66 protein-coding genes and 1 tRNA gene (2 of these 67 running past the window's edge) are annotated in these 53,295 nt (G+C 63.3%); 52 read left to right on the top strand and 15 right to left on the bottom strand.

The window, feature by feature from the left end; translation table 11 throughout:
• Position 1 carries a 1-nt sliver of a malonic semialdehyde reductase gene (locus U8326_RS08095; protein ID WP_324743469.1) on the bottom strand. It extends 599 nt beyond the left edge of the window, so only 1 of the gene's 600 nt is visible here; only part of the start codon is in view: it crosses the left edge, with 1 base visible at position 1; its stop codon lies off the left edge, out of view.
• A gap of 39 nt (positions 2–40) precedes the next feature.
• Complete coding sequence (locus U8326_RS08090) at positions 41–616, bottom strand: NifU family protein (protein WP_324743468.1); 576 nt, start codon at positions 614–616, stop codon at positions 41–43.
• A 116-nt stretch (positions 617–732) separates the two neighbouring features.
• Between U8326_RS08090 and U8326_RS08085 the strand changes: the two genes are divergently transcribed.
• The 5 genes from U8326_RS08085 to U8326_RS08065 all read left to right on the top strand — a co-directional run bounded on the left by U8326_RS08085 (position 733) and on the right by U8326_RS08065 (position 8,377).
• Positions 733–3,636: an insulinase family protein gene (locus tag U8326_RS08085; protein ID WP_324743467.1), complete on the top strand. Its 2,904-nt coding sequence runs from the start codon at positions 733–735 to the stop codon at positions 3,634–3,636.
• A gap of 233 nt (positions 3,637–3,869) precedes the next feature.
• Entirely contained in the window at positions 3,870–5,243 is a 1,374-nt protein-coding gene (locus tag U8326_RS08080; protein WP_324743466.1) for a class II 3-deoxy-7-phosphoheptulonate synthase, read from the top strand.
• 188 nt (positions 5,244–5,431) lie between these two features.
• A complete protein-coding gene (gene egtB, locus U8326_RS08075; protein ID WP_324743465.1) occupies positions 5,432–6,667 on the top strand; it encodes an ergothioneine biosynthesis protein EgtB in 1,236 nt (411 codons plus the stop codon).
• A gap of 3 nt (positions 6,668–6,670) precedes the next feature.
• Complete coding sequence (egtD, locus tag U8326_RS08070; protein ID WP_324743464.1) at positions 6,671–7,657, top strand: L-histidine N(alpha)-methyltransferase; 987 nt, start codon at positions 6,671–6,673, stop codon at positions 7,655–7,657.
• Positions 7,658–7,708: 51 nt separating this feature from the next.
• Positions 7,709–8,377, top strand: coding sequence for a retropepsin-like aspartic protease family protein (locus U8326_RS08065; protein WP_324743463.1), 669 nt, complete (start codon positions 7,709–7,711; stop codon positions 8,375–8,377).
• A 23-nt stretch (positions 8,378–8,400) separates the two neighbouring features.
• Here the strand turns inward: U8326_RS08065 and U8326_RS08060 are convergent.
• Together U8326_RS08060 and yghU are read right to left on the bottom strand one after the other, a co-directional pair.
• Positions 8,401–8,475, bottom strand: a tRNA-Gln gene (locus U8326_RS08060).
• Positions 8,476–8,530: 55 nt separating this feature from the next.
• Complete coding sequence (gene yghU, locus U8326_RS08055) at positions 8,531–9,415, bottom strand: glutathione-dependent disulfide-bond oxidoreductase (RefSeq protein WP_324743462.1); 885 nt, start codon at positions 9,413–9,415, stop codon at positions 8,531–8,533.
• 83 nt (positions 9,416–9,498) lie between these two features.
• Between yghU and U8326_RS08050 the strand changes: the two genes are divergently transcribed.
• Entirely contained in the window at positions 9,499–10,512 is a 1,014-nt protein-coding gene (locus U8326_RS08050; RefSeq protein ID WP_324743557.1) for a DNA topoisomerase IB, read from the top strand.
• A gap of 52 nt (positions 10,513–10,564) precedes the next feature.
• The gene (locus U8326_RS08045; protein WP_324743461.1) at positions 10,565–11,587 is read left to right on the top strand and encodes a hypothetical protein; all 1,023 of its coding nucleotides are present in this window, start codon (positions 10,565–10,567) and stop codon (positions 11,585–11,587) included.
• Here U8326_RS08045 and U8326_RS08040 read toward each other — a convergent pair.
• The gene (locus U8326_RS08040; protein WP_324743460.1) at positions 11,571–12,668 is read right to left on the bottom strand and encodes a branched-chain amino acid aminotransferase; all 1,098 of its coding nucleotides are present in this window, start codon (positions 12,666–12,668) and stop codon (positions 11,571–11,573) included. The two genes, U8326_RS08045 and U8326_RS08040, sit on opposite strands and share 17 nt — an antisense overlap.
• Before the next feature lie 697 nt (positions 12,669–13,365).
• Entirely contained in the window at positions 13,366–13,581 is a 216-nt protein-coding gene (locus tag U8326_RS08035) for a hypothetical protein (RefSeq protein ID WP_324743459.1), read from the bottom strand.
• Between the two features lie 397 nt (positions 13,582–13,978).
• Here U8326_RS08035 and U8326_RS08030 point away from each other — a divergent pair, with 397 nt between their 5' ends.
• The 7 genes from U8326_RS08030 to U8326_RS08000 all read left to right on the top strand — a co-directional run bounded on the left by U8326_RS08030 (position 13,979) and on the right by U8326_RS08000 (position 18,908).
• Positions 13,979–14,704 carry a TlyA family RNA methyltransferase gene (locus U8326_RS08030; RefSeq protein ID WP_324743556.1) on the top strand — a complete coding sequence of 242 codons (726 nt, stop codon included), beginning with the start codon at positions 13,979–13,981 and terminating at the stop codon, positions 14,702–14,704.
• Positions 14,705–14,807: 103 nt separating this feature from the next.
• Complete coding sequence (locus U8326_RS08025) at positions 14,808–15,362, top strand: TspO/MBR family protein (protein WP_324743457.1); 555 nt, start codon at positions 14,808–14,810, stop codon at positions 15,360–15,362.
• 44 nt (positions 15,363–15,406) lie between these two features.
• Entirely contained in the window at positions 15,407–15,655 is a 249-nt protein-coding gene (locus U8326_RS08020) for an accessory factor UbiK family protein (RefSeq protein WP_324743456.1), read from the top strand.
• A 146-nt stretch (positions 15,656–15,801) separates the two neighbouring features.
• On the top strand, positions 15,802–16,404 hold the full coding sequence (gene recO / locus U8326_RS08015) for a DNA repair protein RecO (protein WP_324743454.1): 603 nt from the start codon (positions 15,802–15,804) through the stop codon (positions 16,402–16,404).
• A 19-nt stretch (positions 16,405–16,423) separates the two neighbouring features.
• Positions 16,424–17,482, top strand: a complete 1,059-nt coding sequence (leuB, locus tag U8326_RS08010) for a 3-isopropylmalate dehydrogenase (RefSeq protein WP_324743453.1) — start codon at positions 16,424–16,426, stop codon at positions 17,480–17,482.
• A 14-nt stretch (positions 17,483–17,496) separates the two neighbouring features.
• Positions 17,497–18,615, top strand: a complete 1,119-nt coding sequence (locus U8326_RS08005) for a glycosyltransferase family 2 protein (RefSeq protein ID WP_324743452.1) — start codon at positions 17,497–17,499, stop codon at positions 18,613–18,615.
• A 113-nt stretch (positions 18,616–18,728) separates the two neighbouring features.
• Positions 18,729–18,908 (top strand): PLD nuclease N-terminal domain-containing protein, encoded by a 180-nt coding sequence (locus U8326_RS08000; RefSeq protein ID WP_324743450.1) that lies wholly within the window; start codon positions 18,729–18,731, stop codon positions 18,906–18,908.
• A gap of 24 nt (positions 18,909–18,932) precedes the next feature.
• On the opposite strand, the gene U8326_RS07995 is transcribed toward U8326_RS08000, so the two are convergent.
• Complete coding sequence (locus tag U8326_RS07995; protein WP_324743449.1) at positions 18,933–20,210, bottom strand: phospholipid carrier-dependent glycosyltransferase; 1,278 nt, start codon at positions 20,208–20,210, stop codon at positions 18,933–18,935.
• Between the two features lie 83 nt (positions 20,211–20,293).
• Between U8326_RS07995 and metZ the strand changes: the two genes are divergently transcribed.
• The 4 genes from metZ (at position 20,294) to U8326_RS07975 (ending at position 24,329) form a co-directional block, all read left to right on the top strand.
• Positions 20,294–21,502, top strand: a complete 1,209-nt coding sequence (gene metZ, locus U8326_RS07990; RefSeq protein WP_324743448.1) for an O-succinylhomoserine sulfhydrylase — start codon at positions 20,294–20,296, stop codon at positions 21,500–21,502.
• Between the two features lie 112 nt (positions 21,503–21,614).
• On the top strand, positions 21,615–22,970 hold the full coding sequence (locus U8326_RS07985) for a PAS domain S-box protein (RefSeq protein WP_324743446.1): 1,356 nt from the start codon (positions 21,615–21,617) through the stop codon (positions 22,968–22,970).
• A gap of 56 nt (positions 22,971–23,026) precedes the next feature.
• Positions 23,027–23,425, top strand: coding sequence for a Co2+/Mg2+ efflux protein ApaG (gene apaG, locus U8326_RS07980; protein ID WP_324743445.1), 399 nt, complete (start codon positions 23,027–23,029; stop codon positions 23,423–23,425).
• Positions 23,426–23,522: 97 nt separating this feature from the next.
• A complete protein-coding gene (locus tag U8326_RS07975) occupies positions 23,523–24,329 on the top strand; it encodes a LysR family transcriptional regulator (protein ID WP_324743444.1) in 807 nt (268 codons plus the stop codon).
• 10 nt (positions 24,330–24,339) lie between these two features.
• Here U8326_RS07975 and U8326_RS07970 read toward each other — a convergent pair whose 3' ends face one another.
• Positions 24,340–24,777, bottom strand: a complete 438-nt coding sequence (locus tag U8326_RS07970; protein ID WP_324743443.1) for an META domain-containing protein — start codon at positions 24,775–24,777, stop codon at positions 24,340–24,342.
• Positions 24,778–24,841: 64 nt separating this feature from the next.
• Positions 24,842–25,450 (bottom strand): hypothetical protein, encoded by a 609-nt coding sequence (locus tag U8326_RS07965; RefSeq protein ID WP_324743442.1) that lies wholly within the window; start codon positions 25,448–25,450, stop codon positions 24,842–24,844.
• A 157-nt stretch (positions 25,451–25,607) separates the two neighbouring features.
• On the opposite strand from U8326_RS07965, the gene U8326_RS07960 reads away from it, so the two are divergent.
• Positions 25,608–26,393 (top strand): hypothetical protein, encoded by a 786-nt coding sequence (locus tag U8326_RS07960; protein WP_324743441.1) that lies wholly within the window; start codon positions 25,608–25,610, stop codon positions 26,391–26,393.
• A 16-nt stretch (positions 26,394–26,409) separates the two neighbouring features.
• Here the strand turns inward: U8326_RS07960 and U8326_RS07955 are convergent, their stop codons facing one another.
• Entirely contained in the window at positions 26,410–27,156 is a 747-nt protein-coding gene (locus tag U8326_RS07955; protein ID WP_324743440.1) for a Crp/Fnr family transcriptional regulator, read from the bottom strand.
• 160 nt (positions 27,157–27,316) lie between these two features.
• Here U8326_RS07955 and U8326_RS07950 point away from each other — a divergent pair, with 160 nt between their 5' ends.
• Entirely contained in the window at positions 27,317–28,339 is a 1,023-nt protein-coding gene (locus U8326_RS07950) for a PAS domain-containing protein (RefSeq protein ID WP_324743439.1), read from the top strand.
• Here U8326_RS07950 and U8326_RS07945 read toward each other — a convergent pair.
• Positions 28,276–30,009, bottom strand: coding sequence for a hypothetical protein (locus U8326_RS07945; protein WP_324743438.1), 1,734 nt, complete (start codon positions 30,007–30,009; stop codon positions 28,276–28,278). The genes U8326_RS07950 and U8326_RS07945 overlap by 64 nt on opposite strands.
• A 272-nt stretch (positions 30,010–30,281) precedes the next feature.
• Between U8326_RS07945 and U8326_RS07940 the strand changes: the two genes are divergently transcribed.
• Positions 30,282–30,905: a PilZ domain-containing protein gene (locus tag U8326_RS07940; RefSeq protein WP_324743437.1), complete on the top strand. Its 624-nt coding sequence runs from the start codon at positions 30,282–30,284 to the stop codon at positions 30,903–30,905.
• A gap of 102 nt (positions 30,906–31,007) precedes the next feature.
• Here the strand turns inward: U8326_RS07940 and U8326_RS07935 are convergent, their stop codons facing one another.
• The 3 genes from U8326_RS07935 to U8326_RS07925 form a co-directional block, all read right to left on the bottom strand.
• On the bottom strand, positions 31,008–31,526 hold the full coding sequence (locus U8326_RS07935) for a nitroreductase family deazaflavin-dependent oxidoreductase (RefSeq protein ID WP_324743435.1): 519 nt from the start codon (positions 31,524–31,526) through the stop codon (positions 31,008–31,010).
• A 62-nt stretch (positions 31,527–31,588) separates the two neighbouring features.
• A complete protein-coding gene (corA, locus tag U8326_RS07930; RefSeq protein WP_324743433.1) occupies positions 31,589–32,554 on the bottom strand; it encodes a magnesium/cobalt transporter CorA in 966 nt (321 codons plus the stop codon).
• 225 nt (positions 32,555–32,779) lie between these two features.
• A complete protein-coding gene (locus U8326_RS07925; RefSeq protein WP_324743432.1) occupies positions 32,780–33,232 on the bottom strand; it encodes a hypothetical protein in 453 nt (150 codons plus the stop codon).
• A gap of 318 nt (positions 33,233–33,550) precedes the next feature.
• Between U8326_RS07925 and sugE the strand changes: the two genes are divergently transcribed.
• The gene (gene sugE, locus U8326_RS07920) at positions 33,551–33,868 is read left to right on the top strand and encodes a quaternary ammonium compound efflux SMR transporter SugE (protein ID WP_324743431.1); all 318 of its coding nucleotides are present in this window, start codon (positions 33,551–33,553) and stop codon (positions 33,866–33,868) included.
• Between the two features lie 83 nt (positions 33,869–33,951).
• Here sugE and U8326_RS07915 read toward each other — a convergent pair whose 3' ends face one another.
• Positions 33,952–34,809 carry an aldo/keto reductase gene (locus U8326_RS07915; RefSeq protein WP_324743429.1) on the bottom strand — a complete coding sequence of 286 codons (858 nt, stop codon included), beginning with the start codon at positions 34,807–34,809 and terminating at the stop codon, positions 33,952–33,954.
• Positions 34,810–35,258: 449 nt separating this feature from the next.
• Between U8326_RS07915 and rpsL the strand changes: the two genes are divergently transcribed.
• The 30 genes from rpsL to U8326_RS07765 form a co-directional block, all read left to right on the top strand.
• Positions 35,259–35,630 carry a 30S ribosomal protein S12 gene (gene rpsL, locus U8326_RS07910; protein ID WP_133496204.1) on the top strand — a complete coding sequence of 124 codons (372 nt, stop codon included), beginning with the start codon at positions 35,259–35,261 and terminating at the stop codon, positions 35,628–35,630.
• Between the two features lie 154 nt (positions 35,631–35,784).
• Positions 35,785–36,255 (top strand): 30S ribosomal protein S7, encoded by a 471-nt coding sequence (gene rpsG, locus U8326_RS07905; protein WP_324743428.1) that lies wholly within the window; start codon positions 35,785–35,787, stop codon positions 36,253–36,255.
• 78 nt (positions 36,256–36,333) lie between these two features.
• Positions 36,334–38,406 (top strand): elongation factor G, encoded by a 2,073-nt coding sequence (gene fusA, locus U8326_RS07900; RefSeq protein ID WP_324743427.1) that lies wholly within the window; start codon positions 36,334–36,336, stop codon positions 38,404–38,406.
• A gap of 89 nt (positions 38,407–38,495) precedes the next feature.
• Complete coding sequence (tuf, locus tag U8326_RS07895; RefSeq protein WP_324743426.1) at positions 38,496–39,686, top strand: elongation factor Tu; 1,191 nt, start codon at positions 38,496–38,498, stop codon at positions 39,684–39,686.
• Between the two features lie 163 nt (positions 39,687–39,849).
• Positions 39,850–40,161, top strand: coding sequence for a 30S ribosomal protein S10 (gene rpsJ, locus U8326_RS07890; protein ID WP_034905023.1), 312 nt, complete (start codon positions 39,850–39,852; stop codon positions 40,159–40,161).
• A gap of 282 nt (positions 40,162–40,443) precedes the next feature.
• Positions 40,444–41,280 carry a 50S ribosomal protein L3 gene (rplC, locus tag U8326_RS07885; protein ID WP_324743424.1) on the top strand — a complete coding sequence of 279 codons (837 nt, stop codon included), beginning with the start codon at positions 40,444–40,446 and terminating at the stop codon, positions 41,278–41,280.
• Positions 41,281–41,283: 3 nt separating this feature from the next.
• Positions 41,284–41,922 carry a 50S ribosomal protein L4 gene (gene rplD / locus U8326_RS07880; RefSeq protein ID WP_324743423.1) on the top strand — a complete coding sequence of 213 codons (639 nt, stop codon included), beginning with the start codon at positions 41,284–41,286 and terminating at the stop codon, positions 41,920–41,922.
• Positions 41,915–42,223 (top strand): 50S ribosomal protein L23, encoded by a 309-nt coding sequence (locus U8326_RS07875; RefSeq protein ID WP_324743422.1) that lies wholly within the window; start codon positions 41,915–41,917, stop codon positions 42,221–42,223. Before rplD ends, U8326_RS07875 begins: the two co-directional genes overlap by 8 nt.
• A 10-nt stretch (positions 42,224–42,233) precedes the next feature.
• Positions 42,234–43,070: a 50S ribosomal protein L2 gene (rplB, locus tag U8326_RS07870; RefSeq protein ID WP_324743421.1), complete on the top strand. Its 837-nt coding sequence runs from the start codon at positions 42,234–42,236 to the stop codon at positions 43,068–43,070.
• Between the two features lie 3 nt (positions 43,071–43,073).
• The gene (rpsS, locus tag U8326_RS07865; protein ID WP_324743420.1) at positions 43,074–43,349 is read left to right on the top strand and encodes a 30S ribosomal protein S19; all 276 of its coding nucleotides are present in this window, start codon (positions 43,074–43,076) and stop codon (positions 43,347–43,349) included.
• Positions 43,349–43,726 (top strand): 50S ribosomal protein L22, encoded by a 378-nt coding sequence (gene rplV / locus U8326_RS07860; protein ID WP_324743419.1) that lies wholly within the window; start codon positions 43,349–43,351, stop codon positions 43,724–43,726. Before rpsS ends, rplV begins: the two co-directional genes overlap by 1 nt.
• A 3-nt stretch (positions 43,727–43,729) precedes the next feature.
• On the top strand, positions 43,730–44,425 hold the full coding sequence (gene rpsC / locus U8326_RS07855; protein ID WP_324743418.1) for a 30S ribosomal protein S3: 696 nt from the start codon (positions 43,730–43,732) through the stop codon (positions 44,423–44,425).
• Positions 44,426–44,451: 26 nt separating this feature from the next.
• Complete coding sequence (gene rplP / locus U8326_RS07850; RefSeq protein ID WP_324743417.1) at positions 44,452–44,886, top strand: 50S ribosomal protein L16; 435 nt, start codon at positions 44,452–44,454, stop codon at positions 44,884–44,886.
• Positions 44,886–45,086 (top strand): 50S ribosomal protein L29, encoded by a 201-nt coding sequence (gene rpmC / locus U8326_RS07845; protein WP_324743555.1) that lies wholly within the window; start codon positions 44,886–44,888, stop codon positions 45,084–45,086. Before rplP ends, rpmC begins: the two co-directional genes overlap by 1 nt.
• Positions 45,087–45,097: 11 nt before the next feature.
• Complete coding sequence (gene rpsQ, locus U8326_RS07840; RefSeq protein WP_324743416.1) at positions 45,098–45,367, top strand: 30S ribosomal protein S17; 270 nt, start codon at positions 45,098–45,100, stop codon at positions 45,365–45,367.
• Positions 45,368–45,435: 68 nt separating this feature from the next.
• Entirely contained in the window at positions 45,436–45,804 is a 369-nt protein-coding gene (gene rplN, locus U8326_RS07835; RefSeq protein WP_055918032.1) for a 50S ribosomal protein L14, read from the top strand.
• On the top strand, positions 45,804–46,124 hold the full coding sequence (rplX, locus tag U8326_RS07830; protein ID WP_324743414.1) for a 50S ribosomal protein L24: 321 nt from the start codon (positions 45,804–45,806) through the stop codon (positions 46,122–46,124). Before rplN ends, rplX begins: the two co-directional genes overlap by 1 nt.
• Positions 46,117–46,695 (top strand): 50S ribosomal protein L5, encoded by a 579-nt coding sequence (rplE, locus tag U8326_RS07825; protein ID WP_324743412.1) that lies wholly within the window; start codon positions 46,117–46,119, stop codon positions 46,693–46,695. The genes rplX and rplE overlap by 8 nt, the downstream gene beginning before the upstream one ends.
• A gap of 27 nt (positions 46,696–46,722) precedes the next feature.
• A complete protein-coding gene (rpsN, locus tag U8326_RS07820) occupies positions 46,723–47,028 on the top strand; it encodes a 30S ribosomal protein S14 (protein WP_324743411.1) in 306 nt (101 codons plus the stop codon).
• A 10-nt stretch (positions 47,029–47,038) separates the two neighbouring features.
• A complete protein-coding gene (gene rpsH, locus U8326_RS07815) occupies positions 47,039–47,434 on the top strand; it encodes a 30S ribosomal protein S8 (RefSeq protein WP_324743410.1) in 396 nt (131 codons plus the stop codon).
• Positions 47,434–47,967: a 50S ribosomal protein L6 gene (gene rplF / locus U8326_RS07810; protein WP_324743409.1), complete on the top strand. Its 534-nt coding sequence runs from the start codon at positions 47,434–47,436 to the stop codon at positions 47,965–47,967. The genes rpsH and rplF overlap by 1 nt, the downstream gene beginning before the upstream one ends.
• A gap of 1 nt (position 47,968) precedes the next feature.
• Positions 47,969–48,313: a 50S ribosomal protein L18 gene (gene rplR, locus U8326_RS07805; protein ID WP_324743407.1), complete on the top strand. Its 345-nt coding sequence runs from the start codon at positions 47,969–47,971 to the stop codon at positions 48,311–48,313.
• A 2-nt stretch (positions 48,314–48,315) separates the two neighbouring features.
• A complete protein-coding gene (rpsE, locus tag U8326_RS07800; RefSeq protein ID WP_324743554.1) occupies positions 48,316–49,047 on the top strand; it encodes a 30S ribosomal protein S5 in 732 nt (243 codons plus the stop codon).
• A 5-nt stretch (positions 49,048–49,052) separates the two neighbouring features.
• Positions 49,053–49,229, top strand: coding sequence for a 50S ribosomal protein L30 (gene rpmD, locus U8326_RS07795; protein ID WP_324743405.1), 177 nt, complete (start codon positions 49,053–49,055; stop codon positions 49,227–49,229).
• A 74-nt stretch (positions 49,230–49,303) separates the two neighbouring features.
• Complete coding sequence (gene rplO, locus U8326_RS07790; protein ID WP_324743404.1) at positions 49,304–49,786, top strand: 50S ribosomal protein L15; 483 nt, start codon at positions 49,304–49,306, stop codon at positions 49,784–49,786.
• 120 nt (positions 49,787–49,906) lie between these two features.
• Complete coding sequence (gene secY / locus U8326_RS07785; protein ID WP_324743402.1) at positions 49,907–51,271, top strand: preprotein translocase subunit SecY; 1,365 nt, start codon at positions 49,907–49,909, stop codon at positions 51,269–51,271.
• Positions 51,272–51,297: 26 nt separating this feature from the next.
• Complete coding sequence (locus U8326_RS07780) at positions 51,298–51,954, top strand: adenylate kinase (protein ID WP_324743401.1); 657 nt, start codon at positions 51,298–51,300, stop codon at positions 51,952–51,954.
• A gap of 351 nt (positions 51,955–52,305) precedes the next feature.
• Complete coding sequence (gene rpsM, locus U8326_RS07775) at positions 52,306–52,674, top strand: 30S ribosomal protein S13 (protein ID WP_324743399.1); 369 nt, start codon at positions 52,306–52,308, stop codon at positions 52,672–52,674.
• A gap of 54 nt (positions 52,675–52,728) precedes the next feature.
• Positions 52,729–53,118, top strand: coding sequence for a 30S ribosomal protein S11 (gene rpsK / locus U8326_RS07770; protein WP_054530236.1), 390 nt, complete (start codon positions 52,729–52,731; stop codon positions 53,116–53,118).
• Between the two features lie 110 nt (positions 53,119–53,228).
• Positions 53,229–53,295, top strand: the beginning of a protein-coding gene (locus tag U8326_RS07765) for a DNA-directed RNA polymerase subunit alpha (protein WP_324743397.1). 989 nt of this gene lie beyond the right edge of the window; 67 of the gene's 1,056 nt are visible here — the first part of the coding sequence; its start codon is at positions 53,229–53,231; its stop codon lies beyond the right edge, outside the window.

The raw sequence follows: 53,295 nt of genomic DNA, 5'->3' as shown, positions 1-53,295 counted from the left end.
TGCGGAGCTTTCCTCTTTTTTCTGGGTGATTTATGTGATTTTATGCGGCGCGCACTTCAGTCACTTCGGGAATATAGTGCTTGAGCAGCGCTTCTATCCCGTTCTTCAATGTAGCGGTGGACGAAGGGCAGCCGGAGCAGGCGCCTTGCATGGAGAGATAGACCACTCCCTCGCGAAAGCCGCGATACTGGATGTCGCCGCCGTCGCCGGCCACCGCCGGCCGGATCCGGCTTTCCAGCAGGTCGTGAATCTGGGTGACGATCTCCGCATGTTCAGGATCGTCGCCGATCATGTCCTCATCCAGCGGCACGGAAATTCCGGCTGCGTCCCCGCCTGTGAAAAGCGGAGCCTGGCTGACGAAATGGTCGAGCAGGACAGAAACGACCTGCGGCTTGAGCTGCCCCCAGTCCACGCCGGGCGCGGCGGTGACGGAGATGAAATCCGACCCGAAGAACACGCCCGTGATTTCGCCCGTGTCGAAGAGGGCGCCTGCCAGCGGCGAGCTTTCGGCGGCTTCCGGCGAGGTGAATTCGCGCGTGCCGGCTGGCATGACCTGCCGGCCCGGCAGGAATTTCAGCGTCGCGGGATTGGGCGTGGTTTCGGTTTCTATATACATGATGCTGCATGTAGGCGCACCGGGCGCATGGTCAAGGCGCGTCGGCGGGTGAGGGCGGCAAGAATGGGGCTATCGTTCACTGGTCCTTCATCCCTTGACTATCTATAGCGATGTTCATGAACCTGTTTTCCAAGATCGCCCGGCCGTTCGCCGTCCTGCTGCTTGCCGTCGCGACGGTGTCCAGTCCGGTGGCAGCCGAACAGGCGCCCCGATCCATCCAGCAGGACGATCCGTGGATCTATAGCGGGACCGACATTCCGCGCGATCCGGAATGGGTGTTCGGCGCCCTGGACAACGGGTTGCGCTATGCGGTGCGGCGCAACAACGTGCCCCCCGGGCAGATTTCGATCCGTATCCGGGTCGATGCCGGCTCTCTCTATGAGACGCGCAGCGAGCAGGGCTTCGCTCACCTGCTGGAGCATTTGCTGTTCCGCCAGTCGAAATATCTGGCGGAAGGGCAGGCTATTCCGACATGGCAGAGGCTAGGGGCGACATTCGGCAGCGACACCAATGCCGAAACGACGCCTACGCAGACGGTTTACAAGCTTGACCTTCCCAATTCGACCGCCGCCTCGCTCGAGGAAAGTTTCCGCCTGCTGTCGGGCATGGTGCGCGAGCCTGCCCTGACCCAGGCCAACATCAACACCGAAGTGCCGATCGTGCTGGCCGAGAAGCGCGAGCGCGGCGGAGCCAGCCAGCGCGTTTCCGAAGCCACCCGCAAGCTGTTCTTTGCGGGCCAGCCACTGGCGGAGCGCAACCCGATCGGTACCGATGAGACGCTGCGCGGCGCCACGCAGGATGCGGTGCGGGCTTTCCATGCGCGCTGGTATCGCCCTGAGAATGTCGTGATCGTTGTTGTGGGTGACGCCGAGCCGGCGATGCTGGCCACTCAGATCGAGAAATGGTTCAGCGATTGGCGCGGCAAGGGCGCCCTCGTTCCGGCTCCCGATTTCGGCAAGCCCGAGACGCCCCAGGGCAGCGATCCCGCCAATCCGGTGGGCGAGGCGCAGGTCCTGGTGGAGCCTGACCTGCCGCCTATGATCAATTACGCCGTGCTGCGGCCCTATGAGCAGGTGCTGGACAATCTGGAATACAATCGCGGCCTGATGCTGGATGCGGTGGCGCAGGCTATCATCAACCGGCGGCTGGAAGCGCGCGCCCGAGCAGGGGGCAGCTATCTGTTCGCCCAGGTTTCGCAGGATGATGTCAGCCGTTCCGCGGATGGAACCTTTGTTTCGATCACCCCGCTTGATGGCAATTGGCAAGCAGCGCTCAAGGATGTCCGCGCGGTGATCGCCGATGCCGTGGCCGCGCCGCCGAGCGAGGCGGAAATCGCCCGCGAAGTGGCTGAACTCGATGTCGCTTTCGCCAGCCGCGTGGAAGAGCGCGCGGTGATGGCCGGGGCGCAACTGGCGGACGACGTGGTTCAGGCGGTCGACATCCGCGAAGCGGTGGCGACGCCGGAAACCGTGCTGGAAGTGTTCCGCGACATGCGGGCGCGCTTCACGCCTGAGGCCATCCGGGACCATACCCGGGCGCTGTTCAGCGGAGCCGTCATCCGGACCCTGATGGTCGAGCCGGGCGGTTCGGCGGCGGATGCGCAGGCGCTTCAGGCGGCCATGCTGGCGCCCGTGATGGCGGACGGTTCCATTCGGGCCAAGGCCGATCCCGTCTCCTTCAAGGAGCTGCCGCCCGTCGGCAAGCCGGGCAAGCTCGTTTCCGCCACGCCCACCGGCCTGCTCGGCATCGAGCAGCTGGAATTCGCCAATGGCGCGCGCGCGCTGATCTGGGCGAACGATGCCGAACCGGGGCGCGTCAATGTCAAGGTCCGCTTCGGGTCGGGCTATCGCGCCTTTTCCACGGAGGACGCACCCTATGTCACGCTCGGCCAGATGGCGCTGGTCGGCTCCGGTGTCGGCCCGCTCGGCCAGGATGAGCTGGACAATATTTCCACCGGCCGCAAGATGGGCTTCGAGTTCGGCATCGATCCGGCGGTTTTCACCTTTACCGCTGAAACCCGCGCCGCCGACCTCGACGATCAGCTTTATCTCTTCGCGGCCAAGCTCGCGCTTCCGCGATGGGACGCCAATCCGGTGCTGCGCGCCAGGGCCGCGGCCAAGCTGCAATATGAAAGCTATGCGACGTCCCCGGCCGGCGTCCTGCAGCGCGATCTCGATTGGCTGTTGTCGGATCGCGACGCGCGCTTTGCCACGCCGACCCCGGCCATGCTGGACAAGACCACCCCGGAAGGTTTCCGCAAGGTGTGGGAGCCGTTGCTGAAGCAGGGGCCGGTCGAGGTCATGATTTTCGGCGACTTCAATCGTGACAAGACGATTGCCGCGCTGGAAAGGACATTCGGCGCGCTTGCCCCGCGCCGGCCGATCCCGCCCCAGGCCCAATCGCGCCTTCCGGCATTTCCGGTGCCCAATGCGCAGCCGCAAGTGCTCCATCATCGCGGCGACGCCAATCAGGCGGCGGCGGCAATCGCCTGGCCGAGTGGTGGAGGCGCGGAAAATCTGCGTGAATCGCGCCAGCTCGAAATCCTGACCCAGCTGTTCAACAATCGCCTGTTCGATGCGATGCGCGAACATGCCGGGGCCAGCTATGCTCCGCGGGTCAGCAATGACTGGCCGGTCGATCTGGCGAAGGGCGGCAAGATCATCGCGATGGCCCAGCTCGAGCCCGAAGCCGTGCCCGCCTTCTTCGAAGCGGCGGAAAGGATCGCGGAAGATCTGGCTGCTACCCCGCCCAGCGAGGACGAGCTGGCCCGGATCACCGAGCCGTTGCGCCAATTGGTCAGCCGTGCCTCCACCGGCAACGGCTTCTGGATGTACAATCTGGAAGGGGCCAGCTTCGATCCGCGCCGGGTGGCGGCGATGCGCAGCCTCCTGTCCGACTATACCCAGACCACGCCGGAAGCCATGCAGGCGCTTGCCAAGCGCTATCTGGCCAGCCGCGATGGATGGCGGGTGGCGGTATTGCCGCAGGAAAACGGCGCCGCCGCCTCAGCCGGCCGATGATGGCGGCGGTGTCCACTGCAATGCCGCGATTACACTGAACGCATTTCCGCATTGGCAATCTGCGGCCGAGCCAGCTATGGGCCGCAACCTTGAAGCTCCACGAATGTGGACCGGCCCTGGCCATTCCCCTTCCAAATCGCGCGTTGGGGCACCATGTCCGGGTGATCGAAGAGGAAGTGGGCTTGCGCCCGAGCCCGTTTCAGCAGGCTGTAGGGAAGCCTAGGAGATTGGAAGTGGCACAGAATTGGACTCCGGACGGGTGGAAGGCTTTCGAAGCCAAGCACTTGCCGAGCTATATCGATGCGGCGGCGCTGGAAGCCGCGGAGAATACTCTTTCGAGCTACCCTCCGCTCGTCTTCGCCGGTGAAGCGCGCGCGCTGCAGGCCGAACTGGCCGAAGTATGCGCCGGTCGCGGCTTCCTGCTGCAAGGCGGCGATTGCGCGGAAAGCTTCGCCGAGTTCCATCCCAACAATATCCGCGATACGTTCCGCGTGCTGCTGCAGATGGCGGTGGTGCTGACATTCGCCAGCAAGCAGCCTGTCGTCAAGGTGGGCCGCATGGCGGGCCAGTTCGCCAAGCCGCGCTCCGCCCCCACGGAAACCCAGGGAAGCACGGAATTGCCGAGCTATCTGGGCGACATCATCAACGGGATCGAGTTCGACGAAGGCGCGCGCGTCAACGATCCGCAGCGCATGATCCGCGCCTACAGCCAGGCGGCGGCGACGCTCAACCTGCTGAGGGCTTTCGCCACCGGCGGTTATGCCAATCTGCGCCAGGTCCATCAGTGGACGCTCGATTTCATGGGCCGCAGTCCCTGGGCGGGCCGGTTCTCCGACATTGCGGACCGGATCGGCGAGGCGCTGGACTTCATGGCCGCTTGCGGCATCGATCCCGGAAGCGTTCCGCAACTGCAGGGCACCAGCTTCTATACCAGCCATGAAGCCTTGCTGCTGCAGTATGAGCAGGCGCTGACCCGGCAGGATTCCCTGACGGGCGACTGGTATGACACCAGCGCCCATATGCTGTGGATCGGCGATCGCACCCGGTTCGACGGCTCGGCCCATGTCGAGTTCCTTCGCGGGGTGGATAATCCCATCGGCATGAAGTGCGGCCCTTCGCTGGAGCCGGATGCGCTGCTGCGGATGCTCGATACGCTGAATCCGGGCCGCATTCCGGGCCGCATGACGCTTATCTCCCGCTTCGGACACGACAAGGTCGAGGCCGGCTTGCCGCGCCTGGTGCGCGCCGTTCAGCGCGAAGGCCATCCGGTGGTGTGGTCGTGCGATCCGATGCATGGCAATGTGATCAAGTCGGACAGCGGCTACAAGACCCGTCCGTTCGACCGCATCCTGACCGAGGTGAAGGGCTTCTTCGCCGTTCACCGCGCCGAAGGCACCCACGCCGGCGGCATCCATATCGAAATGACCGGGCAGGACGTGACGGAATGCGTGGGCGGCGCCGTGGCCATCACCGATGATGCGCTGGGCGACCGCTATCATACGCATTGCGATCCGCGTCTGAACGCGGCGCAGTCGCTGGAACTCGCCTTCCTGCTTGCGGAAATGCTCAATCTCGAGGCGGCGCAGCGCCCGGCTCACGCAGCCTGATTTCCTTCGGATAAAGGAGAATGCCGGACGTGCCCTTGCGCGCTCCGGCATTTTTCATTTCCGCCCAAGGTTTTGCCCTTGGGAAAGGGAACGTTCCCAATCGCGCTGCGTAATCCCAGCATCATCACGCTTGTAATGATCGTCCGCCAAAGCGCGGATCGACATTGGAGTATTGCTGGGAGAATTTTATGGCCGAGGCGGACCGCCAGGAGAATGGCAGCGGTCATCGCTCGCTGGCCGGCCGTTTCCTCGCCACGCGCTCGCTCAGTCTGGACCTGATCGCCCGGCTCAGCGATGCGGATGCCACCATCCAGTCGATGGAGGATGCATCACCGGCGAAATGGCATCTTGCCCATACGACCTGGTTTTTCGAGACATTCCTGCTGCGGGACGGGTTGCGGGATTATCGCCTGTTCGATGCGGAATGGCCGTTCCTGTTCAATTCCTATTACGAGGCGGAAGGGGAACGGATTGCCCGCTGTTCCCGTGGATTGCTGTCCCGCCCCTCGCTGGACGAAGTGCTGGCCTACCGGGCCCATGTCGATGCCGCGATGGAACCGCTCTTGGGTGATCCGGCCCATGCCGGGCTGGTTGCGCTTGGCATCGCGCATGAACAGCAGCATCAGGAACTGCTGCTCGCCGACATCAAGCATGCGCTGTTCCAGAACCCGCTCGGACCTGCGATGTGGCCAGCCCACACAACCGCTCCCGCGCCGGCGCCCGACGGCGGGTGGGACGAATATCCGGGCGGGATGGCGATGATCGGCCATGCCGGAACGGAGTTCGCTTTCGATAATGAAGGGCCGCGCCACCGGGTGTTGCTGGAACCTTTCGGACTGGCGCGAAGCCTGGTCACCAATTGCGAATGGGAGGCTTTCATCGCGGATGGGGGGTATTGCGAACCTCGCCATTGGCTGTCGGATGGCTGGGCGTGGGTATGCCGCGAAGGCATATCCGCGCCGCTCTATTGGCGCGAGGACCGTCAGTTCACCCATTCCGGCTGGCGCGAGCGTGATCCCCATGCTCCGGCAACCCATATCTCCTATTATGAAGCCGATGCGTTTGCCGCCTGGGCGGGGGCACGGCTGCCGACCGAATTCGAGTGGGAGGCGCTGGCGCAGGGCGGTGACCCCAGGGAAGGCAATCAGCTGGATCGCGCTGCCCCGCCCATGCCTGCAGGTGGCGGTGGATATTTCGGAGATTGCTGGCAGTGGACCCGCTCCACCTACCTGCCTTTTCCGCGATTCCGTGCGGCAAGGGGGGCAGTGGGCGAATACAACGGCAAGTTCATGTCGGGCCAATTCGCGCTTCGCGGTGCGAGCTGCGCCACGGTACGCGGCCATTCGCGCGCGAGCTACCGCAACTTTTTCTACCCCCATCAACGCTGGCAATTTACCGGCCTGCGCCTGGCCAAGGATTTGTAACGCATGGCCGCCGAAGCCTGTATCGCACTGGTCGAACGTGACGAAGGCGGAGTGGATCGCGCCTTTCGCGCTGATGTCCTGGAAGGGCTGTTGCAGCAGCAGAAGGCGGTGCCTGCGCGATGGTTCTACGATGCGCGCGGTTCCGAACTGTTCGAGAAAATCACGCGGTTGCCGGAATATTATCCGACCCAGGCCGAGACGGAGATACTTCAGGCGCGCTCGCGGGAGTTTGCCGAGCTGATCGGGACAGGGCGGGCCGTGGTCGAGTTCGGATCGGGCAGTTCGGTCAAGACGCCGCTGCTTTTGCGTGCGATCGATCCGGCCGCCTATGTGCCGCTCGACATCTCAGGAGATTTCCTGCGCGCGGCCGCCGCCGATCTTGCCCGGGAATTTCCAGATATGCCGGTCGTTCCGGTCGAGGCGGACTTCATGAAGCCGGTGATCTTGCCGGCGGTTGTGGCCGATTTGCTCAAGTTGGGCTTCTTTCCGGGTTCCACCATCGGGAATATGGTGGCGCGAACCTCGGTCGATCTGCTGCGGTCCATGCGGGCAACGCTGGGCGGCGATGCGATGCTGCTGATCGGCATGGATCTGATCAAGGATGTGTCGGTGCTGGAAGCCGCCTATGACGATGCCGCAGGCGTGACCGCCGCATTCAACCGCAATCTGGCCCATCGCATCAACCGCGAGCTTGATGGCACCATTCCGGTCGATGCCTTGCGGCATGTCGCCTTGTGGAACGATGAATATGCGCGGATCGAGATGCATCTGGAAGCGGTGCGCGATATTGTGTTCCAGGTTTCGGGGCGCAGCTTCGCGATGCGCAAGGGCGAGACGATCCACACGGAAAACAGCCATAAATTCGATCGCCGCAGCCAGATGACGCTCCTGCTGGCAGGGGGCTGGACCCCGATCGGGCGGTGGACGGATAGTGAGAAGCGCTTTTCCCTGCTCCTGGCGGAGGCGACGCGTCCGCGCAACGCACCCTGACGGCGCGCCGCTCATCGCGTGGAAAGGCGAGGGCTGCTATGCAGGGCCGCAATGGAATTTCTACCGTTTTCCGATCCGGCCGAATGGCTTCGCGCTCTGCCTCGATCAGGCCTGCTGCTGGCGGCAGCGGCGGCGATGCTCGCGGGCGTGGCGGGATCGGTCCTGATCCGCCACGTGCCGCGCCTGGGGCGGCTTTTGCGCGCCGCCAGCACGCTCAGCCTGATGGGGATATTGGTGCTGGTCGTGGTTCAGATCGCCCGGTTCGACTCACGCTTCGACATGGTTCTGCCCCAGATTGGCCTGCCCCGGCAGGAGGTCGTCGGCGAGGAGACCCGGATACCGCTCGCGCCGGACGGCCACTTCTGGATAGATGCGCGGGTCGATGGCCGTCCTGCCAGATTCATGGTGGACACCGGGGCGACGCTGACCGCGATCTCCGGCGATACCGCGCGGCAGGCGGGCCTGGAACCTCGGCCCGGCGCGATACCGATCACGCTCACCACGGCCAACGGTCCCATCTCGGCCGATCTTACCACCATCGATCTGCTGAAGTTCGGCAATATCGAGGCAAGGCGGATCGATGCGGTGATCGCGCCCAACCTGGGCAAGGTAAATGTGATGGGGATGAATGTCCTGTCGCGCCTCGGTGGCTGGCGGGTGGAGAACAATGTCCTTATCCTCTCGCCCAGGCAGGCGGAGGAAGCGGTTCCCCGGAGCTAGGTCCGCGCTCCAGCGCCGAAGACTGGCTGGGGCGGCAGGATTCGAACCTGCGAATGCCGGTACCAAAAACCGGTGCCTTACCACTTGGCGACGCCCCAGTGCTTCGCGCGCCTCTATAGCGGGGCAAAGCGGGAAGGGAAGGGGGCGCGCGCGTTAATTCTGTTCGCCCGCCGGCTCCAGCTTGTCCTGGGTGCGCAAGGCGAAATCGCTGGCATCATGCCGTTCGTGCAATTGCTCTTCCGGCTTGCCGCTGGTGCGGTTCACCATCCTGCCCCGCCGTGCCCCGGGCCGCGCGTCGATCTCGCCGACCCAGCGCGCCACATGCGTATATTCGTTGAGCGACAGGAAGGCGGCGGCGTTGTCATAGGCTTCGCCGGATTGCAGCACCCGCAGCCAGGGATAGGCCGCCATATCCGCGATAGTGTAGTCGTCGCCGGCCAGATAGCGGCTTTCGGCGAGGCGCCGATTGGCGACGTCGAACAGGCGTTTCGTTTCCATCGAATAGCGATTGATGGGGTATTCGAGCTTTTCCGGAGCATAGGCGTAGAAGTGGCCGAAGCCGCCGCCGATGAAAGGGGCGCTGCCCATCTGCCACATCAACCAGGACAGGCACCGGGCGCGTTCCGCCGGGGCCGTGGGCAGGAAAGCCCCGAATTTTTCCGCAAGATAGATCAGTATCGCGCCGGATTCGAACACCGGCACCGGCGTTGGCCCGCTATGGTCCGATAGCGCCGGAATCTTGCTGTTCGGATTGATCTCGACAAAGCCGGAGCCGAACTGGTCGCCCTTGCCGATCTGGATCAGCCAGGCATCGTATTCCGCGCCGCCGTGGCCAAGCTCGAGCAGCTCTTCCAGCAGGATGGTCACTTTCTGGCCGTTGGGTGTCCCTAGCGAGTAAAGCTGCAGGGGATGCTTGCCGACCGGAAGCGCCTTGTCATGCGTGGGGCCGGCTATCGGGCGATTGATGTTGGCGAAGCGTCCCCCGCTCTGCGTATCCCATGTCCAGACCTTGGGAGGAATCCAGCCGCCATCCGTCATTCGATTTTCTCCTGCTCTGCAACAGGATCAAGGATGGGGACGATGCGACGGAACCGCAAGGGCGGATCATGCGTTCGCAGGTCATGCCGCCCGACGCCCCTAAACTCATACATGTCGACGACAGTCTGCCGGGCATCACGAGGCGGCGTTCGGGCAGAGGCTGGGCCTATTACGATCCGGAACGGCAGCTCATCAGGGATCGCGATGAGATCCGGCGGCTCAACTCCGTGGCTCTGCCCCCGGCCTATCGGGATGCGTGGTTCTGCCCGGCTCCCAATGGCCACATCCTCGCCACGGGCATGGATGCGCGCGGACGCAAGCAATATCGTTACCATCCCGAGTTTCGGGTGTGGCGGGAGAGCTGCAAGTTCGATGGATGCCTCGCTTTCGGCAAGCTGCTGCCCCTTGTCCGCAAGCGGGTCCAAGCCGATCTGACGAGCCATCGCACGGGCAGGAACGAGGCGGTCGCCAGCGTGATCCGCCTGCTCGATACCGGCTTCCTGAGGATCGGCAATGAAGCCTATGCGCGCAGCAACCGGAGCTTCGGCGCAACCACGTTGCGAAGGCGGCACGCCGCGGTAAGCGGCAATACGCTGCGCCTGCGGTATCGCGGAAAATCGGGGCAGGAGCGGGAAGTGAAACTGACCGACCGCAATCTTGTCCGGCTGGTGAAGCGCATGCAGGATCTGCCCGGCCAGCATCTGTTTCAATATATCGACGAGGCGGGCATCCGCCATCAGGTCGGTTCGAGCGATGTGAACGATTATCTGCGCGAAACGATGAACGACAATTTCACCGCCAAGGATTTTCGCACCTGGCACGCCAGCGTCCTTGCATTCGGGCTGCTTGCGGCGAGTTCCGAGCATCTGACCATGGCCGCCCTGCTGCAGCATGTGGCCGACAATCTGGGCAATACCCCTGCCGTCGCGCGCAAGAGCTATGTGCATCCGGCGGTGCTGGATCTGCTTGATCGTCAGCATGAATGGAGAGCCGGCCTCGTCCTGCCGCGGTCGACCAAATGGCTGACGCGTGAGGAGCGCGGCCTGGCCGAATTGCTCGAAGGAAATCCGCGCTCCAGGCGATTGCTGGCCGCCTAAGCGCGATTTACGCATAAACGCGATCTTAAGTTGCCTTTGGCAAGGCCGGGGCATGTTGCCTGTCCTCATCACGATCGACACGGAATATTCGCTCGGCTTGTTTCAGCAGGGACCGGGGCGGGATCAGGCGTTCAACTTCGCACGTTCCATCGCTTGTCACGGCAAGCAGGGGGATACGGGGATCTTCTATCAGATGGACCGGTTCGACCGGAACGCCTTGAAGGGAGTCTTTTTCGTCGATCCAATGCCGGCCCTGATCTGGGGGCAACAGGCGGTGGACGCGATCGTTCATCCGATCCTCGAGCGCGGGCACGGGGTTCAATTGCACATTCATACCGAATGGCTTGAATTTGCCGGGCGCCAGGCCCCCGTGGGGCGGACGGGGCGGAACATGGCGGATTTCACGCTGGAAGAGCAGTGCGCCCTGCTGGATTATGGGATCGAACGGCTGATGGAAGCCGGCGCGCCGCGCCCCATTGCGTTCCGGGCAGGGAATTATGGCGCCAATGACGATACCTTGCGGGCCTTGGCTTCGCTTGGCGTGATCTATGATTCAAGTTTCCCGCCAGGCATAGCCAATTCGGATTGCCGGATTTCGCTGCCATCTGACCAGATCGCGCCGATCCAGCATCATGGAATCACGGAAGTTCCCATCGGAGCCATCGCGGGCGCTGGGAAATCGCTTCGCCATGCACAGATCACAGCCCTGTCGAACTGGGAGCTGAAGCGGGCGATCGGCCACGCTGCAACTGCCGGCTGGCCCTCATTCGTGATCGTGTCGCACAGCTTCGAACTGTTCGATCGTTCGAAAGGTATCCAGAACTGGCTGGTCCGGCGCAGGTTCGATCGCTTCTGCGACTGGCTGGGCAGGAAGCAGGATGCGCGAACCACCACTTTTCGCAAGCTTGCCGGAAAGGCTGCCGATCTGCATGCATTTTCTCGCTGCAAGCTGCATGTGCTGCCGCATAATCCGGTCAGGACCGTTCACCGCATGGCGGAACAATTCGTGGTCAACAAGCTGCACGGCTGGAACCGGGCCAGCGCGTTCATCCTGTATATCAGCGCAGCTTTGTAACCCAGCCGTGCCGGTCTTCCACGGTGCCGCGCTGGATGCCGACGAGCTTCTGCCGCAGCTTCTGGGTCAACTGGCCGGGGCCGCCTGAGCCGATCACGAATTCCCCGTCATGGCCGGCCACCTTGCCGACCGGAGTGACCACGGCGGCCGTGCCGCAGGCGAAGGTTTCCACGAGCTTGCCGCTCCCGGCATCGTCGCGCCACTGTTCGAGGCTGTAGCGTTCTTCATGCACGTCCAGCCCTTCCTCGCGCGCGAGAGTAATCAGGCTGTCGCGCGTGATGCCGGGCAGGATGGTGCCGGTCAGCGGCGGTGTCACCATCCGCCCGTCATCGAATACGAAGAACAGGTTCATGCCGCCCAGTTCCTCGATCCACTTGTTTTCCGCGCCATCGAGGAAAACGGCCTGATCGTGACCGCGCTGGATCGCTTCCGCCTGGGGAACGAGGCTGGCGGCGTAATTGCCGCCGCATTTGGCCGCGCCGGTGCCGCCGCGCGCGGCGCGCGTGTAATCCCGGCTCACCCAGATCGAAACCGCCGGAGCGCCGGACTTGAAATAATTGCCGGCCGGGCTGGCGATGACGAGATACTTGTATTTCTTCGCGGGACGAACGCCGAGAAAGGCCTCGCTCGCGAACATGAAGGGGCGCAGGTAAAGCGATCCGCCTTCGACAAGCGGAATCCACTCCCGGTCGATATTGACCAATTGGCGAACCGATTCGACGAAAACATCTTCCGGCAGTTCCGGCATCGCCAGGCGGCGGGCCGAGGAATTGAAGCGGGCGGCATTTGCCTCCGGCCGGAACAGGGCGATTCCGCCGTCTTCCTGCTTGTATGCCTTGAGGCCTTCGAAGATTTCCTGGGCGTAATGCAGGACAGCGCAAGCCGGATCGAGCGTAAGCGGAACGCGCGGCCCGAGAGTGGCATTGTGCCAGCCGTGCGCCTCGTCCCAGTCGATCGATACCATGTGATCGGAAAACAAAGTTCCAAATCCGGGATTGGTGAGCGCCTGCGCGCGGGAATCCGCGTCAGTGGGGGACGGATGCGAAATCCGTTCGAACGAGATGCCGGGATTGTCGGCCATGCGCGTCTTACCTCTCTTGCTGGGGCGCGCGTAAGGCGAAGCCGGGATTTACGCAAGTGGCAGGTTGGGTTGCGCGGCCGGGGATGCGATCGAACGCCGGATGCGTTTAACGCATCTTTCGGAATAAGGAGCGCGGTGTCGGGCAGAAGCAGGTCGCTCCTGCCTATCCTTGGAAATGAGAAGGGTTTCGGCAGGAACCGGACCGCCCCCCGCTTATCCTCGAAATGAGAAGGGCGGCTTCGGCAGGAACCGGACCGCCCCCCGCTTATCCTCGAAATGAGAAGGGCGGTTTCGGCAGGAACCGGACCGCCCCCCGCTTATCCTCGAAATGAGAAGGGCGGTTTCGGCAGGAACCGAAACCGCCCTTCGCATGGTCAGCGGCCGGAAGCGCCGCTTACGAAGCCTTTATCGTCTACGATGGATGCTTAACGATAATGCTCCGCGCGGAAACTAACCGACCTCCCTGCTGAACCATGAGACATCGGATCACCTCCTTTCGCGCTGTTGAGCCAAAGTCGCCGTTTTTTGCGGCTAAGGCGGCATGCTTGCCAACCTTGTGTGCAATGTGATTCATGCGGCGCTGCAACACAAGACTTGCATTGATTTTTTTTGTCGTCAGAATTGGCGCTTCGGGCCGGTTATCCACCGGCCTTTTCATTTCTGCGATAATGTCGCCTGGATGGGCGAAATCGGCGGATTAGCGGCAATCTTCGATGACTCGTGAGACTTCGGCCCAACTCGGCAGATAGAGAGTGGGCAGCCCTGCCGCCTCGACCGCGAACCGGCCCCGGCTCAGCGCGATCGCGTCGAGCAGAGAATCGCGGGCGGAAAGATTGGTGGCCAGATCGGCCGATTGCGCGCCCGTGGGACGGGCATCGAGCAGGCGCGTTGCCGTTTCCGTCATGATTCGCATCGGCGCCGGGGTTCCGCTGCCGCCCGACCGCGCCAGGGAAACAACCCCGCGAGCGCGGTCGCATGTCACGGAAAACAGGGTTTGCCCATTCGGAGCGGCATATGTCGCCGCTGTGCCCGCATAGGACCAGTCCCCGGGAGTGCGGGGCGCATCCATCCAGCTTGTTGACGCCGGTGCTGGAGCGGGCCTCGGCGCGGAGGTGGGAGCAGGCGCGGGCGCTGGTGCAGGTTGCGGCGTTGCCGGGGGCACGGCCGTGCATCCGCTTACGGCCAGCAGGCAAGTTGCGGAAAGGGCGGCGGCAAGGACGTTCCATGAATTCATGGCATGTAGATGGCCGGAAGGCGGGGCTGGCTCAAGAGGCATGATCGGGTTATCGGCTTATTCCGTGGCAGGAAAAATGCGGATCGACCAATTGCTTGTTGCCCGTGGCTTGGCGGAAAGCCGCGCGCGCGCGCAGGCTCTGGTCATGGCCGGGCTGGTCTTTTCAGGCGAAAGGAAAATCGAGAAACCGGGCCATCAGGTGAAGGAAGATGTGGCGCTGGAAGTGCGCGGGCGCGATCATCCCTGGGTGTCGCGAGGTGGAATCAAGCTGGCCCATGCGCTCGATGTCTTTTCGCTCGATCCCGCGGGCGCAATCGCGATGGATATCGGCAGTTCCACCGGGGGCTTCACCGATGTGCTGCTGACGCGCGGCGCAGAGCGCGTTTTCGCGGTCGATTCCGGCACCAACCAACTCGCCTGGAAATTGCGGCAGGACAGCCGCGTAACAGTTCTGGAGCAGACCAGCGCGCGGGTTCTGACCCCTGAATCGATCGATGCTCCGTGCGATTGGGTGGTTTGCGACGCAAGCTTCATTTCCTTGCGCAAGGTATTGGAAGTGCCGCTGAAACTGGCTACGACGCAATGCCGGCTGGTGGCGCTGATAAAGCCGCAGTTCGAAGTGGGGCGCGCCGAAGTGGGCAAGGGCGGCGTGGTGCGCGATCCCGCATTGCATGAGCGGGTTTGCGCGGAAGTGCGAAGCTGGCTGGAAGGCGAGGGCTGGCAGGTGCAGGGGATCGCGGAAAGCCCGATCACCGGCCCCGAAGGAAATATCGAGTTCCTGATTTCGGCATCCCGGGGATAGTCGGGCGCCTGCTGTTTGCGCAAAGTGAAAGGATCGCGCTTCGCGTCGTTGCCAGCGCTGGCTTGGCCCGTCAATATCACTTCCGAATCATAGGGAATACGCGATGAATCTTCTTGCTTCGCGCGGCCAGTTGCGGGCGAGTTTCGTCCGCTGGGCGCTCCTGCTCGTGCCAGCCGTGCTTCTGGCAGGCTTTCTGTCGGGACAGCTGGCAGGGAGCGGGCCGGACAATCCGTGGTTCGCGTCGCTCGTCAAACCCGCGACCTATCCGCCCCCCGCCACATTCGGAATAGTGTGGTCGATCCTCTACATTATGATGGGACTTGCCTTCGCCCTGATCTGCTCGGCCTGGGGGGCGCGTGGGCGCAGCTTCGCGATCGCGGCCTTTCTGGTGCAGCTCGCGCTCAATCTGGCCTGGAGCCCGGTTTTCTTCGCAGCCCATCAGATAACCGGGGCCCTGGTGCTGTCGGTCCTGCTGGTGGTGGCAGTGATCGTCACCATCGCGCTGTTCTGGCGTATCCGCCCGGTCGCTGGCGCGCTGCTGCTGCCTTATCTCGCATGGCTCCTGTTCGCTTCGCTGCTCAACTGGCAGATCCTGCAATTGAATCCGCAAGCGGATGGGGCGGAGGTTTCAGGCGCGGTCCAGCGCATCGAGTTGTAAGGGAAGGTCTGGACAAGCCCCGGTTCGCGCACCAAATAGCCTTCATGCAGAGCGAGAACCCCATCATTTCCGATTTCGTCAAGCTGATGAACAGCGCGGCGGGCACCTTTGTCGGCATGACCCGCGAGGCGCGCGATTCAGCCCGGGAACGCGTCAAAGAGGCGATGGGCGGGCTCGATTTCGTGAGCCGCGAGGAATTCGACGCGGTGAAGGATATGGCCGCCAAGGCCCGGGAAGAAAACGAAAAGCTGGCGGCGCGGATCGAAGCATTGGAAGCCCGGCTGGGCAAGTAGCCGCTTCGCCGCGTGGGCCGGCTCGATCCCTATCGCCTGCATCAGCATTATCGCTTCATCCGAATCGTTCCCCTGATGGATGGCGGGTATCGTTTCGGTTCGACTGCCCGCTTGCTCCCGAGTTCTCGGCGGGCCACATGGGGGCGATGCATATTCGCGGACATGCCGTTCTCTGCGCCTCTCGCCCGCATGGCGAAGCGGCTGTGATTGCGCGGCTGCTGACTGCGGACCATGGGCTGGTGGCCGGCTATGTGGCGGGCGGGCGCGGGCGGAACCTGCGGCCGGTCGTGATCCCGGGCAATCTGGTGGATCTGGACCTGCGCGCCCGGTCCGAAAGCCAACTGCCTTTCGCAAAGCTGGAACTGGTGGAAAGCCGTGGTCCCTGGCTGGCGGAGCCATTGCCCGCCGCCGCCATCGGCTGGGCCTGTGCGTTGACGGCTTGCGCCCTGCCGGAACGCCATGCCTATCCGGCGCTGCATGATGCCTTGGTTGCCCTGCTTACCGCGATTTGCCATGCGCCCTCGGCGCGGGGCTGGACGGGCGGCATGCTGGCCTATGAAACATTGCTGCTGCGCGAGCTTGGCTATGGCGTGGGCCGGGTGGAACCTACGGGAGACTGGCAGGAAATGCTGGCTGCGTTTGACAGGATGGGCGGGCGGATCGAACGCTACCTCCTTGCCGACCGCCGTGGAGACGTTATGGCGGCGCGCGAGCGATTGCGCGCGCGCCTTGCGCGTATTCCGGTTTAGCTGAAAGACGAGGAAAATCATGAAGATTGCAGTCCTGCCGGGTGATGGAATCGGCCCCGAGATCATGCGCGAGGCGCTGCGGGTGCTCGATGCGCTCGGTCTGGAGGGGCTGGAACTCACGCAATGCGATGTCGGCGGGGCCGGTTACAAACAGCATGGCCATCCGTTGCCGCCTGCCACACTCGAGGCCGCGAAGCAGGCCGATGCCGTGCTGTTCGGGGCGGTGGGCGATCCCGATTGCGACAATCTGGAACGGGCGCTGCGCCCGGAGCAGGCGATCCTCGGCCTGCGGCGCGAGCTGGAGCTGTTCGCCAATCTCCGCCCGGCCACCATGTTCAGCGGGCTGGAAGACCTGTCTGGCCTGAAGCCGGAGATCGCGGGCCAGATCGACCTGCTGATCGTGCGTGAGCTGAATGGCGATGTCTATTTCGGCGAGAAGGGCATCCGCACGCTGGACGATGGCCGCCGTCAGGGCTGGGACATGATGGCCTATGCCGAGGATGAGGTGCGCCGCATCGCCCATGTCGCTTTCCGTGCCGCGCAGGGCCGCAAGAAGCGCCTGTGCAGCGTGGACAAGGCCAATGTGCTGGAGACGAGCCAGCTCTGGCGCGATGTGGTGGTGGAAGTATCCGCCGAATATCCCGATGTGGAGCTGACCCACATGTATGTTGACAATGCCGCGATGCAGCTGGTCAAGGCGCCAGGCCAGTTCGATGTGGTGGTCACGGGCAATCTGTTCGGCGACATCCTGTCCGATCAGGCCAGCATGTGCGTGGGTTCTATCGGCCTGCTCGCCAGCGCCTCACTGGGGGCACAACAGACCCAATACGGCACCAAAGGGCTGTATGAACCGATCCACGGCAGCGCGCCGGACATTGCCGGGCAGGGCAAGGCCAATCCCATGGCGATGATCCTTTCGCTGGCGATGATGCTGCGCCATTCCTTCGGGCGGGAGGCCGAAGCGGTGCGGATCGAGGCGGCTGTCTCCAGAGCATTGGCCGATGGCGTGCGGGGCGGGGATCTGGGCGGCAGCGACGGCACCGCGGCGATTGGCGACGCCGTGCTCGCAAGGCTTTAGGAGCCAAACCGCGCGTGACCCTGCGCCTCGCGATCATCCTCCCGACCTATAACGAGCGCAGCAACCTTGCCTCGCTGGTCGCGCGGCTTGGCGAGGCGCTCGAGGGGATCGAATGGGAAGCGATCATCGTGGACGACCACAGCCCGGATGGCACCGCCGACGAGGCGCGCAAGCTGGCGCTGGCGGATTCGCGGCTGCGGGTGATCGAGCGGATCGGACGGCGCGGGCTGGCTTCCGCCGCGATCGAGGGAATGTGCGCCACCGCGGCCCCCGTGGTCGCGGTGATGGACGCCGACCATCAGCATGATCCGGCCCTGCTGTCCGGGATGCTCGATGCGATCGAAAGCGGCGAATACGATCTCGCATATGCCTCCCGCTTCTGCGAGGGCGCAAGCACGGATGCCTGGAACCGGCCCCATCGGGTCAAGGCTTCCAGCCTCGCCAACCGGCTTGCCCGCAAGGTTACGGGCATGGAACTGAGCGATCCGATGAGCGGCTATTTCATGCTGCGCGCCGCGACCCTGCGCGCCGACGCGCATCGCCTGTCCGGCGTGGGGTTCAAGATCCTGCTCGACATATTGGCGACGGTGGATGCACCGCTCCGGATCAAGGAATTTCCGCTGGCCTTCGCGGCCCGCGCCGAGGGCGAGAGCAAGCTTGACCGCGCCGTGGTGTTCGAATTTCTTGTCGGACTCTACGACAAGTGGCTGGGCCGCTTCATTCCCACGCGCTTCGCCCTGTTCGGCACCATCGGCGCGGCCGGGGTCGTTGTGCATATGGCGGTGCTGTCCGTCTATCTCTCGATATTCGGCGGATCGCTGAAGGGGCATCTCGTTTCGGCCTTCGAGATCGGACAGACTCTCGCCGCGCTCGTCGCGATGACCTTCAACTTTCTGCTCAACAACGCGCTGACCTATGCCGACAAGCGCCTTGCCGGCTTTCTCGCGCTGGTGCGCGGCTGGGCCAAGTTTGCGCTGACCTGCTCGGTCGGGCTGCTGGCCAATGTCGGGGCGGCGGCGGTGCTCGTCCGCTTCGGTTTCCATGAATATCCGGCGGCGCTGGCGGGGATCGTGATCGGTTCCGTCTGGAACTACGCCCTGTCCAGCCGCTTCGTCTGGGGCCGCTACTCCTAAGTCCTGGCCCTAGGCCCTGATCCGGGGCATCCGGAACCGTCGGGCCGGTCGCCGGTTGAATGTGCAGGGGCCGCGCCGATTGTCGGCGGGCCGGCCAGACAAGGGTGAGGATCATGGAAATCTTCGGCATCATCCTGCTCGTGCTCGACATATGGGCCGTGCTGAGCGTGTGGCAGAGTTCCGCATCGGGTGGCGCGAAGCTGCTCTGGACTGTCGGGATCATCGTCTTCCCGCTGCTCGGCTTCATCGTATGGTATTTCGCGGGGCCGAAGGGACAGGCTGCGGCTGCCTGATCGCGGGTCGTGCGGAGTGGCCGCCTAGCGCCAGCTGTGAAGCCAGGTATAAGTCTCGAAGGACTTCTGCCCGTCGTGAAGCGGCGCGGCGGAAAGGATCGGGAAGAACCAGGCGAACAGGCCCAGCGATAGCGCCAGTGCGCCGAGCGCCCACCATTTCCTGCCCTTCTTCCAGAATTCGTCCAAGGCCAGGGCCAGCGCCGCCATCAGGAAGAAGCTGGGCACCATATAGTGATAATAGAACTGGATGGGCTTGGCCGCGATCATCCAGAAGCCGATGGACACCGCATAGAACAGCGCGATGGCGAGGGCATCCCATCGTTTCCGGAACACGCCCACGAAAGCGCACCATGCGAAGGCGGGCAGCCCCGCCAGCATCGTGAAGGGATTGCCCAGCAGCAGGACGCCGCGCTGCGCCCCGTCCGCCTGATCGTAAAGATACCAGATCGGCCGCCAGTTGAAGATCCACTGCGGCCATTGACTCTGATAGGTATGCGGCTTCTTCACGCTTTCCTGCAATTCCATCATGGTCATCTGGAAGCGCAGCAAGCCGCTGAGGGGGATGCGTTCGTTCTGGTAGAACAGCATGGGGGCGAAGGTCGCGAAATAGACCGCGATCGGCACCACGCCCAGCCAGAGCGCCGCTTCCGGCAGGCTGATTCCGGGGATCGGGCGGCCGTGCCGGGTGAAGAGGAAGCTGCTTCCCTTGTCCTCCACCCGCATGATGAAGAATCCGAAAGCCAGCAGGAATGCCACGGGCGCCGCGTTCCACTTGCAGGCCAGGGCGCAGCCGAGGAAGATGCCGGTGACGGCAAGCCGCCAGCGCGCCGTTGGTGGTTGCCGCATGGCTGCCGCGCACTGCCATACCGCCAGCATCAGGAACATCGCCATGAAGATGTCGAGCATGGCGATGCGCGACTGGATAAAGAGGGGGAAGGCGCTGACGGTCAGCACCCCGCCCGCCATGGCGGCGAAGCGCGAAAGCGTGGTGAACCACATCGCCCGCATGAAGGCGAAAAGGGTTATGGCCCCGGCGATCAGCGAGAAGAAGCGCCAGCCCAGCGGCTTGTCTCCGAACAGCGCGATCCCGGCGGCGATGATTTCCTTGCCCAGCATCGGGTGCTCCGGGTTCGCGGGGCCGGAAAGCTCCAGCAGGATGCGGGCAGCGGGCACGTAATGGATTTCGTCGAAATAGAGATGCGACGGGATGGTGAGCCGGATCAGGCACAGCAGAAGGAACGCAAGGGAAAGGGCCGCCGTCCAGCCGACAGGATCGCGGGGATGCTCTGGCGCAGCGCTCATCGGGCGGGACCGATACTGCGCGCGCGGCCCGGAAGCAAGCTTGCCGCTTGCACCCGTGCCGTGCCGCCCGTAAACGCGCGGCCATGAAGAAAACCACCGGCACAGACCGTTCCATCACCCGCAAATGGCGCCCCGCGACTCGGGCGGTGCGCGGCGGCACCTGGCGTTCGGAGCATGGGGAGACCAGCGAAGCGCTGTTCCTCACCTCCGGCTATACCTATGACGATGCGGCGACCGTGGCCGCGCGTTTCGCCGGCGAGCAGGAAGGAATGACCTATTCCCGCCTGCAGAACCCCAGCGTGGCCATGCTGGAGGAACGCATTGCGCTGATGGAAGGGGCGGAGGCCTGCCGCGCCCAGGCAACCGGCATGGCGGCGATGACCACGGCCTTGCTCTGCCAGCTTTCGGCGGGGGATCATATCGTGTCGGCGCGCGCGGCGTTCGGTTCCTGCCGCTGGATCGTGGACAATCTGCTGCCGCGCTTCGGTATCGAGAAGACGATCGTGGACGGTGCCGACAATGCTGCGTGGGAAGCCGCGATCCGGCCCAACACCAAGGTGTTCTTCTTCGAGACCCCGGCCAATCCGACGATGGAGCTGGTCGACATGGAATATGTCTGCGGCCTGGCCAGAGCGCATGGCATCGTCAGCGTGGTCGACAATGCCTTCTGCACCCCGGTGCTGCAGCGGCCGCTCGAATTCGGCGCGGATGTGGTCGCCTATTCCGCCACCAAGCTGATGGACGGCCAGGGCAGGGTGCTGGCGGGCGCGGTGTGCGGCAGCGAAGCCTTCATCAACGAGGTGCTGCTGCCGTTCCAGCGCAATACCGGCCCCAATTGTTCGCCCTTCAACGCCTGGATCGTGTTCAAGGGACTGGAAACGCTGGAACTGCGCGCCCGGCGGCAGAGCGAAAATGCGCTCAAGCTGGGCCAATTCATCGAAGGGCGGGTGCCGCGCATGCTGCATCCCGGCCTGCCGAGCCATCCGCAGCACGATCTGGCCGCCAGGCAGATGGATGCCTGCGGGCCGATCTTCAGCTTCATCCTGGATGGCGGAAGGGCGCAGGCCCATGCGGTGCTGGATGCGCTGGAGCTGATCGACATCTCCAACAATATCGGCGATTCCAAGAGCCTGATGTGCCACCCGGCATCCACCACCCATCACAATGTCGGGCCGGAAGGGCGGGCCGAGATGGGCGTCGAGGAAGGAATGCTGCGCATCAATGTGGGGCTGGAGGACATCGACGATCTGATCGAGGATATGGACCAGGCGCTGAAAAAGGCCGGGCTGTGAAACAATTTACCCGCGCGGTGCGTTGAGGACGGACCATGGATCATTATCGCTGACGCGGCGCGCGGCCCATGCCGGGAACCGCAGCGCGGCGGCCAAGGAGAGTGCAGCTCGGATGAAAGGGGAGGAGCATTATGCCGCGCTGGTCGAATCCTCCGAGGATGCGATCGTCGCGAAGGACACCGACGGCATAATCATCAGCTGGAACCCCGCCGCCGAACGTATCTTCGGCTATTCGGCGGAGGAAATGGTCGGCCAGTCCATTCGCCGGCTGCTCCCCCCGGATCGTCAAGGGGAAGAGGATGAGATCCTGGCCCGCATTCGTTGCGGCGAGATGGTCGGGCAATTTTTCACCAAGCGGTTGCACAGGGACGGCACGCTTATCGATGTCTCGGTGACGGTTTCGCCTGTTCGCAATGCCGATGGCGAAATCGTCGGGGCCAGCAAGATCGCGCGGGACGCGACTCACTATCTCAACACGATCTGGCGGCTGGAGGAGAGCGAGAAGCGGTTCCAGTTGCTGGCCAACAATATCGCCCAGCTCGCATGGATCGCGCAGGCCGATGGGGAGATCGTCTGGTATAATCAGCGCTGGTTCGATTATACCGGCACGAATTTCGAGGATATGCGCGGCTGGGGCTGGCGCGGGGTGCATCATCCCGATCATCTCGAACGGGTGGAACGGCGCTTTCGCCATTCCCTTGAAACCGGCGAGTTGTGGGAAGACACATTCCCGCTGCGGAGCAGGGATGGCGATTATCGCTGGTTCCTCTCCCGGGCGGAGCCGATCCGGGACGAGCAGGGTGCGATAAGCCAGTGGTTCGGCACCAATACCGACATTACCGAACAGCGTGAGCAGGCCGAGCAGATCAAGCTCCTGCTGGCTGAGGTCAACCATCGCGCCAAGAACATGCTGGCGACCGTGCAGGCCATTGCCCGCCGATCCGCCGGCGATGGAACGGTGGAAAGCTTCATCGACCAGTTCGAGCGGCGTGTCGCCAGCCTTGCGCTCAATCAGGATATTCTCGTCAATCGCAACTGGGGCGAGGTTCCGCTGACCGAGCTGGTCGAACGCCAGCTTGCCTTTGTCAGCGAAGTGGCGGACCGGATCGAAGTGCAAGGCCCCGATATTTCGATCAAGCCCAGGGGGGCGGAGATCATCGGCATGGCCCTGCACGAACTGGCGACCAATGCGCTCAAGCATGGCGCGCTGTCCGTGCCCGCCGGCAAGGTCACGATTCTCTGGAAGCATGTGGAGGACGGCAAGGCGCTTTGCATCGAATGGCGCGAGCGGGATGGGCCGCCGGTGGCCGCGCCCACGCGCAAGGGTTTCGGCACGCAACTGATCGACTGGGTGCCCCGGCACGGCCTGGATGCCGAGGTTTCGCTGGAATATCATCCCGAGGGCGTGGTCTGGTCGTTCACCAGCAAGACCACTCTTTCGGATCAGGTTGTCACCGCCTTTCCTTGAAATCGTTCGCTATCCCCCCTTGCCAAGGAATGGTTTGGGATTAGGCTGGACGCGCTATGGAACAGCTTTTCCAGCACGCAGCCTTCACAGATGGCATCGCCGTCCGCGTGGCGGTCAACTTCATGCCCGAACAATCCCACGTCGCCGCCGGGAAGTGGTTCTGGGTCTATCACATCCGGATCGAAAACCATTCGGACATCACGGTGCAGCTCATTTCGCGCCACTGGCGGATCACGGACGGGCAGGGCCTCATCAATTACGTCGATGGTGAAGGGGTGGTGGGCGAGCAGCCGGTGCTGGAACCGGGCAAGTCGCATGATTACGTGTCGGGCTGCCCGCTCAATACGCCGCATGGCAGCATGGAAGGGCATTACACCTTCCGCCGGGAAGATGGCTCGCTGATGGAAGTGGCGATTCCCTTCTTCTCGCTGGCGGCGCCGGCCACCGCCGGCTGATCGGCGGGACTTTGCCGGTCCTTGCGAGCCTGCCCCGGCGATGCATTCCGGATCGAGAGAGATTGCCGCTGCCCACCCGGCGGACTAAGGGAGCCGCATGAAGCGCACTCATCTTCCGCTCAATGCCCTGCGTGTGTTCGATGCGGCGGCCCGGCACCTTTCGTTCACGCGCGCGGCCGACGAACTGGCGGTGACGCCGGCGGCGGTCGGCCAGCAGATTCGCGCGCTGGAGGATGTGCTCGGCGTCGTGCTGTTCCGCCGCACCAGCAAGGGCCTCGAACTGACCGAGGAAGCCATGGCCGGGCTGGACCCGTTGCGCGAAGGGTTCCTCCATTTCGAGGAATCGGTGCGGGCGATGCAGGCTGGGCAGGCGAGCCATCGCTACACCATTGCCGCGCCCCGCGATTTCTTCGAATCCTGGCTCGGGCCTCGCCTGGCGGCATTCCGCGCCGCCAATCCGGAAGTGCATTATGCCTTGCTGGATGGGGAAGCCGCGGATTTCACCAGCGCCAATCTCGATCTTGCCGTGCTCTGGGCGGAAGGCCCCGGCGATCTGGAAGGGGTCATGATCGGGGAGCCGGCAAGGTGGCGGGTCACCGCCGCGGGGAAGACGGAGGATGACGAGGCTACCTGCATCCTGTGGCCGGGCGATCCCGCTGCCGAGGGGGTGGATGAGCCTGCCCTCAGCGTTGCCGATGCGGGGCAGGCGCTGGCCGCCGCGGCGGCCGGGCTGGGCGTGGCCACCGTGCCCGCGCTGCTGGCCGAAAGCTGGATCGACGCCGGACGAGTGGAGCCGCTGGGCGAGCCTGTCGCCAGCCGCCGCGCCTACTGGCTGGTCGCGCCGACGCCGCAATGGCGGCAGAAGAAGGTGAAGGCCCTGGTTGCCCATCTGACCTCCGCCTGAAGCCGGGCGGTCAACTTGCCGGTTCGAACTCCAGGATGCCGCCGTCGGCCTGCAGGGTGAGGAACAGACGCCCGTCCTTGATCTGGTAGCTGGCGACATGCGGCAAGTGTTCGACCAGGACGGTGTCGAGCCGGGGTTCGGGGCACAGCGCGCGGGTGAGGGTCATCGGCGTGATCGAAAGCCCGTTTTCGCCGCTGGTGGTCCAGCGCCCGGCCGCGCGATTGCAATCCAGCGCTCCGTTCAGGGTGCCATCCACATTGAAGGTGAGCGCATAGCTGCGTTCGCCCGGCGTCTTCACGCCCTGCGCATCGTCCGTCGAAGCGATACTCACCAGCTTCCAGGTGGAGCCGGACAGGCCGGTGATGGGAGCGGGCTGCTCGTAGGTCGCGCAGGCGGAGAGCGCCGCTGCTCCAACGATTGCAAGCGCGAGCGGGAAATGCGTCTTCATGGCAGGAGTTCCTTCCGCGAACTGCTTCGATTGACTGGCAGGCTGTGTTCCATGTGCAATCCGCCTATTGGCGCCGATCCTTCGAGCTGATCGGAAGGCTGAAACCATCTTCTTCCGGCGATACGTAAACGGCCATGCCCGAAAGCAGGCCGAAGCCGTCCTGCGCGTCGAAGCTGTGCGCGGTCCAGGCGGGCCAGAACAACAGATCCCCGGCCGATACCGGAATGCGCGCCAGGGTGCTTGAATCCCGGCTGCCCGGCTCGCCCATGATGAAGGTGGCGGCCCCATGCAGGATAAGCGCCATCCTCCCGGAATCATGGAGGTGAAGCGGGCGATTGAGTTGAACCGGCGATCTCGGCGCGGGCATCCGTTCCGCTGGCGCATCGATATAGATCGCGCCGGGGCGGCCATGTTCCCCTGCGAGCCAGAGGCTGCGGAAATTGAGTTCGGGGCAATCCACTCCATACCGGCCGTCGATCCGGTGGGCTTCCTCTATGTAACGCAGCGTTTCTTCAGCCGCCGCCGGGGCGGACAGCTTGATGCATCCGCTCGCCGCGAAGCTGTCCACTACCTGCTCGAAATCCGCGGTCGACAACATGCCGCCCAGCATGGCGCCGATAAAGGGAGACGCCCAGTCATCGGCTTCACTTTGGCGATGGAGATCAAGGCGCAAGAATTCTGTTGCGTTTTCCCGCCGCAATCGGCTCTCAACCGCAAACATGAACCCCCGCCCCCCTGCAAGTGATTCTCAACGCTGGAATCCGCAAGAGCTTATCGGTAAATCCTGGCCGGAGCCACTGCAAACTGAGCGCGGCGGATATACCGTCACGATGCGCGAGGATGAGGGAGCGGAGCAGGCGCTGGCGTTGCTGCGGAGGCCCGAAGATGCGGGGAGGAACCGGCTCCACCTTGGCTGGGGGAGCTTTCGCAATCTCGACATCGTGGCCGCCCGGCAATCGCGCTGGGCTTTGCTGATGGACATCAATATCCATCAGTTTCGCGTGTGGGATGCCGTGCTGTCGGCCCTGCGCACCGCCGCCAGCGCGGAGGAATTCATCGAGCTTGCGGTCGCCGCCTTGCCGGCCCGGCCGCGATTGCGCCAGTTCCTGCCGGATACGGGGGAATGGCTCCGGGCCGACCGGGCGCGCGATGGCAGCTGGCTTGCGGAACACGCGCCGGAGCGGTTCCGTCACGTCAGCCGGATGGCGCGCGAAGGCCGGATAGAACTGGCCTGCGTCGACATGCGGGGCGGCATGGACCGCGAGTGCCCCTTTGCGGCGCTATCCGGCGGAATGAGCGAGGCCCGTGCCGCCGGCGTCGTCCCGGACAGCTTGTATGTCTCCAACGTTGCCTGGATGCTGGCGCAATCCAACGGTTTCTTCGGAGAGGAGCATGGGCCGGATTCGGCCTGGCGCTGCGCGCGGAGCAATCTCGCGCTGCTCGCTCCGCATTTTCGCCATATCGTTTGCGCCATGTCTCTCGCCCCTCATGCCCGCCCTGACGACCTGCAATGGGAGACGCGGGTTTACGATCCCGTCGAGTTCATCAGGGCAGAGCGATGGGAGAGGATGGCCGGCGATGGGCCTCGCCCGGCGGCGCGCTTCCCGTCTCCCTGAGGGACCGTTTCCCGCCTTACACGGCAAGCTCCGTTTCATGGGGATAGACGCCTTCCAGCACGCGGTCGAAATGGCGCTGGACGAGTTCGTTGCAATCGCAGGAAAGGCAGCGAAGCCGTTCCAGCTCTCCGGCCCTGATCTTGCCTCGGCGCGTCTCGATCAGCGAATCCGTGCGCATTCCACCTATGACCCGGCTGATATAGCTGCGCCCCACGCCCAGCATGGAGGCGAGCTGTTCCTGCGTCAGCGGCACTTCCTGGCTGCCGGTGCGGTCTATTGCCGCGAGCAGCCATTTCGCGGTCCTCTGCTCGATCGTATGCACGGCATTGCAGGCTATCGACTGGAACATCTGCGCCACCAGGCAATCGGCATAGCGCGAGAACAGATGACGCAACGTCATCGACTGATGCTTGGCAACTTCCAGTTCGGTGGAATCGATCATGAAGGCCGGGCCGGAAAACTGGACCACGCAGCGCGCATAGGCGGGAAGGTGCCCTTGGCTGACGATCCCTCCGACAGCCCCTTCTCGCCCCACCAGCACAGTTTCCACCGCCCGTCCGTCAGCCAGTTCGATCACGAAGGAAACCAGCGTAGGGCCTTTGGGGAAATAAACCGTCCGGACATTGTCGCCCGGTTCGTAAAGCACTGTTCCCGCTTCGAAATGCTTTTCCTTGAGATATGGGCCAAGCAGTTCCAGATCCTTCTCCCGAAGCGAATGGAGAAGATTGTTGGTGTTGAAATCCAATGGGTTAGGAACGTTCATGGGAGTGGCCGCCTTTCCTTCTTGAAAAAGACAACGCAGCGCGGCCATAAAGGTTCTCTGTGCAGAAGTGTGCAGACGTAGGCGATAGTTGTGTTTACTCCCGCACAGACATCGCGGCAGTCTGCACAAGACTTCGCTTGATAAAAGGGGGAGAAGCCGGGTGCCGAGTTCTCGGGAACAGGATCATTCCCGCTTTTTGCTGGGGCTGGATGACGGCCGCATCCGCGGGATTCTCGACACTTTGCCGCAAATGGTCTGGTCGACGACGCCGGCGGGCATGGCGGATTTCTTCAATCGGCAATGGTATGAATTTACGGGGTTGAGCCACGGAGACACGGACGGCGAAGCCTGGATCGACGTGCTCCATCCGGAGGACCGGCCGCATATCGCCGCCGCCTGGCGCGAATCCGTGACGAGCGGCCAGCCCTATGAGGTCGAATACAGGATGCGCCATCACGATGGCGAATATCGCTGGATGCTTGCCCGGGGCGTGGCCTTGCGGGACAGCGAGGGGGCGATCGAGCGGTGGTTCGGCACCTGCACCAATGTCGACCAGCAGAAATGCACGGAGGAGAGGCTGGGCCTGATCTCCCTGGAATTGTCCCATCGCATCAAGAATATCTTTTCCGTGGTAGGCAGCATCATCAGCCTTTCGGTGCCCCGCCGCTCGGAATTTCGTCCGCTGGCCGAAAGCATCATGGCCCGCATCACCGCGCTTGCCCGTGCCCACGATCATTTCCGCCCCGATGTCGGGGACAACGGCATTGCAGGCGCGCGCGATCTCAAGGGCCTGATCGCGGTGATCATGGCACCCTATCAGAATTCCGGCTCCAGCGAGCAGCGGCTTCTGGTGGAAGGGGACGATGTCGATATAGGGACTTCCGCGACCACGGCGCTGGCGCTGCTGTTGCATGAGCTGGCCACCAATTCCGTGAAATACGGCGCCTTCTCCAACGCTGGCGGGCAAATATCGATCGCGCTGGAGAATCGCGGCGGGATAGTGATGATACGCTGGCGCGAACGGGGCGGCCCCGCCATTCTCGAAAAACCCGAAAAGCGCAGTTTCGGGACGAAGCTGGCGCAGCGCGCGGCCACGGCGCAATTGCGCGGCGAGATCGTCTATCGCTGGGAGCGGGCCGGGCTCGAGGTGGATATATCCATTCCGGCAGAGAGCATGGGATAGAGCGCCACCTCGGTCGAAGGGGCCTTGCCCAGTTCGTCCAGGATCAGCTTCCGGCCCGCGCCATTCCATATGAAGATCGCGATCTCGCGGTCGATCCTTTGGCGGTTCTGCTGGAAATACGGCTGATCATGGAGCGCGCGGGAGACGCTCCTGCTGATTATCGCCATGTTTCCCTTCGCGTCTTCGATCGGCAATGAATCGGCGATCTGCTTGGCGGTGCCGGTATCGCCAATGGCGAGCGTGGCCAGCATCAGATGCATCTTCAGCAGGGGATCGGGGTCCGGATTCGCTCTCGCCAGGCTGCGGATCTGGCTCGCCCATTCGGTTCGCGTGCGTCCGCCGCCGCCACAGGCCGCCGCCTCGGTAAGCGTGGCGCCCAGCAGGGCGGGGTAGGACGTGCTCCGTTGCAGGACGCGATCCGCGAAGATGTCCGCCCGTTCGCAATTGCCCCGGGCCGCCTCGACCTTCGCCGCCAGATAGTTGGCGAATGCATTGTAGCGATCCAACTGCATCGCTTCCTGCAACGAGATCCAGGCGGGCGTATTTTTCTCGATCGGCACGCCGCGCCTCAACCCCCGGGCATATTGGGAAAGAGCCTTCCTGGCATACCAGTAGGGGCGATATTCGCTGTCCTCGAACCGGTCGAGGCATTTCTCGACCAGATCCCGGACGCTGGTGCCTTCGGACCGGCCGATCTCGATCATCAGGAAGCAGCGATAATCGGTTTCCGGGGAGAATTGCTGATCGGCTATGCGATCGTGCGCCAGGGCGCCGGTGGGCGACAGAAGATAGGTGAGGTTGGCGTTGACCTCGTCGATGAAGAATTCCTTCGCCGGCGGGTTGGCGCGGATCGTGCTGGAATAGATCATCCGTCCATCCCTATTCCGCATCGTCAGCTTGAGATCGGGCGCGTCCGACAGATTCAGCCCGAAATTCATGGCAATGACGTAATCCGGCTGGGGAACGTCCACGGCATCCTTGCTGTAGCTGGCAATGAAGGATTTGGAGACGTAGTTTTCCGCCTCCCGCATGACGTCCGGCGCGAAATCATGCCATCCGGTATGTTTCGCGAAGCCGTCGCTCACCGATATATCCAGGCCGACCGCCGGTTTCACCAATGCCCGGCTCTGGTATTCGTTGATCGCCAGGGCGAGGATCGAGAGGAAGAGCGCGATTGCCGCGAGAACGGCCACCATCTGGCTGTTTTCCAGCCCCGCCCATTTCTTGCGCGGTTCCTTGCGGCTCGCTTCCGCGGCGATCTGCTTGCTTTCCGCCGAGAGAATCGGGCGGGCTTGCTTGAACAGTTCGGGATAGGCCGTCTCGGGCGGCGCCAGCCGCAGGCGATATTCGCCCGGCCGGATATAGACGCAATGGCCATCGCCCGGCGCGTTGCGCGAGTAATAGCTGAGAAGGTTGCGGCGCAGCCTCGACATCTGGACGCGCGGATAGCTGTCGCTGGTGAGGTCGTAGTCCTCGGGCCGCCCCAGCCCGTCGACCGCGATGGAAAACTGGGTGAGGCTGCCGGGATTGGACAGGGTCTGCTCGGCTAGGAAAGAGAGTAGCCGACGTTGCGTCGGCGCCCTCTCGAGCGCCGGATCGGAAAGGATGCGTTGCACCTCGCCTGTCATTCGATCGGCAAAATCCTGCCGCCCGGCCATGCTTTCCGGCATTTATTATCCTGCTGTAACGGTGTTAAATTCCCTTAAGGAAATGTCCCGCCTGCTTTTTGACCCGTATCGTTAAGTGCGCGAAATACTGCGATTTCCTTTACGTAACGTTACATTCCCGGTTTGTCACTGCCGGGCAGGTTAAAAATCAGGGAACTTACGTTTCAGCAAATCATTACGTGCATTAGCCGGAATAGCCTGCGGGAGGCAGGTTGGCGGCAAAACATCCAGATTAAAGATACCACCCCAGGAATATTGGGTCCAGGAGAACGATAATGTCCGGTCCTGAGGAAAGCGGGGGCACCACCCCCCGGCCAGGAGAGGAAGACCGCCGCCAGCAAGCGCGTCATGTCACGACCTTTCGTGCGTGCCGGGTGGAAAGCGGGGGCAGGGTCCATATCGGGATCGTACGCAATATTTCTCCGGGCGGGGCCCAGATCGAGACGAAGCTGAATCTCTCCATGGGCGAAACGCTTTCCTATTGCTGGGAAGGTATCGAGCCGATCGAGGCGGACGTGGTTTGGCGCGAAGGCGACCGGGTCGGGGTGAAGAACCGCGTTCCCGTGGATGGGTGGGAAACCAGCCATCCGCCGCGCGCCGTGCGCATTCCCGCCGATCTTTCCTGCCGGGTGTGGGAAGGGGACATTATCCACCGGGGGCGGGTGGCGAATATCTCGCAGACCGGCATGCGCTGCGAAGGAGAGTTCGACATCGCCGCCGGGACACAGGTTACAGTGGAGGTTGGGCCGCTGGTCCTGCCCAACACCACAGTGCGCTGGTGCGCGGATGGGGCGGCAGGGCTGCGGTTCGGCACGCCGATCCGGATGGAAATGCTGATAACCCTTCTTTCTGACCAGACGAAGCCGGAGAGCCCGCAGACGGGCAAACTGGCTTCCTGACGTCCGGTTCTGCCGGACGGGCGCCTCCGTCACTCCCCAGACCCCGACGGAGGCGCCCATTTTTCTTTCCCATCCAGCCGGCCCATCAAGCCGGATGGCGGCTCAGATGTCGGTGCCTTCGGGGAATTCCAGGATGACCACCGGAATCTCGCGGCTGGTGCGGGATTCGTAGGTCTTCTGCATCGGCTGTTCCTCGCGGATCTGTGCCCACCATTCGGCGCGTTCGGCCCCCGTCGCGGTGCGAGCCACCGCCGGAGACGACTTCGCCCCGATACGGACATAACAGTTCGGGTCGGCCTGGAGATTGAGATACCATTGCGGGTTTTCCTCGATCCCGCCCTTGGAGGCGACGATGGCGACCTTGCCGTTCCGGCGGTAATACTGGATCGCCATGCTCAGCTTCTTGCCGGATTTGCGGCCGGTATATTCGAGCAGCAGGCATGCGACCGGACCGCCGGGCACGCCGATCACCCCCGGGTCCCAGTAATGCGCCTTTTCGGGATCGGTCAGGTAAAGCTGCTTATGCGCTTCCAACTCCGCCACCACCTGCTCGGGCAGGGCCTTGAGTTCGTCCACCCCGACGTTGGCCGCGCCGGTATATTTGTCCATATCGTTGCTCATCTGTCCTGTCCCTTTCTTGCGATGCTGTCCGGCGCGACGGTTCCGGCCGACCCGAAACGAGTCTAGAGCCATTTCGCGCGCTTGAAGCGGATATATAGCCCCATGCACGATATTGCGATCACTCCCAGCACGACGAAATAGCCGTATCGCGTGCCGAGTTCGGGCATGTGCCGGAAATTCATGCCATAGATGCCGGCGATGGCGGTCGGCACGGCGAGGATCGCGGCCCAGGCGGCGAGCTGGCGGGTAATCGCGCCCTGGCGTTGCGATTCCAGCAGATGGCTGACCTCGAACACGGAGGTCAGCACGTCGCGCAGGCTCTCCACCCGCATCGCCACCCGGCGGACATGATCCAGCACGTCCTGGAAATAGGGCCGCACCTCCGCGTCGAGGCAAGGCAGTTCGAGATGGATCAGCTTGGTGCACATCTCCGACATCGGCTCCAGCACGCGGCGGAAGCGCATCAATTCCCGGCGCAGGCCGAAGATCCGCATGATTTCCGCCCGGTCCAGGAAATTGTCCAGCGCGCGATGCTCCATCTCCAGCACGTTTTCCTCGATCGTCTCGACGATCGGGAGATAGCCGTCGACGATGAAGTCCAGGATCGCGTGCAGCACGTAATCCACCCCGTGATTCAGCAGGGAAGGGGCGGCCTCGAGTTGCGCGCGAAGCTGGGTATGCGCGCGCGCCGATCCGTGACGCACGGTGATGATATGGTGCTGGCCCACGAAGATCGCCGTTTCGCCATAGAGGATCTTGTCGCCTTCGAGATGCGCGGTGCGGGCCACCACGAAAAGCTGGTCGCCATAGACATCGACCTTCGGCAATTGATGCGCCATCAGCGCATCCTCCACCGCCAGCGGATGCAGCCCATAGTGCTGCTGGACGGCCCGCAGTTCCGCGTCGGACGGTTCGAACAGGCCGATCCACACGAAATCGGAAGGGCTGGTGAAGACGGGCGCATTATCCAGCGAAACCGGCTCCACCGGCTTGCCCTGGCGATACAGATAGGCGGTGACGACGCTCATGCATTCTCCCCACGGCGCGGATCGGGCGGGCGATAGCAGATCGCGCCGCCGCCCACCAAGCGCAGGTTTTTCCATGCCACCCTTGTTCGTCATTCCCGCGAAAGCGGGAATCCAGAGCGACGTGGCAACTGGCTCCCCGTTTGCACGGGGATGACGAAGAATGCGGAACAGCATGTGCCGGTTGACGCAGAACGCCGGAAATGTGCATTTGCATTTCGGTCGGCCTCATGCCCATAAGTCGTGCCGCCGCAATGCCCTGTCATAGGAAGCCAGCAGGCTGAGCAGCGCGGAAGTGCTGGGCTTGCGCCATGCTGCCAGGAAACGGCCCCGCCGCATCCGCACCACGAACCCGCCTTCCATGGCGAGCATCCAGCGCTCATCCAGTGTGACCTTTCGCCGGGGCGCTTCCCCGCCGCCGCGGATGGTCATCACCGCATCCCAGGCATGGGCGAAGCTGCCCGCGCCTTCCCGGCGGCGCAGGCGATAGGCAGTCTCGCGCGCCATGCCGAGCTTGGCCGCGGCCTTGGCGACGCAGCCGGTCTGGGCCAGCCAGCCGAGGAAGCGGGCCTGCCGCTCGGGCGTCCAGCCGTCACGTCGGGCGCGGACGGGAACCGGGGTGAAGCAGGGAATCCGCCGGTAGGCGGGCCAGCGGGCGGTGCGATGTCGTCTGCGTTTCATCCGGCAGGATAAGCCAGATTTCAACCGTGTAGGAAAGGTGGAACGCTTACTCCGCCTCCCTCTCTCACTCCCTCGTCATTTCCGCGAAAGCGGGAATCCAGGCAATGTTGTGCTGGCTCCCCGTTTGCACGGGGATGACGAAGAAGGGCCAAAAGGCTTAGGACGAATAGGGACGAGCGGGGATGGGCTGGCTCGATATGACGGACGTTGAAATATCGGGCCGCTTGATCTAGGCTTCCCTCGCGGCGACCACGTTCCCGCCCCGCTTGGGGTATCAAGACCGGGACGGCCCGGCAGCACAATTTGCTGGAGGCTGTCATGGCATGGGTCGTTCTGTTTATCGCCGGTCTGTTTGAAATCGTCTGGGCCGCCGCCATGAAGCAGTCGCATGGCTTTTCGCGCTTCTGGCCCAGCGTCGTCACCATAGCCGCCATGCTGGTGAGCTTCGGGCTGCTCTCGTGGTCGATGCGCAGCCTGCCCCTGGGCACGGCCTACACCGTGTGGACGGGGATCGGAGCGCTCGGCGCATTCGCCGTCGGGATTCTGGTGCTTGGCGAAGCGGCCACCCCGCTGCGTCTGCTGGCGGCGCTCCTTATCGTAAGCGGCCTTGCCTTGATGAAGCTGACCAGTTCGTAAGCCGCGAATATTCGCAATCGGCCGGAAAGCATTCGCAGGCGAATGACCGGCAAGCCCGAGGATGTGCCGCCCGGCCCTATCCGCTATGCATCCAGATTCACGATGTCCATCGTCAGCGGGTCGAAGCCCAGGCGGCCGTCGTCCCGGTCCAGCGCGGTGAGCGCGGCCATGTCCTCCGCATCCAGCTCGAAGCCGAAGGATTCCATGTTTTCGACCAGGTGAGGGGTGCTGGTCGCCTTGGGGATCGCCGACACGCCGCAGGCGATGTGCCAGCGCAGGATCACCTGGGTCGGCGTGCGCCCGTGCTTTTCCGCGATGCTGGCGATCACGGGATCGGCGCGCATGTCGGATGCGCCGTCCCAGCCGCCGCCGATGGGCGACCAGGCCTGGGTCACGATGCCGTGCCGCTCATGGAAGGCGCGCAGGCTCCGCTGCTGGAAATAGGGGTGCATCTCCACCTGGTTGACCGCGGGCGCGACGCCGGTTTCGCCGATGATCCGCTCCAGATGCTCCTCGGTGAAATTGGACACGCCGATCGAGCGGACGCGGCCTTCCTGTTGCAGTTCGATCAGCGCGCGCCAGGCTTCGACATAGCGGTCGAACATCGGCAGCGGCCAGTGGATCAGGTAGAGATCGAGATATTCCAGCCCGAGCCGGGCGAGGCTGTCGTTGAAGGCGGGGATGGTGCCGCCGCTGCTATGGTCGCCGTTCCACAGCTTGGTGGTGATGAACAGCTCCTCGCGGGGCACGGCAAGCTGCCGCAGGCCATCGCCGGTCTGCTGCTCGGTGCCGTAGACGGCGGCGGTGTCGAGCAGGCGATAGCCGGCATCGACGGCCCGGCCGATCACCGCGGCGGTCTGGCCTTCCTCGCCGAAGCGCATCAGGCCAAGGCCCAGCTGCGGCATGGCCCAGCCGTCGTTCAACTGCAGAATCTCGCTCATACGCCTGCCATGCCTCTGCTTTCGGGAATTTCCCTCTCTATGATGGCGTCCGTTAGTAAGGCGGGCGCGGCGGATGGCAAGGCGGCGTTTGCCGTGCCGCGCGGCCGCGCGGCGGAATGGGCGAATGCTTCCGGACATTCTTGACCCGAATCCGACATTGTCCTAAAGGGCCGGCCGAGCCGGTGCCGAGTCCGCTTGGCGCCGACGGAATACGAGCTGAACATTGCCGGTCTTGTCCATGGGGCCTCGGGCGTTTCGCCAGGCCCTTTTTCCATTGGGCAGCCGTCAAAGTAACCCGGCGTTCCGGCCGGGTGGAGCGTTTCAGACTCGCCTGTCCGGGCCGCTGCCGGCGGCCGCGATTCCCGCCGTGGCGGGAATGACGGATGGGCGCACGGTCTTTCACTCTTCACCCTGTAGGTGCCGCCATCAACCATGGTGAAGAGTAACTCATGCCAACGATCAACCAGCTGGTCCGCAAGGGCCGCGAACCGCAGAAGGCCAAGAGCAAGGTTCCTGCGATGGACCAGAACCCGCAGAAGCGCGGCGTTTGCACTCGCGTCTACACCACGACGCCGAAGAAGCCGAACTCCGCTCTGCGCAAGGTGGCGAAGGTTCGCCTGACCAACCAGCGCGAGGTCATCTCCTACATCCCGGGCGAGGGCCACAACCTGCAGGAGCACTCCGTTGTGCTGATCCGCGGCGGCCGTGTGCGCGACCTTCCGGGCGTGCGCTATCACGTGCTGCGCGGCGTGCTCGATACGCAGGGCGTCAAGGATCGCAAGCAGAGCCGTTCGAAATACGGCGCCAAGCGGCCGAAGTAAGGTTTTAGTTGGGTGCGCCTTCGACATCCGTCGAAGGCTTGCGGCACCGGCCCGCTCCCCCTCCCAGCCACCCGATGATCCCCGATCGCGCTATCGGGTGGCTGGGAGGGGGAGAGGGCGGGAACCGCCCCAAACTCCAGAGGAGTTCGAGGAAATGTCACGTCGTCGTCGTCCCGAAAAGCGGGAAATCCTGCCCGATCCGAAGTTCGGAGATCAGGTTCTGTCCAAGTTCATGAACAACCTCATGCTGGACGGGAAGAAGTCCGTTGCCGAACGCATCGTCTACGGCGCGCTGGAAACCATGGAATCGCGGGCGAAGTCCGATCCGATCCAGCTGTTCCACGATGCGCTGAACAATGTGAAGCCGCAGATCGAGGTCCGCAGCCGCCGCGTCGGCGGCGCCACCTATCAGGTGCCGGTCGAGGTTCGCCCCGAGCGCGCCCAGGCTCTCGCCATCCGCTGGCTGATCAACGCCGCGCGCGGCCGCGCCGAAACCACCATGTCCGCCCGCCTTTCGGGCGAGCTGATGGATGCGGCGAACAATCGCGGCAACGCGGTCAAGAAGCGGGAAGATACCCATCGCATGGCCGACGCCAACCGCGCGTTCAGCCACTATCGGTGGTAAGTCACACGGCTGTCACGAATTTAAACCTATGGGCGGGGGCCGCGCACCGGCCTCGCTCATGACCCGAAGGAAACTATCATGGCCCGCAGCCATCCGCTCGAAAAATACCGGAATTTCGGTATCATGGCGCATATCGACGCCGGCAAGACCACCACGACCGAGCGCATCCTCTATTACACCGGCAAGTCCTACAAGATCGGCGAAGTGCATGACGGCGCCGCGACGATGGACTGGATGGAGCAGGAACAGGAACGCGGCATCACCATCACCTCGGCCGCGACGACCTGCTTCTGGAACGATCACCGCCTGAACATCATCGACACCCCGGGCCACGTGGACTTCACCATCGAGGTGGAGCGCTCGCTGCGCGTGCTCGACGGCGCGGTGGCCGCGTTCGACGGGGTCGCGGGCGTGGAGCCGCAGTCCGAAACCGTGTGGCGCCAGGCCGACAAATACGGCGTGCCGCGCATGTGCTACATCAACAAGCTCGACCGCACCGGCGCGAATTTCTATTATTGCGTGCAGACGATCATCGACCGCCTCGGCGCGACGCCGCTGGTGCTGTATCTCCCGATCGGCGCGGAGAGCGACTTCGTCGGCCTGGTCGACCTCGTCAACGACCGCGGCATCGTCTGGAAGGACGAGAGCCTCGGCGCCGAGTTCGAATATGTCGATGTTCCCGAGGATCTGAAGGACAAGGCCGCCGAATATCGCGAGAAGCTGATCGAGCTTGCCGTCGAGCAGGACGATGAGGCGATGGAAGCCTATCTCGAAGGCAATCCGCCTTCCCCCGAGCAGCTCAAGGCGCTGATCCGCAAGGGCACGCTGGCGCAGGCCTTCGTGCCGGTGCTGTGCGGCTCGTCGTTCAAGAACAAGGGCGTGCAGACGCTGCTCGACGCGGTCGTGGACTTCATGCCGTCGCCGCTCGACATTCCCGACGTGCAGGGCGTGAACCCCGACACGGAAGAGCCGGACAGCCGCAAGACCGCCGACGACGCGCCGTTCTCCGCGCTGGCGTTCAAGATCATGAACGACCCGTTCGTCGGCTCGCTCACCTTCGCGCGCATCTATTCGGGCACGCTCTCCAAGGGCAGCTACCTGAACTCGGTGAAGGACAAGAAGGAAAAGATCGGCCGCATGCTGCTGATGCATGCCAACAGCCGTGAAGACATCGACGAGGCCTATGCCGGCGACATCGTCGCGCTGGCCGGCCTCAAGGAAACCACCACCGGCGACACGCTGTGCTCCGAAAAGCAGCCGATCATTCTCGAGCGGATGGAATTCCCCGAGCCGGTGATCGAGCTTTCGGTGGAACCGAAGACCAAGGCCGACCAGGAAAAGATGGGCCTCGCGCTCAATCGCCTGGCCGCCGAAGACCCCTCCTTCCGCGTCTCCACCGATCACGAATCGGGCCAGACCATCATCAAGGGCATGGGCGAGCTTCACCTCGAAATCCTGGTCGACCGCATGAAGCGCGAGTTCAAGGTCGAAGCGAATGTCGGCGCGCCGCAGGTGGCCTATCGTGAATCGCTGGCCCGCGAAGTCGAGGTGGATTACACCCACAAGAAGCAGTCGGGCGGTTCCGGCCAGTTCGGCCGCGTCAAGATCCGCGTCGTTCCGGGCGAGCGCGGTTCGGGCATCCAGTTCTTCGACGAGATCAAGGGCGGCAATATTCCGCGCGAATATATTCCGTCGGTCGAGAAGGGCATGCGCGAAACCGCCGAGACGGGCAGCCTGATCGGCTTCCCGATCATCGACTTCAACATCCACCTGACGGACGGCGCCTATCACGACGTCGACTCTTCGGCGCTTGCGTTTGAAATCGCCGGTCGCGGCGCCATGCGCGAGGCTGCCCAGAAGGCCGGGATCAAGCTGCTCGAGCCGATCATGAAGGTGGAAGTGGTGACGCCGGAAGAATATCTGGGCGACGTGATCGGCGACATCAACTCGCGTCGTGGCCAGATCCAGGGCACCGACAGCCGCGGAAATGCCCAGGTTGTGGAGGCCATGGTTCCGCTGGCGAACATGTTCGGCTATGTGAACGAACTGCGTTCCTTCACCCAGGGCCGTGCGCAATACTCCATGCAATTCTCGCATTATGACGAAGTGCCGGCCAATGTGGCGGCCGAGGTCAAGGAGAAGCTTGCCTAACCGGCAGGTTCGGTCTAGGGGCGGCGCCTGATTCAGCGGGTGCCGCTTTCCCGCAGTAATCAAATCCAAGCGAACAGAGGTTACATAAGATGGCTAAGGCTAAATTCGAGCGGAACAAACCGCACTGCAATATCGGCACCATTGGTCACGTCGACCACGGCAAGACCACGCTGACCGCTGCGATCACCAAGGTTCTGGCTGAATCCTTCGGCGGTGAAGCCGTCGATTTCGCCAATATCGACAAGGCTCCGGAAGAGCGCGAGCGCGGCATCACCATTTCGACCGCGCACGTCGAATATGAAACCGGCGCCCGCCACTATGCGCACGTCGATTGCCCGGGCCACGCCGACTATGTGAAGAACATGATCACCGGCGCCGCGCAGATGGACGGCGCGATCCTGGTGGTGAACGCCGCCGACGGCCCGATGCCGCAGACCCGCGAGCACATCCTGCTCGCCCGTCAGGTCGGCGTGCCGGCCCTGGTCGTGTTCATGAACAAGGTCGATCAGGTCGACGACGAGGAAATCCTCGAGCTGGTCGAACTCGAAGTTCGCGAGCTGCTCTCCAGCTACGATTTCCCGGGCGACGATATTCCGATCGTCAAGGGTTCGGCCCTGGCCGCTCTCGAAGGCCGCGACGACGAGATCGGCAAGAACGCCATTCTCGAGCTGATGCAGGCCGTCGACGACTACATCCCGCAGCCGGCCCGCCCGGTCGACAAGCCGTTCCTGATGCCGGTCGAAGACGTGTTCTCGATCTCGGGTCGCGGCACCGTGGTGACCGGCCGTGTCGAAACCGGCATCATCAAGGTCGGTGAGGAAGTCGAGATCGTCGGTCTGAAGGACACCCAGAAGACCACCGTGACCGGCGTCGAAATGTTCCGCAAGCTGCTCGATCAGGGCGAAGCGGGCGACAACATCGGCGCTCTGATCCGCGGTGTCGCGCGTGAAGACGTGGAACGCGGCCAGGTGCTGTGCAAGCCCGGTTCGGTTACGCCGCACACCGAGTTCAGCGCGGAAGTCTACGTGCTGTCGAAGGATGAAGGCGGCCGCCACACGCCGTTCTTTGCCAACTACCGTCCGCAGTTCTACTTCCGCACCACCGACGTGACCGGCGAAGTGATCCTTCCCGAAGGCACCGAGATGGTCATGCCGGGCGACAATGTGACGATCGGCGTGAAGCTGATCGCTCCGATCGCGATGGACGAAGGCCTGCGTTTCGCTATTCGCGAAGGCGGCCGCACCGTCGGTTCGGGGGTTGTCAGCTCGATCACGAAGTAATATAGGCGCCGCTCTGGCCGGGTCCCGACGGATTCGGCCAGTCGGTATTTTTGAAGGGCCGCCCCTTCCCGAAACTTCCTTCGAAGATCGGTGAGGCGGGGCGGTTCTTTGCTTTTATAGGGAAGCCTCGGCTTTCTTCGGCTCTTTCGCATCGGTATTGGACATGGAAGCTCAGAATATCCGCATTCGCCTCAAGGCGTTCGACCATCGCGTGCTTGACCAGGCAACTGGTGAAATCGCGGACACCGCCCGCCGCACGGGTGCGCTCATTCGGGGTCCCATTCCGCTGCCGACGCGTATCGAGAAGTTCACCGTCAACCGCGGCCCGCACATCGACAAGAAGTCGCGGGAGCAGTTCGAGGTTCGCACCTACAAGCGCCTGCTCGATATCGTGCAGCCGAATGCCCAGACCGTCGACGCGCTGATGAAGCTCGATCTGGCCGCTGGCGTAAATGTAGAAATTAAGCTGGCCTAAATGCCAGTTGGGCTGTAAGGGCCCGCCAACGGTTTTCCGCATCCCGATTCAATTGCGGCAGGGCAGGGTGCTTCAAGGCTTCCGCCCGCAGACATAGGGATACCTCCGGTGCAGTTCTCCCGCGTGGCGGGGTGAATATTTCCGGGCAAGCGTCCCCCGTCTTGCTGATGGCGCCGCGTTGCGTTCTTCAGCGTTCAGCCCGGACGGGGCTCGCTTCAAATTTTGGGCTGAACACGCCTTTCGGGGATGGTCCTCGTCAGGCCTCTGTTAGGAGTTTGGATCATGCGCACTGGCGTGATCGCCAAGAAAGTCGGGATGACCCGCTTGTTCCAGGAGGATGGACGTCACGTTCCCGTGACCGTCCTGGCGCTGGAAGATTGCCAGGTTGTTTCCCACCGCACCGCCGAGCGTGACGGCTATGTCGCGCTGCAGGTCGGTTCGGGTGAGGCGAAGCAGAAGAATGTGAACAAGCCGCAGCGCGAGCATTTCGCGAAGGCGCAGGTTCCGCTGAAGCAGAAAGTCGCTGAATTCCGCGTCGAGAGCGAGGAGGCCCTGCTTCCCGTCGGCGCGACGATCAGTGCCGATCACTTCGTGGCGGGCCAGAAGGTGGACATCACCGGCCACACCCAGGGCAAGGGTTTCGCCGGTGCGATGAAGCGCTGGGGCTTCGGCGGCATGCGCGCCACCCATGGTGTCTCGATCTCGCACCGCGCTCACGGCTCGACCGGCAACCGCCAGGACCCGGGCCGCGTGTTCAAGAACAAGAAGATGGCCGGCCACATGGGTGACCGCCAGCGCACCCAGCAGAACCTCGAGGTCGTGCGCACGGACGCCGATCGCGGCCTGATCTTCGTGAAGGGTTCGGTTCCCGGCGCCAAGAATGCCTGGCTGCTGGTCAGCGATGCCGTGAAGCTGCCGTTGCCCGAAGGCGTGCCGTTCCCCGGCGCGGTCCTAGAGAAGGCCAATGGTGTTCCCGAGAACGATGCCGCTCCCGCCGATGTCGTCGTGAACGAAGCCGAAACCGCGGTCGATGCGGCGCCGGCCCAGGAAGCTGGCGGCGAAGCGGCTGCTCCCGAAAACAATTCCGCCGCCACCGGCGATGAAGGCCAGGAGGGCTAAGTCGTGAAGGTCAAGCTACAGACCCTGGATGGCGGTAAGGCCTCCGGCGACATCGAATTGTCGGATGCCGTGTTCGGCGTGGAGCCGCGCACCGACATCCTGCACCGCGTCGTCACCTGGCAGCTCGAAAACCGTCGCGGTCCGGCTCGTCCGACCCGCGAGCGTTCCGATGTTGCCCGCACCGGCAAGAAGTTCGGCCGCCAGAAGGGCGGCGGCACTGCCCGCCACGGTGACCGCAAGGCGCCGATCTTCATCGGCGGCGGCAAGGCTCACGGTGCGCGTGCCCGTGATTTCGGCCAGTCGCTCAACAAGAAGATCCGCGCGCTGGGCCTCAAGATGGCGCTTTCCGCCAAGGCCCAAGACTCCTCGGGGAACGGCCTCGTGGTTGTCGACAGCCTCGAGCTGAAGGACGCCAAGACCAAGGCGCTGGCCGGCCAGCTTGCAAAGGCGGGCTGGGGCAAGAAGGTTCTTGTCATTGATGGCGACGGCGTGAACGAAGGTTTCGCCCGGGCGGCGGGCAATCTGCCCAACATCAACGTGCTCCCGGCCGTCGGCGCCAATGTCTACGACATTCTCAAGCATGACACGCTGGTGCTGACCCGTGCTGCGGTCGAAAAACTGGAGGCGCGGTTCAATGGCTAAGACTCAGGAAGTGGACGTGCGTCACTACGACGTGATCCTCGCTCCCCACATCACCGAGAAGGCGACCCTGCTCTCCGAGCATAACGCGGTCGTGTTCAAGGTGTCCGACGATGCGACCAAGCCGCAGATCAAGGAAGCGGTGGAAGCGCTGTTCGACGTCAAGGTGACGGGTGTGAACACCATCGTCCAGAAGGGCAAGGCGAAGCGCTGGAAGGGCAAGCCCTACAAGCGCAGCGATGTGAAGAAGGCGATCGTGACGCTGGCCGAGGGCCAGTCCATCGACGTCACCAGCGGTATCTGAGGCGCGTAAGATGGCACTGAAGAATTACAAACCGACGAGCCCCGCGCGCCGCGGCCTGGTCCTCGTCGACAAGTCGGGCCTTTGGAAGGGCAAGCCGGTCAAGGCGCTTACCGAAGGCAAGCGCAAGACGGGCGGCCGCAACAACAAGGGCCATGTGACCTCGCGCGGCATCGCGGGCGGCCACAAGCAGAAGTATCGCTACATCGACTTCAAGCGTCGCAAGTGGGATGTTTCCGCCACTGTCGAGCGGATCGAATACGATCCCAACCGCACCGCGTTCATCGCGCTGGTGAAGTATGAAGACGGTGAGCTGGCCTATATCCTGGCTCCGCAGCGCCTCGGCGTCGGCGACACCGTTGTCGCGGGCGAAAAGGTCGACGTGAAGCCGGGCAATGCGATGCTGCTGTCGCAGATGCCGGTCGGCACGATCTGCCACAATATCGAGATGAAGCCGGGCAAGGGCGGCCAGATCGCCCGCTCGGCCGGTGCTTACGTCCAGCTCGTCGGCCGTGACCGCGGTCTGGTGATCGTTCGCCTGAACTCGGGCGAGCAGCGCTACCTGCGCGGCGATTGCATGGGCACGGTCGGCGCGGTGTCGAACCCCGACAATTCCAACCAGACGCTGGCCAAGGCGGGCCGCAATCGCTGGCTTGGCCGTCGTCCGCTTACTCGCGGTGTCGCCAAGAACCCGGTCGATCACCCGCATGGCGGTGGTGAAGGCCGGACTTCCGGCGGTCGCCATCCGGTCACGCCGTGGGGCAAGCCGACCAAGGGCGCCCGCACTCGCAACAACAAGCAGACGGACAAGATGATCATCCGTTCGCGTCACGCCAAGAAGAAGAGGTAAGCCATGGCTCGTTCCGTCTGGAAAGGCCCGTTCGTCGACCTTCACCTTCTCAAGAAGGCGGAAGACGCTCAGGATTTGGGTGGCCGCGCGCCGATCAAGACCTGGTCGCGCCGTTCGACGATCCTGCCGCAGTTCGTCGGCCTGACGTTCAGTGTCTACAACGGCCAGAAGTTCATTCCGGTCTCCGTCAATGAAGACATGGTCGGCCACAAGCTGGGCGAGTTCGCGCCGACGCGCAACTTCCCCGGCCACGCCGCCGACAAGAAGGGTAAGCGCTGATGAGCAAGCAGAAAGCTCCGCGTCGCGTCGCCGATAACGAGGCGCTTGCGGTCGGCACCACGATCCGTGGTTCGGCGCAGAAGCTGAATCTCGTCGCTGCCCTGATCCGTGGCAAGAAGGCCGAAGATGCGTTGAACATCCTGACCTTCTCGAAGCGCGCGATGGCCCAGGACGCGAAGAAGGTTCTCGCCTCCGCGATCGCCAATGCGGAAAACAACCACAATCTCGACGTCGATGCGCTGGTCGTTGCAGAAGCCAGTGTCGGCAAGTCGATCACCATGAAGCGTTTCCACACGCGCGGCCGTGGCAAGTCCACGCGCATCCTGAAGCCTTTCAGCCGGCTGCGCATCGTGGTCCGCGAAGTCGAGGAGGCCTGATCGATGGGTCACAAGAGCAATCCGATCGGCCTGCGCCTGCAGATCAACCGCACCTGGGATAGCCGCTGGTACGCCGAAGGGCGCGACTACAGCCGGCTGCTCAAGGAAGATATCGAGATCCGCAAGTATATCGTCGAGAATCTTCCGCAGGCCGCGATCTCCAAGGTGGTGATCGAACGCCCGGCCAAGCTGTGCCGCGTGTCGATCTATGCCGCGCGTCCGGGCGTCATCATCGGCAAGAAGGGCGCCGACATCGAGAAGCTGCGCCAGAAGCTCTCCAGAATGACGGAGAGCGAGGTGAAGCTGAACATCGTCGAGATCCGCAAGCCGGAGATCGACGCCAAGCTCGTCGCGCAGGGCGTGGCCGATCAGCTCATTCGCCGCGTGGCGTTCCGCCGGGCGATGAAGCGCGCCGTGCAATCCGCCCTGCGTCTGGGCGCCGAGGGGATCAAGATCACCTGCGGCGGCCGTCTGGGCGGCGCGGAAATCGCGCGCGTCGAGTGGTATCGCGAAGGCCGCGTGCCGCTGCATACGCTGCGCGCCAATGTCGACTATGCCGAGGCCGAGGCGCTGACCGCCTATGGCATCATCGGCATCAAGGTGTGGATCTTCAAGGGCGAAATCCTCGGCCATGACCCGATGGCTCAGGATCGCCTGATGATGGAAGCCCAGACCTCCGGCGTGCGTCCCGCGCGCTGAGGATTGGCTAGGATAGAGTAAGCATCATGCTGCAACCGAAGAAAACCAAGTTCCGGAAGGCCTTCAAGGGCCGCATCCATGGCAATGCCAAGGGTGGCACCAGCCTGAACTTCGGCTCCTATGGGCTGAAGGCGATGGAGCCGGAGCGCATCACCGCGCGCCAGATCGAAGCTGCTCGCCGCGCCATCACCCGCCATATCAAGCGCCAGGGTCGCTTGTGGATTCGCGTTTTCCCGGACGTGCCGGTTTCCAAGAAGCCCGCCGAAGTCCGTCAGGGCAAGGGCAAGGGCTCGATTGAATACTGGGCCGCCCGCGTGAAGCCGGGCCGCATCCTGTTCGAGCTTGATGGCGTGCCTGGTCCGCTGGCTGCCGTGGCGTTCGAGCGCGCCGCGATGAAGCTGCCGATCAAGACCAAGGTGGTTGCCCGTCTCGGCGACTCCTCGCACCTGGGAGGTGAATGATGGCCAACACTGAAGACCTGCGCGCCAGGACCGACGATCAGCTGACGGCCGATCTGTCCGAGCTGAAGCGGGAACAGTTCAACCTGCGCTTCCAGGCCGCGACCAACCAGCTTGAGCGTCCTGCCCGGATCCGTGAGGTCCGCCGCGAGATCGCCCGCATCAAGACCCTGCAGGGCGAGCGCGCCCGCGCGAAGGCTTAAGGAGCGAAACGATGCCGAAACGTATCCTGATCGGGACCGTCGTCTCCGACAAGACCGACAAGACCGTGACCGTGAAGGTCGAACGGAAGGTGAAGCACCCGCTCTACGGGAAGATCATCCGCCGCTCGAAGAAGTATCATGCCCACGACGAGGACAACGCCTACAAGGCCGGCGAAACCGTGCGGATCGAGGAGACCCGCCCGATTTCGAAGACCAAGACCTGGCGGGTGATCGATCGCGTGCAGGCTGGCAAGGGCACGGCGGTCGAAGCCGACGTCTGAGCATAGCCACGAGTAGTTTGGAACTGCCGGACTGGTTTCGGCAAGCCGATTGAGAAGGAACCGGATCGATGATCCAGATGCAATCCAACCTCGACGTCGCGGACAACAGCGGCGCGAAGCGCGTCCAGTGCATCAAGGTGCTGGGCGGCTCCAAGCGCCGCACCGCCGGCGTCGGCGACGTGATCGTCGTCTCCGTCAAGGAGGCGCAGCCCCGCGCTCGCGTGAAGAAGGGCGACGTTCACCGCGCGGTTATCGTGCGCACCCGCAAGGACGTTCGCCGTCCCGACGGAAGCGTCATCCGCTTCGACAGCAATGCCGCGGTTCTCGTCAACAAGAACGAGGAGCCGATCGGCACCCGTATCTTCGGCCCGGTGGTTCGCGAGCTGCGTTCCAAGGGCTTCATGAAGATCATCTCGCTCGCTCCGGAGGTGCTGTGATGGCTGCCGCGAAGATCAGGAAGGGTGACAGCGTCGTCGTCCTGTCCGGCAAGGACAAGGGCCGCACCGGGACGGTGGTTCAGGTGCTGCCCAAGGATGGCAAGGTGGTGGTCGATGGCGTGAACATCGCCGCCCGTCACCGCAAGCCGAGCCAGCTCAATCCACAGGGCGGCATCGACCGCGCGCCCGCTCCGCTCGCGATCTCCAAGGTCGCGCTGGCCGATCCCAAGGACGGCAAGCCCACCCGCGTGCGGTTCGAGGTGAAGGACGGCAGGAAGACCCGTGTCGCCGTGAAGTCCGGGGAGACGATCGATGGCTGACAAATACACTCCGCGCCTTCGTCATCGCTATGACGACGAGATCGTCAAGGCGATGACCGAGAAGTTCGGTTACAACAACCGCTTCGAAGTTCCGAAGCTGGAAAAGATCACGCTGAACATGGGCGTGGGCGAGGCCAGCCAGGACAAGAAGAAGGTCCAGACCGCAGCCGAGGAAATGGAGCTGATTTCCGGCCAGAAGCCGGTAATCACCAAGGCTCGCAAGTCGATCGCGCAGTTCAAGCTGCGTGAAGGCATGCCGATCGGCTGCAAGGTCACCCTGCGCCGTGAGCGCATGTATGAATTTCTCGATCGCCTGGTCACGATTGCCATGCCCCGTATCCGCGACTTCCGCGGTTTGAACCCGAAGAGCTTCGACGGTCGCGGCAATTATGCGATGGGCATCAAGGAGCAGATCATCTTTCCGGAGATCAGCTACGACAAGATCGAGAAGGTTCGCGGGATGGACATCATTGTGACCACCACCGCGAAGACCGATGAAGAGGCCCGCGAATTGCTGCGCCTGTTTGGTTTCCCGTTCCCTGCCGAGCAGGAAGAGAAGGAAGCGGCGTGAGCCGCCGAAGGAAGAGAGCTTAAGTCCATGGCGAAACTGAGTTCCATCAACAAGAACGAGCGTCGCAAGAAGCTTGTGAAGAAGTATGCGGGCAAGTACGCGAAGCTCAAGGCGATCGCGGACGACAAGTCGCTCGATGAAAGCGAGCGTCTGATCGCGCGCCTCAAGCTGGCGGAAATCCCGCGCAACGCTAACCCGACCCGGGTGCGCAATCGCTGCACCACCACCGGCCGTCCGCGTGCCTATTATCGCAAGTTCGGGCTTTGCCGTATCGAACTTAGGGATCTCGCCAACAAGGGCTTGATTCCGGGCGTGACCAAGTCGAGCTGGTAAGGATCTCTACATGGCGATGACCGATCCCCTGGGTGATATGCTCACCCGTATCCGCAACGGCCAGCAGGCGAAGAAGGATTCCGTCCTTACGCCGGCTTCCAAGCTGCGTGCCAACGTGCTCGAGGTTCTCCAGCGCGAAGGTTACATTCGCGGCTACAGCGAAGACCTGACCGGCAAGCACAAGACGCTGCGGATCGAACTGAAGTATTTCGAAGGCGAGCCGGCGATCAAGCATGTCGCTCGCGTCTCCAAGCCCGGCCGTCGGGTCTATTCGGGCAGCAAGGAGCTCCCGATCGTGCGCAACGGCCTGGGCATCACCATCGTGTCGACGCCGCGCGGCGTGCTTTCGGATGCCGAAGCGCGCGCCCACAACGTCGGCGGCGAAGTGCTGGCGGAGGTGTTCTGATGAGCCGCATCGGCAAAAAGCCGGTTACCATCCCGAGCGGCGTCACCGCCGATATCGCGGATGGAACCCTCACCGTGAAAGGCCCGAAGGGCACTCTCACGCTGAGCCTCGCAGATGACGTGACCTACGAGATCGGCGAAGGCAGCATTTCGGTGCAGCCCGCCAACGACACCAAGCGCGCCCGCTCCTTCTGGGGCATGCAGCGCACGCTGGTGCAGAACCTCGTGACGGGCGTGACGGACGGTTACACCAAGGTCCTTGAGATCACCGGCGTCGGTTATCGCGCCAATGCCCAGGGCAAGACCCTGAAGCTGCAGCTCGGTTACAGCCATGATGTCGATTTTCCCGTGCCGGAAGGCATTGAGGTGAAGACGCCGGACAACACCACCGTCGAGATCAGCGGGATCGACAAGCAGAAGGTCGGTCAGGTCGCTGCGGAAATCCGTCGCTGGCGCAAGCCCGAGCCTTACAAGGGCAAGGGCATCAAGTATCGCGGCGAGTATATCTTCCGCAAGGAAGGGAAGAAGAAGTAAGATGGCCAAGCTTTCCCTTTTCGAACGTCGCCGGCGCCGTGTTCGCACGGCGTTGAAGGCTCGCGGCGGTGTGCGCCCGCGTTTGTCCGTCCACCGCTCGGGCAAGCATATCTATGCGCAGATCATCGACGATGCGCAGGGGCGGACCCTTGCCGCTGCGTCCACGCTGGGCGGCAAGTCCACCGGCGCGAATGTCGATGCGGCCGTGCAGGTAGGCAAGGACATTGCCGAGGCTGCCAAGAAGGCGGGCGTGACCACCGTCGTGTTCGATCGCGGCGGCTTTCTGTTCCATGGCCGCGTGAAGGCGCTGGCTGACGCCGCTCGCGAAGGCGGGCTGGAGTTCTGATGATGGCTGACGAAAACAATATCGAACAGACCCCGGCGGTCGAAGCTCCGGAAGCCGCTGGCATTGCCGCCGCTCCCCAGGAAGAGGCCCGTGAGGGCCGTGGTCGCGGCCGTGGCCGGCGTGACGACCGTGGCGAGCGCGGTGGCCGTGGGCGCCGCGACGACCGTCGCGGACGGGGCGGCAACGAGGAAGAGGGTGGCGAGGAGCTGATCGAGAAGCTCGTCCACATCAACCGCGTTTCCAAGACCGTGAAGGGCGGCAAGCGCTTCGGCTTCGCCGCGCTGGTCGTGGTCGGCGACGGCAAGGGCCGGGTGGGCTTCGGCCATGGCAAGGCCCGCGAAGTGCCGGAAGCGATCACCAAGGCGACTGCTTCGGCCAAGAAGAAGATGGTTCGCGTTCCGCTCAAGGAAGGTCGCACCCTGCATCATGACGGCAAGGGCCGTTTCGGCGCGGGCAAGGTCAATGTCCGTTCGGCTCCGGCCGGCACGGGCATCATCGCGGGCGGCCCGATGCGCGCCGTGTTCGAAAGCCTGGGCGTGGCGGATGTGGTGACAAAGTCGGTCGGCACCTCCAACCCCTACAACATGATCCGCGCCACCTTCGACGCGCTGGTCAGCCAGACCTCGCCGAGGTCGGTGGCGCAGCGGCGCGGCAAGAAGGTCGCCGACCTGCTCGGCCGTGGCGGCGCCAGCGAGGTCGAGGCGGAAGCCGAAGCCGCCGCGATTGTGGAGTGACTACGATGGCGAAGATCAAGATCAAGCAGATCGGCTCTCCGATCCGTCGCCCGGAAAGCCAGAAGAAGATTCTGGTGGGGCTTGGCCTCGGCAAGATGCACCGGGTCGTGGAAGTCGAGGACACCCCGGAAGTGCGGGGCGCGATCGCGAAGCTGCCGCATATGGTGGCGGTTCTCGATTGATTTCGGTGGCGTCCGGTTTTACGGGACGTCACTTCCTTTTCAGCGCGAATTAAAGCGAAAGCGAGTGCAACATCATGAAACTCAATGATCTGCGGGATAATGCCGGTGCCCGGAAGGGCCGCATGCGTGTGGGCCGTGGTATCGGTTCGGGCAAGGGCAAGACCGCTGGCCGCGGCCAGAAGGGCGCCAAGTCCCGTTCGGGCGTGAGCGTCAATGGCTTCGAAGGTGGCCAGATGCCGCTGCACATGCGGATTCCGAAGCGTGGCTTCAACAATCCGTTCGCCAAGGACTACGCCGAGGTGAACCTTGGCATGATCCAGAAGTTCATCGACGCGGGCAAGCTCGATGCCGGCAAGCTGATCGACCATGAAGCACTGCAGGCCGCGGGCCTGGCTCGTGGCGGCAAGGACGGCGTTCGTCTGCTCGCCAAGGGTGAACTGAAGGCCAAGGCCAGCTTCAAGGTGGCCGGGGCCAGCAAGTCCGCGGTTGCCGCGGTCGAGAAGGCTGGCGGTTCGGTCGAGGTCACTGTGCCTGCGAAGGCTGAAGCGGCAGAATAAATCCCCGGAGTTTTCGGGCGGGGGTTCTTGAATCCCCGCTCCATCGCTATATGGCAGGCCTCACTATAGGCGAGGCCAGTCCAAACGGGGTCGGGGCCTCAGCAAGGCTGGTTTATTTCCATGGCATCACGCGCGGACAATCTTGCGAGCAATCTGAGTCTCGCCAATTTCTCCAAGGCTACGGAGCTCAAGAAGCGCATCTGGTTCACGGTGGGCGCGCTCATCATTTTCCGCTTCCTCAGCTTCGTGCCGCTGCCTGGCGTTAATCCGCTGGTGCTGGAATCGCTCTACAACCAGACCAGGGGCGGCATCCTCGATATCTTCAATGCGTTTTCGGGCGGCAGCCTGGAGCGCATGAGCCTCATCGCGCTGGGCGTGATGCCCTATATCACCTCGTCCATCGTGGTGCAGCTGGCGGCGTCCCTGCATCCGTCGCTGATGGCCCTCAAGAAAGAGGGCGAGAGCGGGCGCAAGAAGCTCAACCAGTATACCCGCTACGGCGCGGTGTTCCTCACCATCGTCCAGGGATGGTTCCTGGCGTCGGGGCTTGAGGCATATGGCGCGCAGAGCGGGCTGCAGGCCGTGGTCCAGCCGGGCTACATGTTCCGCGTCGGCGCGGTGATAAGCCTTGTCGGCGGCACCATGTTCCTCCTCTGGCTGGGTGAGCAGATCACCAGCCGGGGCATCGGCAACGGCGTGTCGCTGATTATCATGGCCGGCATCGTCGCCCAGTTCCCGACATTCATCGCCAATCTTTTCGAAGGCGGCCGTTCCGGCTCGATCAGCACTTTCGTGATCGTGGGCCTGGTGCTCATGATCGTCGGCCTGATCCTTTTCATTGCGTTCATGGAGCGGGCGCAGCGCAGGGTGCTGATCCAGTATCCCAAGCGAGCGAGCCAGCGCGGCATGATGCAGGCGGATCGGAGCCACTTGCCGCTCAAGCTCAACACCGCGGGCGTCATTCCGCCGATCTTCGCCAGCTCGCTGCTGCTGCTGCCGCTGACCATCACCCAGTTCGCGGGCAATTCGGTCAGCCCGGACAGCACGACGGGCAGCTTCATCGTCCTGCTCAACCAGTATCTGCAGCATGGCCAGCCGATCTATATGGCGCTCTATGCCGCGGGCATCATCTTCTTCACCTTCTTCTATACGGCGGTCGTCTTCAATCCCGAGGAAACCGCCGACAATCTGAAGAAGAACGGCGGGTTCGTTCCGGGCATCCGTCCGGGCAAGAACACGTCCGACTATCTGGACTACGTGCTCACCCGCATCACGGTGATCGGCGCGGCCTATCTGACCCTGGTCTGCGTCATTCCGGAATATATGATCGCGCAGACGGGCGTGCAGCTCTTCCTGGGCGGTACCAGCCTGCTGATCGTCGTGAACGTGACTGTGGACACCATTACCCAGATCCAGTCTCACCTGTTGGCCCATCAATATGGTGATCTTATCAAGAAGGCTAAACTCAAGGGCCGCTTGCGCTGACAGATGGGCCGGGAGGAGAGCGAGAGGTGAATATCATTCTTCTTGGGCCGCCGGGGGCAGGCAAGGGCACTCAGGCGCAGCGTCTGGTGGACCGTCACGGTATGCGCCAATTGTCGACCGGCGACATGCTGCGCGCCGCGGTCAAGGCGGAGACTCCGGTCGGGCTTCAGGCCAAGGCGGTGATGGAGCGGGGCGAACTCGTTTCCGACGAGATCGTTTCGGCCCTGATCGACGCCGAACTGACTGCGCTGGGCGCTTCGGCAGGCGTGATCTTCGACGGCTATCCCCGCACGGTGGCGCAGGCGGAATCGCTCGATGCGATCCTCGCCAGTCACGACCGCTCGCTCGACTACGTCGTCGAACTCGATGTGGATGAGGATGCGCTGGTGGAGCGCATCACCGGCCGTTTCAGCTGTGCGACCTGCGGCAAGGGCTATCACGACAAGTTCGAGCAACCGGCGCAGCCCGGCACTTGCGACAAGTGCGGCGGGCATGATTTCAAGCGGCGGCCCGACGATAACGAAGAAACCGTCCGCACCCGCATGGCCGAATACCGTGCCAAGACCGCGCCGATCCTGCCCTTCTACGAGGCGCGCGGGATCGTCCGCCGGATCGACGGGATGGCCGATATCGACGCAGTGACGGCGTCGCTCGAAAGCATTGTCGCCGGGGCTCCTGTTTGAAGTTCGGTATCGGCGTTCCGGGGCATGGCGCCCATTCTCCGTCGACTCTGCTTTGACGGCGCCTGATCGATCGGCTATGGTGAATCCATCTTAAATACGCTGTGACCGCTGGTTTACGGCAGCGTCGGCATATATGCGATCTGATCGGTTGACGCGGCGCACGAATCGTTCTAACTGGCAATTTCATTCGAGAAGAGCGGGGTAGTCCGGCAGGCGGCATTTCTGGATGCGCCAACCGGACTTTTTGCCATTGCGCACCTCTTTCGGATCGGTGTGTCTAGCGCGTTGAGATAGAGATCGCGGCCTGTTCCTTCGGGATTGTCCGTCGCCTCTGTGGAGCAGGAGAAATAAGTGGCTCGTATTGCCGGGGTAAATATCCCCACCAACAAGCGCGTGATTGTCGCGCTCACCTATATTCATGGAATCGGTCCGGCCGCCGCGAAGAAGATCGCGGACAAGCTGGGCATTGACCACAGCCGCCGCGTTCAGGATCTGTCCGACGCGGAAGTGCTGCAGATCCGTGAAGCCATTGACGCCGATCATGTCGTCGAAGGCGACCTTCGCCGTGAAACCGCGATGAACATCAAGCGCCTGATGGACCTGGCCTGCTATCGCGGCCTGCGTCATCGCAAGGGCTTGCCTGTTCGTGGACAGCGCACTCACACCAATGCCCGCACCCGCAAGGGCAAGGCGAAGCCGATCGCCGGCAAGAAGAAGTAAGCGGCTGACTTCGGTCTTACGCTTCTCTTCCATTCTTACGACAGGATACGAACCATGGCACGCGAACCCCAGCGCATCAAAAGGCGGGAACGCAAGAACATCACCAGCGGCGTCGCCCATGTGAACGCCAGCTTCAATAATACCATGATTACCATCACCGACGCCCAGGGCAATGCGATCAGCTGGTCCTCGGCGGGGATGATGGGCTTCAAGGGCAGCCGCAAGTCCACTCCCTATGCCGCGCAGGTCGCGGCCGACGATGCTGGCAAGAAGGCCGCTGAACATGGCGTCCGCACTCTTGAAGTCGAAGTAAAGGGACCGGGGTCCGGCCGTGAAAGCGCGTTGCGCGCGCTGCAGGCGGTCGGTTTCACCATCACCTCGATCCGGGACGTTACGCCGATCCCGCATAACGGGGTGCGGCCTTCCAAGCGTCGCCGCGTTTAAGTCGAACCTGTCTGGCGGCCTGACGAGGCCGTCATCCTTCGGATCGGCCGCGGCGCTACGCAAGAAGCTCCGATGGCCGTTCCCGCCAGAATGAACCCTAGGGGAATTACATGTCCGTCAACATCAAGAACTGGCAGGAACTGAAGAAGCCCAACAGCCTCGACATCAAGCCCACTG

Source organism: Tsuneonella sp. CC-YZS046, assembly GCF_035581365.1.
Classification (GTDB): Bacteria; Pseudomonadota; Alphaproteobacteria; order Sphingomonadales; family Sphingomonadaceae; genus JAWKXU01.
Note: the sequence above shows the minus strand (reverse complement) of the source record. Positions and strands in the feature narration are given on the sequence as shown.

What these genes read in the sequence shown, in the direction of transcription:
- leuB (WP_324743453.1), top strand. Translation starts at nt 16,424, where the DNA reads ATGAAGATTGCAGTCCTGCCGGGTGATGGAATCGGCCCCGAGATCATG.
- U8326_RS07935 (WP_324743435.1), bottom strand. Translation starts at nt 31,526, where the DNA reads ATGAGCAACGATATGGACAAATATACCGGCGCGGCCAACGTCGGGGTG.
- rpmD (WP_324743405.1), top strand. Translation starts at nt 49,053, where the DNA reads ATGGCGAAGATCAAGATCAAGCAGATCGGCTCTCCGATCCGTCGCCCG.
- U8326_RS08065 (WP_324743463.1), top strand. Translation starts at nt 7,709, where the DNA reads ATGGAATTTCTACCGTTTTCCGATCCGGCCGAATGGCTTCGCGCTCTG.
- U8326_RS07995 (WP_324743449.1), bottom strand. Translation starts at nt 20,210, where the DNA reads ATGAGCGCTGCGCCAGAGCATCCCCGCGATCCTGTCGGCTGGACGGCG.
- rpsS (WP_324743420.1), top strand. Translation starts at nt 43,074, where the DNA reads ATGGCTCGTTCCGTCTGGAAAGGCCCGTTCGTCGACCTTCACCTTCTC.
- U8326_RS08050 (WP_324743557.1), top strand. Translation starts at nt 9,499, where the DNA reads ATGCCGCCCGACGCCCCTAAACTCATACATGTCGACGACAGTCTGCCG.
- rpsQ (WP_324743416.1), top strand. Translation starts at nt 45,098, where the DNA reads ATGCCGAAACGTATCCTGATCGGGACCGTCGTCTCCGACAAGACCGAC.
- apaG (WP_324743445.1), top strand. Translation starts at nt 23,027, where the DNA reads ATGGAACAGCTTTTCCAGCACGCAGCCTTCACAGATGGCATCGCCGTC.
- rplV (WP_324743419.1), top strand. Translation starts at nt 43,349, where the DNA reads ATGAGCAAGCAGAAAGCTCCGCGTCGCGTCGCCGATAACGAGGCGCTT.
- U8326_RS07940 (WP_324743437.1), top strand. Translation starts at nt 30,282, where the DNA reads ATGTCCGGTCCTGAGGAAAGCGGGGGCACCACCCCCCGGCCAGGAGAG.
- rplB (WP_324743421.1), top strand. Translation starts at nt 42,234, where the DNA reads ATGGCACTGAAGAATTACAAACCGACGAGCCCCGCGCGCCGCGGCCTG.
- U8326_RS07945 (WP_324743438.1), bottom strand. Translation starts at nt 30,009, where the DNA reads ATGCCGGAAAGCATGGCCGGGCGGCAGGATTTTGCCGATCGAATGACA.
- U8326_RS08020 (WP_324743456.1), top strand. Translation starts at nt 15,407, where the DNA reads ATGCAGAGCGAGAACCCCATCATTTCCGATTTCGTCAAGCTGATGAAC.
- U8326_RS07915 (WP_324743429.1), bottom strand. Translation starts at nt 34,809, where the DNA reads ATGAGCGAGATTCTGCAGTTGAACGACGGCTGGGCCATGCCGCAGCTG.
- rpmC (WP_324743555.1), top strand. Translation starts at nt 44,886, where the DNA reads ATGGCCAACACTGAAGACCTGCGCGCCAGGACCGACGATCAGCTGACG.
- rplC (WP_324743424.1), top strand. Translation starts at nt 40,444, where the DNA reads ATGCGCACTGGCGTGATCGCCAAGAAAGTCGGGATGACCCGCTTGTTC.
- rpsL (WP_133496204.1), top strand. Translation starts at nt 35,259, where the DNA reads ATGCCAACGATCAACCAGCTGGTCCGCAAGGGCCGCGAACCGCAGAAG.
- U8326_RS08000 (WP_324743450.1), top strand. Translation starts at nt 18,729, where the DNA reads ATGGAAATCTTCGGCATCATCCTGCTCGTGCTCGACATATGGGCCGTG.
- rpsH (WP_324743410.1), top strand. Translation starts at nt 47,039, where the DNA reads ATGGCGATGACCGATCCCCTGGGTGATATGCTCACCCGTATCCGCAAC.
- U8326_RS07985 (WP_324743446.1), top strand. Translation starts at nt 21,615, where the DNA reads ATGAAAGGGGAGGAGCATTATGCCGCGCTGGTCGAATCCTCCGAGGAT.
- metZ (WP_324743448.1), top strand. Translation starts at nt 20,294, where the DNA reads ATGAAGAAAACCACCGGCACAGACCGTTCCATCACCCGCAAATGGCGC.
- egtB (WP_324743465.1), top strand. Translation starts at nt 5,432, where the DNA reads ATGGCCGAGGCGGACCGCCAGGAGAATGGCAGCGGTCATCGCTCGCTG.
- U8326_RS08025 (WP_324743457.1), top strand. Translation starts at nt 14,808, where the DNA reads ATGAATCTTCTTGCTTCGCGCGGCCAGTTGCGGGCGAGTTTCGTCCGC.
- rplO (WP_324743404.1), top strand. Translation starts at nt 49,304, where the DNA reads ATGAAACTCAATGATCTGCGGGATAATGCCGGTGCCCGGAAGGGCCGC.
- U8326_RS08045 (WP_324743461.1), top strand. Translation starts at nt 10,565, where the DNA reads ATGTTGCCTGTCCTCATCACGATCGACACGGAATATTCGCTCGGCTTG.
- rpsE (WP_324743554.1), top strand. Translation starts at nt 48,316, where the DNA reads ATGGCTGACGAAAACAATATCGAACAGACCCCGGCGGTCGAAGCTCCG.
- U8326_RS07960 (WP_324743441.1), top strand. Translation starts at nt 25,608, where the DNA reads ATGCGCGAGGATGAGGGAGCGGAGCAGGCGCTGGCGTTGCTGCGGAGG.
- yghU (WP_324743462.1), bottom strand. Translation starts at nt 9,415, where the DNA reads ATGACGGATGGCGGCTGGATTCCTCCCAAGGTCTGGACATGGGATACG.
- rpsC (WP_324743418.1), top strand. Translation starts at nt 43,730, where the DNA reads ATGGGTCACAAGAGCAATCCGATCGGCCTGCGCCTGCAGATCAACCGC.
- U8326_RS07925 (WP_324743432.1), bottom strand. Translation starts at nt 33,232, where the DNA reads ATGAAACGCAGACGACATCGCACCGCCCGCTGGCCCGCCTACCGGCGG.
- rplE (WP_324743412.1), top strand. Translation starts at nt 46,117, where the DNA reads ATGGCTGACAAATACACTCCGCGCCTTCGTCATCGCTATGACGACGAG.
- secY (WP_324743402.1), top strand. Translation starts at nt 49,907, where the DNA reads ATGGCATCACGCGCGGACAATCTTGCGAGCAATCTGAGTCTCGCCAAT.
- U8326_RS07970 (WP_324743443.1), bottom strand. Translation starts at nt 24,777, where the DNA reads ATGAAGACGCATTTCCCGCTCGCGCTTGCAATCGTTGGAGCAGCGGCG.
- rpsG (WP_324743428.1), top strand. Translation starts at nt 35,785, where the DNA reads ATGTCACGTCGTCGTCGTCCCGAAAAGCGGGAAATCCTGCCCGATCCG.
- rpsK (WP_054530236.1), top strand. Translation starts at nt 52,729, where the DNA reads ATGGCACGCGAACCCCAGCGCATCAAAAGGCGGGAACGCAAGAACATC.
- rpsJ (WP_034905023.1), top strand. Translation starts at nt 39,850, where the DNA reads ATGGAAGCTCAGAATATCCGCATTCGCCTCAAGGCGTTCGACCATCGC.
- U8326_RS07955 (WP_324743440.1), bottom strand. Translation starts at nt 27,156, where the DNA reads ATGAACGTTCCTAACCCATTGGATTTCAACACCAACAATCTTCTCCAT.
- rplN (WP_055918032.1), top strand. Translation starts at nt 45,436, where the DNA reads ATGATCCAGATGCAATCCAACCTCGACGTCGCGGACAACAGCGGCGCG.
- U8326_RS08030 (WP_324743556.1), top strand. Translation starts at nt 13,979, where the DNA reads ATGCGGATCGACCAATTGCTTGTTGCCCGTGGCTTGGCGGAAAGCCGC.
- sugE (WP_324743431.1), top strand. Translation starts at nt 33,551, where the DNA reads ATGGCATGGGTCGTTCTGTTTATCGCCGGTCTGTTTGAAATCGTCTGG.
- U8326_RS08035 (WP_324743459.1), bottom strand. Translation starts at nt 13,581, where the DNA reads ATGCGAATCATGACGGAAACGGCAACGCGCCTGCTCGATGCCCGTCCC.
- U8326_RS08040 (WP_324743460.1), bottom strand. Translation starts at nt 12,668, where the DNA reads ATGGCCGACAATCCCGGCATCTCGTTCGAACGGATTTCGCATCCGTCC.
- U8326_RS07875 (WP_324743422.1), top strand. Translation starts at nt 41,915, where the DNA reads ATGGCTAAGACTCAGGAAGTGGACGTGCGTCACTACGACGTGATCCTC.
- U8326_RS07975 (WP_324743444.1), top strand. Translation starts at nt 23,523, where the DNA reads ATGAAGCGCACTCATCTTCCGCTCAATGCCCTGCGTGTGTTCGATGCG.
- fusA (WP_324743427.1), top strand. Translation starts at nt 36,334, where the DNA reads ATGGCCCGCAGCCATCCGCTCGAAAAATACCGGAATTTCGGTATCATG.
- egtD (WP_324743464.1), top strand. Translation starts at nt 6,671, where the DNA reads ATGGCCGCCGAAGCCTGTATCGCACTGGTCGAACGTGACGAAGGCGGA.
- rpsN (WP_324743411.1), top strand. Translation starts at nt 46,723, where the DNA reads ATGGCGAAACTGAGTTCCATCAACAAGAACGAGCGTCGCAAGAAGCTT.
- recO (WP_324743454.1), top strand. Translation starts at nt 15,802, where the DNA reads ATGCATATTCGCGGACATGCCGTTCTCTGCGCCTCTCGCCCGCATGGC.
- rplF (WP_324743409.1), top strand. Translation starts at nt 47,434, where the DNA reads ATGAGCCGCATCGGCAAAAAGCCGGTTACCATCCCGAGCGGCGTCACC.
- tuf (WP_324743426.1), top strand. Translation starts at nt 38,496, where the DNA reads ATGGCTAAGGCTAAATTCGAGCGGAACAAACCGCACTGCAATATCGGC.
- U8326_RS08085 (WP_324743467.1), top strand. Translation starts at nt 733, where the DNA reads ATGAACCTGTTTTCCAAGATCGCCCGGCCGTTCGCCGTCCTGCTGCTT.
- rplP (WP_324743417.1), top strand. Translation starts at nt 44,452, where the DNA reads ATGCTGCAACCGAAGAAAACCAAGTTCCGGAAGGCCTTCAAGGGCCGC.
- rplX (WP_324743414.1), top strand. Translation starts at nt 45,804, where the DNA reads ATGGCTGCCGCGAAGATCAGGAAGGGTGACAGCGTCGTCGTCCTGTCC.
- corA (WP_324743433.1), bottom strand. Translation starts at nt 32,554, where the DNA reads ATGAGCGTCGTCACCGCCTATCTGTATCGCCAGGGCAAGCCGGTGGAG.
- rplR (WP_324743407.1), top strand. Translation starts at nt 47,969, where the DNA reads ATGGCCAAGCTTTCCCTTTTCGAACGTCGCCGGCGCCGTGTTCGCACG.
- U8326_RS08090 (WP_324743468.1), bottom strand. Translation starts at nt 616, where the DNA reads ATGTATATAGAAACCGAAACCACGCCCAATCCCGCGACGCTGAAATTC.